At 65.3% G+C, this 56,684-nt stretch carries 50 protein-coding genes and 1 riboswitch (1 of these 51 running past the window's edge); of the genes, 22 read left to right on the top strand and 28 right to left on the bottom strand.

Annotation, left to right across the window (positions count from 1 at the left end):
* Positions 1-1,159, top strand: the final stretch of a protein-coding gene (locus DVDV_RS01575) for an EAL domain-containing protein (protein WP_075352975.1). 1,319 nt of this gene lie to the left of the window's left edge; the window shows 1,159 of its 2,478 coding nt (coding positions 1,320-2,478); the start codon falls outside the window, past its left edge; its stop codon occupies positions 1,157-1,159.
* Positions 1,160-1,818: 659 nt separating this feature from the next.
* A complete protein-coding gene (locus DVDV_RS01570; protein ID WP_075352974.1) occupies positions 1,819-2,436 on the top strand; it encodes a hypothetical protein in 618 nt (205 codons plus the stop codon).
* Positions 2,437-2,665: 229 nt separating this feature from the next.
* Here the strand turns inward: DVDV_RS01570 and DVDV_RS01565 are convergent, their stop codons facing one another.
* The 3 genes from DVDV_RS01565 to DVDV_RS01555 form a co-directional block, all read right to left on the bottom strand.
* Positions 2,666-4,861: a ribonucleoside triphosphate reductase gene (locus tag DVDV_RS01565; protein WP_217694111.1), complete on the bottom strand. Its 2,196-nt coding sequence runs from the start codon at positions 4,859-4,861 to the stop codon at positions 2,666-2,668.
* A gap of 123 nt (positions 4,862-4,984) precedes the next feature.
* Positions 4,985-5,215: riboswitch (cobalamin riboswitch) on the bottom strand.
* Positions 5,216-5,644: 429 nt separating this feature from the next.
* Positions 5,645-6,052 (bottom strand): diheme cytochrome c, encoded by a 408-nt coding sequence (locus tag DVDV_RS01560; RefSeq protein ID WP_254845186.1) that lies wholly within the window; start codon positions 6,050-6,052, stop codon positions 5,645-5,647.
* Between the two features lie 201 nt (positions 6,053-6,253).
* Complete coding sequence (locus DVDV_RS01555; RefSeq protein ID WP_139311474.1) at positions 6,254-6,799, bottom strand: hypothetical protein; 546 nt, start codon at positions 6,797-6,799, stop codon at positions 6,254-6,256.
* 387 nt (positions 6,800-7,186) lie between these two features.
* Here DVDV_RS01555 and DVDV_RS01550 point away from each other — a divergent pair, with 387 nt between their 5' ends.
* Positions 7,187-7,645, top strand: a complete 459-nt coding sequence (locus tag DVDV_RS01550; RefSeq protein WP_139311473.1) for a DsrE/DsrF/DrsH-like family protein — start codon at positions 7,187-7,189, stop codon at positions 7,643-7,645.
* A gap of 146 nt (positions 7,646-7,791) precedes the next feature.
* Here the strand turns inward: DVDV_RS01550 and DVDV_RS01545 are convergent, their stop codons facing one another.
* The 4 genes from DVDV_RS01545 to DVDV_RS01530 form a co-directional block, all read right to left on the bottom strand.
* Entirely contained in the window at positions 7,792-8,157 is a 366-nt protein-coding gene (locus tag DVDV_RS01545) for a NifB/NifX family molybdenum-iron cluster-binding protein (protein WP_075352970.1), read from the bottom strand.
* A 167-nt stretch (positions 8,158-8,324) separates the two neighbouring features.
* A complete protein-coding gene (locus tag DVDV_RS01540) occupies positions 8,325-8,963 on the bottom strand; it encodes an HAD family hydrolase (RefSeq protein ID WP_075352969.1) in 639 nt (212 codons plus the stop codon).
* A gap of 80 nt (positions 8,964-9,043) precedes the next feature.
* Positions 9,044-9,709 carry a trimeric intracellular cation channel family protein gene (locus DVDV_RS01535; RefSeq protein WP_075352968.1) on the bottom strand — a complete coding sequence of 222 codons (666 nt, stop codon included), beginning with the start codon at positions 9,707-9,709 and terminating at the stop codon, positions 9,044-9,046.
* An 87-nt stretch (positions 9,710-9,796) separates the two neighbouring features.
* The gene (locus tag DVDV_RS01530) at positions 9,797-11,020 is read right to left on the bottom strand and encodes a sodium:calcium antiporter (protein ID WP_075352967.1); all 1,224 of its coding nucleotides are present in this window, start codon (positions 11,018-11,020) and stop codon (positions 9,797-9,799) included.
* Positions 11,021-11,330: 310 nt separating this feature from the next.
* Here DVDV_RS01530 and DVDV_RS01525 point away from each other — a divergent pair, with 310 nt between their 5' ends.
* The gene (locus DVDV_RS01525; RefSeq protein WP_075352966.1) at positions 11,331-11,609 is read left to right on the top strand and encodes a DUF1778 domain-containing protein; all 279 of its coding nucleotides are present in this window, start codon (positions 11,331-11,333) and stop codon (positions 11,607-11,609) included.
* Between the two features lie 11 nt (positions 11,610-11,620).
* Positions 11,621-12,121 (top strand): GNAT family N-acetyltransferase, encoded by a 501-nt coding sequence (locus tag DVDV_RS01520; protein WP_075352965.1) that lies wholly within the window; start codon positions 11,621-11,623, stop codon positions 12,119-12,121.
* Between the two features lie 42 nt (positions 12,122-12,163).
* Here the strand turns inward: DVDV_RS01520 and DVDV_RS01515 are convergent, their stop codons facing one another.
* The 6 genes from DVDV_RS01515 to DVDV_RS01490 form a co-directional block, all read right to left on the bottom strand.
* Positions 12,164-12,427 (bottom strand): hypothetical protein, encoded by a 264-nt coding sequence (locus DVDV_RS01515; protein ID WP_075352964.1) that lies wholly within the window; start codon positions 12,425-12,427, stop codon positions 12,164-12,166.
* A gap of 49 nt (positions 12,428-12,476) precedes the next feature.
* Complete coding sequence (locus DVDV_RS01510) at positions 12,477-12,803, bottom strand: helix-turn-helix domain-containing protein (RefSeq protein ID WP_075352963.1); 327 nt, start codon at positions 12,801-12,803, stop codon at positions 12,477-12,479.
* Between the two features lie 64 nt (positions 12,804-12,867).
* Positions 12,868-13,254: a type II toxin-antitoxin system RelE/ParE family toxin gene (locus tag DVDV_RS01505; RefSeq protein WP_083634539.1), complete on the bottom strand. Its 387-nt coding sequence runs from the start codon at positions 13,252-13,254 to the stop codon at positions 12,868-12,870.
* A 128-nt stretch (positions 13,255-13,382) separates the two neighbouring features.
* Positions 13,383-13,598 (bottom strand): dual CXXC motif small (seleno)protein, encoded by a 216-nt coding sequence (locus DVDV_RS01500; protein WP_075352962.1) that lies wholly within the window; start codon positions 13,596-13,598, stop codon positions 13,383-13,385.
* Positions 13,599-13,607: 9 nt separating this feature from the next.
* Positions 13,608-14,591 carry an HD-GYP domain-containing protein gene (locus tag DVDV_RS01495; protein ID WP_075352961.1) on the bottom strand — a complete coding sequence of 328 codons (984 nt, stop codon included), beginning with the start codon at positions 14,589-14,591 and terminating at the stop codon, positions 13,608-13,610.
* Positions 14,592-14,665: 74 nt separating this feature from the next.
* Positions 14,666-15,394 carry a 2-phosphosulfolactate phosphatase gene (locus DVDV_RS01490; protein ID WP_075352960.1) on the bottom strand — a complete coding sequence of 243 codons (729 nt, stop codon included), beginning with the start codon at positions 15,392-15,394 and terminating at the stop codon, positions 14,666-14,668.
* A gap of 132 nt (positions 15,395-15,526) precedes the next feature.
* Here DVDV_RS01490 and DVDV_RS01485 point away from each other — a divergent pair, with 132 nt between their 5' ends.
* The 4 genes from DVDV_RS01485 (at position 15,527) to DVDV_RS01470 (ending at position 19,325) form a co-directional block, all read left to right on the top strand.
* Positions 15,527-15,727 (top strand): hypothetical protein, encoded by a 201-nt coding sequence (locus DVDV_RS01485; RefSeq protein ID WP_075352959.1) that lies wholly within the window; start codon positions 15,527-15,529, stop codon positions 15,725-15,727.
* 36 nt (positions 15,728-15,763) lie between these two features.
* Positions 15,764-16,915 (top strand): glutamate 5-kinase, encoded by a 1,152-nt coding sequence (gene proB, locus DVDV_RS01480; RefSeq protein ID WP_075352958.1) that lies wholly within the window; start codon positions 15,764-15,766, stop codon positions 16,913-16,915.
* Between the two features lie 227 nt (positions 16,916-17,142).
* Complete coding sequence (locus DVDV_RS01475) at positions 17,143-17,991, top strand: class I SAM-dependent methyltransferase (protein WP_075352957.1); 849 nt, start codon at positions 17,143-17,145, stop codon at positions 17,989-17,991.
* A gap of 173 nt (positions 17,992-18,164) precedes the next feature.
* Positions 18,165-19,325, top strand: coding sequence for a Fic family protein (locus DVDV_RS01470; RefSeq protein WP_075352956.1), 1,161 nt, complete (start codon positions 18,165-18,167; stop codon positions 19,323-19,325).
* Here DVDV_RS01470 and DVDV_RS01465 read toward each other — a convergent pair.
* The 3 genes from DVDV_RS01465 to DVDV_RS01455 form a co-directional block, all read right to left on the bottom strand.
* On the bottom strand, positions 19,322-19,861 hold the full coding sequence (locus DVDV_RS01465) for a cyclic nucleotide-binding domain-containing protein (RefSeq protein ID WP_075352955.1): 540 nt from the start codon (positions 19,859-19,861) through the stop codon (positions 19,322-19,324). The two genes, DVDV_RS01470 and DVDV_RS01465, sit on opposite strands and share 4 nt — an antisense overlap.
* Positions 19,827-22,367: an ABC transporter ATP-binding protein/permease gene (locus DVDV_RS01460; RefSeq protein ID WP_075352954.1), complete on the bottom strand. Its 2,541-nt coding sequence runs from the start codon at positions 22,365-22,367 to the stop codon at positions 19,827-19,829. The genes DVDV_RS01465 and DVDV_RS01460 overlap by 35 nt, the downstream gene beginning before the upstream one ends.
* A 64-nt stretch (positions 22,368-22,431) precedes the next feature.
* Entirely contained in the window at positions 22,432-23,337 is a 906-nt protein-coding gene (locus DVDV_RS01455; RefSeq protein ID WP_075352953.1) for a chemotaxis protein, read from the bottom strand.
* A gap of 216 nt (positions 23,338-23,553) precedes the next feature.
* Here DVDV_RS01455 and DVDV_RS01450 point away from each other — a divergent pair, with 216 nt between their 5' ends.
* Together DVDV_RS01450 and DVDV_RS01445 are read left to right on the top strand one after the other, a co-directional pair.
* The gene (locus DVDV_RS01450; protein ID WP_075352952.1) at positions 23,554-23,844 is read left to right on the top strand and encodes a hypothetical protein; all 291 of its coding nucleotides are present in this window, start codon (positions 23,554-23,556) and stop codon (positions 23,842-23,844) included.
* A gap of 192 nt (positions 23,845-24,036) precedes the next feature.
* The gene (locus DVDV_RS01445; protein WP_075352951.1) at positions 24,037-24,918 is read left to right on the top strand and encodes a M23 family metallopeptidase; all 882 of its coding nucleotides are present in this window, start codon (positions 24,037-24,039) and stop codon (positions 24,916-24,918) included.
* Here the strand turns inward: DVDV_RS01445 and DVDV_RS01440 are convergent.
* On the bottom strand, positions 24,890-26,572 hold the full coding sequence (locus tag DVDV_RS01440; protein WP_075352950.1) for a glycosyltransferase: 1,683 nt from the start codon (positions 26,570-26,572) through the stop codon (positions 24,890-24,892). The genes DVDV_RS01445 and DVDV_RS01440 overlap by 29 nt on opposite strands.
* Before the next feature lie 137 nt (positions 26,573-26,709).
* Between DVDV_RS01440 and DVDV_RS01435 the strand changes: the two genes are divergently transcribed.
* Complete coding sequence (locus DVDV_RS01435; protein WP_075352949.1) at positions 26,710-27,444, top strand: LysM domain-containing protein; 735 nt, start codon at positions 26,710-26,712, stop codon at positions 27,442-27,444.
* 96 nt (positions 27,445-27,540) lie between these two features.
* Here the strand turns inward: DVDV_RS01435 and DVDV_RS23720 are convergent, their stop codons facing one another.
* The 5 genes from DVDV_RS23720 to DVDV_RS01415 all read right to left on the bottom strand — a co-directional run bounded on the left by DVDV_RS23720 (position 27,541) and on the right by DVDV_RS01415 (position 32,802).
* Positions 27,541-29,232 (bottom strand): glycosyltransferase, encoded by a 1,692-nt coding sequence (locus tag DVDV_RS23720; protein ID WP_075352948.1) that lies wholly within the window; start codon positions 29,230-29,232, stop codon positions 27,541-27,543.
* Positions 29,233-29,462: 230 nt separating this feature from the next.
* Positions 29,463-29,849 carry a hypothetical protein gene (locus DVDV_RS01425; protein WP_075353017.1) on the bottom strand — a complete coding sequence of 129 codons (387 nt, stop codon included), beginning with the start codon at positions 29,847-29,849 and terminating at the stop codon, positions 29,463-29,465.
* Between the two features lie 435 nt (positions 29,850-30,284).
* Complete coding sequence (locus DVDV_RS01420) at positions 30,285-32,150, bottom strand: carbamoyltransferase (RefSeq protein ID WP_075352947.1); 1,866 nt, start codon at positions 32,148-32,150, stop codon at positions 30,285-30,287.
* Positions 32,151-32,162: 12 nt separating this feature from the next.
* Positions 32,163-32,312, bottom strand: a complete 150-nt coding sequence (locus DVDV_RS22605) for a DUF5989 family protein (RefSeq protein WP_175577039.1) — start codon at positions 32,310-32,312, stop codon at positions 32,163-32,165.
* A 73-nt stretch (positions 32,313-32,385) separates the two neighbouring features.
* Positions 32,386-32,802, bottom strand: a complete 417-nt coding sequence (locus DVDV_RS01415) for an SxtJ family membrane protein (RefSeq protein ID WP_075352946.1) — start codon at positions 32,800-32,802, stop codon at positions 32,386-32,388.
* 389 nt (positions 32,803-33,191) lie between these two features.
* On the opposite strand from DVDV_RS01415, the gene DVDV_RS01410 reads away from it, so the two are divergent.
* Complete coding sequence (locus tag DVDV_RS01410) at positions 33,192-34,919, top strand: methyl-accepting chemotaxis protein (protein ID WP_254845185.1); 1,728 nt, start codon at positions 33,192-33,194, stop codon at positions 34,917-34,919.
* Positions 34,920-34,942: 23 nt separating this feature from the next.
* Here DVDV_RS01410 and arfB read toward each other — a convergent pair whose 3' ends face one another.
* The 4 genes from arfB to DVDV_RS01390 form a co-directional block, all read right to left on the bottom strand.
* The gene (gene arfB / locus DVDV_RS01405) at positions 34,943-35,368 is read right to left on the bottom strand and encodes an alternative ribosome rescue aminoacyl-tRNA hydrolase ArfB (protein WP_075352944.1); all 426 of its coding nucleotides are present in this window, start codon (positions 35,366-35,368) and stop codon (positions 34,943-34,945) included.
* Positions 35,369-35,570: 202 nt separating this feature from the next.
* The gene (locus DVDV_RS01400; RefSeq protein WP_254845184.1) at positions 35,571-36,281 is read right to left on the bottom strand and encodes an anaerobic ribonucleoside-triphosphate reductase activating protein; all 711 of its coding nucleotides are present in this window, start codon (positions 36,279-36,281) and stop codon (positions 35,571-35,573) included.
* A 267-nt stretch (positions 36,282-36,548) separates the two neighbouring features.
* Complete coding sequence (locus tag DVDV_RS01395) at positions 36,549-40,277, bottom strand: AsmA family protein (RefSeq protein ID WP_075352943.1); 3,729 nt, start codon at positions 40,275-40,277, stop codon at positions 36,549-36,551.
* A gap of 26 nt (positions 40,278-40,303) precedes the next feature.
* Positions 40,304-40,672 (bottom strand): hypothetical protein, encoded by a 369-nt coding sequence (locus DVDV_RS01390; protein ID WP_075352942.1) that lies wholly within the window; start codon positions 40,670-40,672, stop codon positions 40,304-40,306.
* Positions 40,673-40,815: 143 nt separating this feature from the next.
* Here DVDV_RS01390 and DVDV_RS01385 point away from each other — a divergent pair, with 143 nt between their 5' ends.
* From DVDV_RS01385 to DVDV_RS01350, 8 genes are all read left to right on the top strand, one after another.
* Positions 40,816-41,172 (top strand): hypothetical protein, encoded by a 357-nt coding sequence (locus DVDV_RS01385; RefSeq protein ID WP_075353015.1) that lies wholly within the window; start codon positions 40,816-40,818, stop codon positions 41,170-41,172.
* 97 nt (positions 41,173-41,269) lie between these two features.
* A complete protein-coding gene (cobA, locus tag DVDV_RS01380; protein ID WP_075352941.1) occupies positions 41,270-42,784 on the top strand; it encodes a uroporphyrinogen-III C-methyltransferase in 1,515 nt (504 codons plus the stop codon).
* Complete coding sequence (gene purN, locus DVDV_RS01375; RefSeq protein WP_075352940.1) at positions 42,781-43,461, top strand: phosphoribosylglycinamide formyltransferase; 681 nt, start codon at positions 42,781-42,783, stop codon at positions 43,459-43,461. The genes cobA and purN overlap by 4 nt, the downstream gene beginning before the upstream one ends.
* 396 nt (positions 43,462-43,857) lie before the next feature.
* Positions 43,858-47,466, top strand: a complete 3,609-nt coding sequence (locus DVDV_RS01370) for a hypothetical protein (protein ID WP_254845183.1) — start codon at positions 43,858-43,860, stop codon at positions 47,464-47,466.
* Between the two features lie 58 nt (positions 47,467-47,524).
* Positions 47,525-48,433, top strand: a complete 909-nt coding sequence (locus DVDV_RS01365; protein ID WP_075352939.1) for a decaprenyl-phosphate phosphoribosyltransferase — start codon at positions 47,525-47,527, stop codon at positions 48,431-48,433.
* On the top strand, positions 48,430-50,643 hold the full coding sequence (locus DVDV_RS01360; RefSeq protein WP_075352938.1) for an SDR family oxidoreductase: 2,214 nt from the start codon (positions 48,430-48,432) through the stop codon (positions 50,641-50,643). The genes DVDV_RS01365 and DVDV_RS01360 overlap by 4 nt, the downstream gene beginning before the upstream one ends.
* Positions 50,644-51,816, top strand: coding sequence for a glycosyltransferase family 4 protein (locus tag DVDV_RS01355; RefSeq protein WP_075352937.1), 1,173 nt, complete (start codon positions 50,644-50,646; stop codon positions 51,814-51,816).
* 604 nt (positions 51,817-52,420) lie between these two features.
* On the top strand, positions 52,421-53,605 hold the full coding sequence (locus DVDV_RS01350; protein ID WP_075352936.1) for a glycosyltransferase family 4 protein: 1,185 nt from the start codon (positions 52,421-52,423) through the stop codon (positions 53,603-53,605).
* 4 nt (positions 53,606-53,609) lie between these two features.
* Here the strand turns inward: DVDV_RS01350 and DVDV_RS01345 are convergent, their stop codons facing one another.
* Together DVDV_RS01345 and DVDV_RS01340 are read right to left on the bottom strand one after the other, a co-directional pair.
* Positions 53,610-54,833 carry an ABC transporter permease gene (locus DVDV_RS01345; RefSeq protein WP_139311472.1) on the bottom strand — a complete coding sequence of 408 codons (1,224 nt, stop codon included), beginning with the start codon at positions 54,831-54,833 and terminating at the stop codon, positions 53,610-53,612.
* 9 nt (positions 54,834-54,842) lie between these two features.
* Positions 54,843-55,229 carry a winged helix-turn-helix domain-containing protein gene (locus tag DVDV_RS01340; RefSeq protein WP_075352935.1) on the bottom strand — a complete coding sequence of 129 codons (387 nt, stop codon included), beginning with the start codon at positions 55,227-55,229 and terminating at the stop codon, positions 54,843-54,845.
* Positions 55,230-55,371: 142 nt separating this feature from the next.
* Here DVDV_RS01340 and DVDV_RS01335 point away from each other — a divergent pair.
* The coding region (locus DVDV_RS01335) for an MATE family efflux transporter (protein ID WP_075352934.1) at positions 55,372-56,684 on the top strand (1,313 nt) is incomplete at its 3' end.

Genomic DNA, 56,684 nt, shown 5'->3' with positions numbered 1-56,684 from the left:
TCAGGCCGGGGATCAGCTGCTCATCGAGGTGTCGCGGCGGCTGTTGTCCTGCGTGCGCACCATGGATACCGTGGCCCGCCTGGGCGGGGACGAGTTCGCCATCATTTTGGAGGAACTGAAGTCCCAAAAGGAAGTCATGACCGTGGTCGAGCGCATCGGCACGGTCCTGGCCAGGCCCTACGGCCTTTGTGGCGCAACGGTCACGCCCGGGGCCAGCATCGGCATTGTGCTGCGCACCCGGGAGTATGAACGCGCCGAGGACATCCTGCGCGACGCCGACATCGCCATGTACCGGGCCAAGGAATCGGGCCGCACCTCCATGATCTTTGACCGCCAGATGCACCAGGAGATTCTCGACGCCATCACCCTGGAGGCCGATCTGCGCGCCGCCCTGGAGAGGGGCGAGCTGCTGCTCCATTACCAGCCCATTGTCGATGTCCAGAGCGGGCGGATCGAGGGATTCGAGGCCCTGGTGCGCTGGGACCATCCGGTGCGGGGGCTGGTGCCGCCGGTGCGGTTCATTCCCCTGGCCGAGGAGACCGGGCTGATCCTGCCCCTTGGCCGGTTCGTCATCAGCGAGGCCTGCCGCCAGTTGCGCGACTGGCAGCTGGCGATGCCCGAGGCCGGGGCGCTTTCGGTCAGCGTCAACGTGTCCTGCCGCCAGTTCGTCAAGGACGGGCTGGTGGAGCATGTGTCCGGGGTTCTGGCCGAAACCGACCTGGACCCGGCCTGCCTCAAGCTTGAAATCACCGAGTCGGTGCTCATGCACGACGCCCAGCATACGGCCGGCGAGCTCAACCGTTTGAAGGCGCTTGGCGTCAAGATCGCCATTGACGATTTCGGCACCGGCTATTCCTCCCTGTCCTATCTGCGCCAGCTGCCCATCGACCATCTCAAGATCGACCGGTCCTTTATCAGCGGCGACGACTGCAACGGCGAGAGCCAGGAAATCGTCAAATCCATCATCGCCCTGGCCCGCAGCCTGGGGTTGACCGTCATTGCCGAGGGGGTCGAGCATCAGGACCAGCTCGACAAGCTGCGCTTTGCCGACTGCGACAAGGCCCAGGGCTTCATGTTCTCGCGTCCGGTGGACAAGGACGCGGCCCTGCTGCTGATTCGCCAGGCCCTGGACGGCGGCTGCGGCTGCTCGCCGGTCTAGGGTTGCCTTTGGGAAATGCCGTGGCGCTGCTTGGCGCGCCAGTCAGTTTAAGTGGCCGTTTTTATACGTAAAAAATAGAACTGCTTTTTTGCGGACGCCACACAGGGCCGGCGGGTTATGCCGGGGAGGCTGCCCCGCCCGGCCGGCAGGACCGGCGGATGCGGTTGGTTCTGGCCCATCCCTGCTTCCCGGTATCGGGTTGCGGCCATGGCTTTGGCGGCCAGGTTCCGGTCTGGCCCCTGTGGCCGCAGGCCGCCAGAGGGGGCCCGCGCGAGCCTTTGCCAAACAGTCTTTTGGTCTTGTGCGCCGCGCGTTTGGCTTCTTGTCCCGGTTGTTTTTTCGGCCGGTTTCCCGAATGACCCGTTATCCGTGTAACCGTGTGCTCGCGGCCGGCGTCTTTTATTATGAGCAGGGTCGACAGGCTTTGATCTGACGAACGGTCCGGCAGGCGGCTGACGCTTTGCCGACACATTTTATGAAGGCAGCCGATGCAGGAATGCATCGGCTGCCTTTGCTTTGTGTGTAATGGTGTGGAGCAGGACGTCAGGATGACGCAAAAGATACAGTTTTTTTGAAAAAGTATTGTTGAAAAAAATATCTTGCAGACCTAAACAGGCCATGATTCCAGCCGATAGGTTCGCATACAAAAGGAGGTTGCCATGGCAGCCATCGATACGTCCCTGTCCCTGTACGCAAATACTTCGCAAACCATGACGTCTTCAAGCGCAAGCCTCACGGCCACCGCCAAGGCGGCCTCGGACGGTTCGTCTTCGAGCACTTCCGCTTCCGGCGACACCGTGACCATTTCCGACGAGGCCAAAGCCCTGGCCTACAGCCTGGCCACGGGCCAGACAGCCAGCAACGCCAATGCGGCCACGGCCACGGACGCCACCGGAACCGAAGCCGAAGAAACCGATGACGCCTCGGCCACCGGCACGGCCGCCACCGCGACCGCATCGGCTGGCGCGGCCTCGGCCAAGGGCAGCGGCGGGGCCATGCAGGCCGGCTCGGGCAACAGCAGCGATTCGGAGGACGATTCGGAGGACACCACCACTTCGGACGAACTCAAGGAACAGATCCAGCAGGTACAAAAGGAAATTGAGAAGCTTGAGAGCGAGCAACTGCCCGAGGACGAAAAGAAGACGCAGAAGCTGGAGTTGCAAACCGAATTGGCCCAACTCCAGACCGAGTACGCCGAGGCGCTCCAGAATGAAGACAGTTCGAGTTCGTCGAGCAGCGGCAACACCGCGGCCACGACCCTTGGCGGCTCGGCCTGATGCCGTCCATTGGGAGAGGGGGGAGAGGCCTTCGGCCGCCTGGAAGAAGAGCGGGAGATGCCTCCGGCGGCCGGGGGCCTGAGGCCCCCGGACCCCCCAAGGGATGAAGGGGGGAGGCGCGTTGCCAAGGCAATGGGCGAAGCGGGCCGGACAAGACGGGAAGATGCCTTACGCGGCCAAGGGAATGCCCCCTTGGCCCCGCAAGGCATCTTCGTTTTGGCCCTGCGTCCTACAGTGCCGCCGGCTCGCTGAAGCAGATCCGGTCGTCGTATTCACCCTGCTTGCCCACGTTGAACGCGGATTTGGGGCGGTAGTAGCCCATGACCCGGGTCCAGATCTCACAGGCCTGCTCGCGGCCTTCGGCGGCGCAGGTGGGGCAGGAGACGTGTTCGCCGTCGAGGTAGCCGTGGATGTCGCAGATGGAAAACGTCGGCGTCACCGTGACATAGGGCAGGGCGAAGCCGGACAGGGCGCGCTGCACGAGCTTTTTGCAAGCCTCGGCGCTGGAGATGCGCTCACCCATGTAGAGGTGGAGCACCGTGCCGCCGGTGTATTTGCGCTGGAGCTCCTCCTGCCGGGACAGGGCCTCGAAGGGATCGTCGGTGAACCCGACCGGCAGCTGGGAGGAGTTGGTGTAGTACGGTTTTTCCGGCGTGCCGGCCTGCAGGATGGCCGGGAAGCGCTTTTTGTCCTCGCGGGCGAAGCGGTAGGTGGTGCCTTCGGCCGGGGTGGCTTCCAGGTTGTAGAGGTGGCCGGTTTCTTCCTGGAAGACGGTCATGCGGGCGCGCACATGGTCGAGCAGGCGGACGGCCATGGCGTGGCCGGTTTCGGTGGTCAGGTCATCGGAGCCGCCGGTGAAGTTGCGGATCATCTCGTTTATGCCGTTGACGCCGATGGTCGAGAAGTGGTTGCGCAGCGACCCGAGGTAGCGCTTGGTATAGGGGAAAAGGCCGGCGTCCATGCGGCGGCTTATTTCCTTGCGCTTGATCTCAAGGCTGGTGCGGGCGATCTCCAGCAGGGCGTCGAGGCGGGCGAGCAGGCCCTTTTCGTCGCCGCGATGGGTATAGCCCAGGCGGGCGCAGTTGATGGTGACCACACCGACCGATCCGGTCTGCTCGGCGCTGCCGAAAAGGCCGTTGCCGCGCTTTAAGAGTTCGCGCAGGTCGAGCTGCAGCCGGCAGCACATGGACCGCACCATGTTGGGGGTGAGGTCGGAATTGAGGAAATTCTGGAAGTAGGGCAGCCCGTACTTGGCCGTCATCTCGAACAGGATATCCACATTGGGCGACTCCCAGGGGAAATCCTTGGTGATGTTGTAGGTCGGGATGGGGAAGGTGAACACCCGGCCCTTGGCGTCGCCGGCAGTCATGACTTCGATGTAGGCCCGGTTGATCATGTCCATCTCGGCCTGCAGGTCGCCGTAGGTGAACGGCATCTCTTGGCCGCCGATGACCGGGTGGTCCTTGGCCAGATCCTCCGGGCAGGTCCAGTCAAAGGTCAGGTTGGTAAAGGGCGTCTGGGTGCCCCAGCGCGAGGGCACGTTCAAGTTGTAGATCAACTCCTGGATGCACTGGCGCACTTCGGCGTAGTCGAGATTATCCTTGCGCAGAAACGGGGCCATGTAGGTATCGAAAGAGGAAAAGGCCTGGGCGCCGGCCCATTCGTTTTGCAGCGTGCCCAGGAAGTTGACGATCTGGCCTACGGCGCTGGAGAGATGCTTGGGCGGCTTGGCCTCCACCTTGCCGGGCACGCCGTTGAGGCCCTCGGTCAAAAGCATCCGCAGCGACCAGCCGGCGCAGTAGCCGCACAGCATGTCGAGGTCGTGGATATGGACGTCGCCGTCGCGGTGGGCCGCGCCGACTTCGGGCGGGTAGACGTGGGAAAGCCAGTAGTTGGCCACGACCTTGCCCGAGACGTTTAAGATCAGGCCGCCCAGCGAATAGCCCTGGTTGGCGTTGGCCGAGACGCGCCAATCCTGGCGGTCGAGGTATTCGTTGATCGAAGCGGCCACGTCCACCACGGTCTTTTTGTCTTCGCGCAGCCGGGCGCGCTGTTCGCGGTAGACGGAGTAGGCGCGCATGGTGCGGAAATGGTTGGCCGAGACCAGCGCCTGCTCCACGATGTCCTGGATGCGCTCGATGTCCGGAATCTGGCCGATGAAGCGGTGGGAAAGGACTTTGACGGCCTGGGCGGTCAGGAGCCAGGCTTCGTCCTCGCCGAACTCGCCGGTGGCTGCGCCGGCCCGGCGCACGGCCGAGAGAATCTTGTCCACGTCAAAGGCGACGATCTGCCCGTCGCGTTTGCGGATGCGCGAGGGTACGGCGGCAACGGCCGGCTGATCGGTCCGCAGGGGGCCATTGGCTTGGGCGGTGGTGGGGTGATCAGAAAAAAGGGCCAGATTGCCGTGTTCCATCGGCTCGGACATGCGTGTTCTCCCTGTCGAGGCTATTTGCAAAAAGGGGGGGCGGACGGCAGCCACAGGACGCGCGCGGCGTCATGGCAGGCCGGGCAGCCCTCCCGCGAGGCTCCCAGGTCGGACGCCGGTTGTGGGCAACCGGCGGGCGTTGGCAGGTCTTCGGACTTGCGAACATGGCGGCCGTATTCGGGCCGGATTTCTAGTACCCGCCGCTTCCCGGACCGTGTGGTGGTCCAGTGCTTTTGGCGGGGTTCGTTTTCGCTCACCGCTGCGGGGCAGTTCCGGATTTCAACCGGATTCCCTCTTACGGTTCCGCTGTCGGCGGGTTGCCGACAGGCGGACACCAACGCAGCCAAGTTATATGGGATTATGATTGCCTTGTGTCAACGGGTGGGGCGGGTAGTGTGAGAAGGGGATAAAGGGAGGAATAAAAAGGGCTAAGAGCGTTAGGAACAATCCGTCGTCAGGAAAATTATCCATATATTCAGGCTATTGTCTTTGTCTTCAAGTTTTACGAATTGACGGTGGAATTTTCCTGCGGAGCTGCTGCCTGCCCCGGAGTATGGCTGCGCAGCCACCTGGGGCCGGGGGAACCCTGGGCTGGGTTTCGGGGGAGGGGAGCCGGGAGAGGCGGGGCTCTCCCGGATTTCGCCGGGGTTGGTGGAAAATGATCCGTCCGGGCAGTTGCGGCCGTGCCCATGCCCAGTTCGTCGCAGTCGGCCAGATAGGCAGCGGCGGCCGGGTGGACCGGGCCGGAGGGGCGTGCATGACGGTGTCTGTATCGAGCCAGCCTTATGGCGCGGGGATGGCGACCTGGTCGTCGTCAAACCGGGCGCTTGCTGCCCCGGGATGGCAGGCCACGCAGTTGGCCAGGGAATTGACGCTCTTGCGGGCAAGGACCTCGGCCGAAAGGCCGCGGTGCTTGTGGAGAATGTAGGGGATGTCGGTGATCCTGGCCGGCACTGTGCCACTTAGGCTGTGGACGATCCGCCGGCCGAGCTTCATGGGGGTCACGTCTGCTGCGTTGGTCAGCAGATAGCCGGACACAGTGTTTTTTTCCTGGTCCGACAAAACGACGGCACTGCCGAAGTGGTCGTCCAATCGGGAAAGAATTTGTTCCCAGGACGGGCGCGGCAGCAGTTGCGGCACGTAGGCGACGTGGCAGCCGCCACAGGAAGCGACGTAATCGCTGTTCACCACAAAGCCGGTGCCCTGTGCCTCATTGTGGCGCTTGCCGCGTCTTTGCGGCCCATCGTCAGATTGCCCGTGTCGATACCCGTTCCCGGGGTGATCGCCAGCCGCGGAGAAGGCTGGAAGCAGGAACATGCCTGCAACCAACGCCAGTTGGAGCATGAGGGTTCTAATTGGCATAGGTGTCTCTCCTGCCTATTTCTGGGCCACTCAGACGGGCTGGGCGGAATTGGCTTGGGTCCCGTCCTTTGTCCCAAACACAGCGTCGAGAATCGTTGCAAGAAATCCCCGGATTGTTTCTTCCACGATCTGCGGGATCATTTGAACCACATAGGCCAGCGCATCGAACAGGCTCGTGAAGCCCTTGATGCTCGCGTTTTCCTGGAGCTTGGTGGAAGACGGCCAGATGCTCAGGATGGAAATTGACCCATTAGAGACGTAGGCAAAGGCGTTTTTTTCAAAAATAGCGGCATACTTTGGTTCGATGCAGACGGGAATCTGACGGGGCTTGGGCCCCTCGCCTTTGGGGGGCAGGACGCGCCCGATGGTGTTGCCTTTGGCTGTAATGGCATACGGGGCGTCAGGAGCCTTTTGGGCGAAATCAATATTATACAATTTGCAGGAATCCTGCGCCGCAGCCTGGGTGGCGGACAGGAGACAGGCGATGAGCAGCATTGCAGGGACAGAAACAGGCCAAGTATTTTCCATGATTCCTCCGGTGAATCTTTGCTGCACAGCGAGGATAGGCACAATCATCACTAGCTTTTCTCTGACAATGTGCAAGAAAAATGTTGAACTGCCATTGAGCCTCAATATCATTGGGCGTTGTCGATGGTGATTTCCAGTCTCATTCGGCCGTCTGCGGTGGTTGTGCGCCCTCTGTGCCCTTACTTGTGGCCAATGGGCCGCTTCGCCCAAGGTGTTTGACAAATGCTGCGCAACGGCAGAATGTTATTGTAGCTGGAGTTCCCCCCTTTCAGCGTCGGGGTGAAAGCCGGGTCTGAGGCCTGGGACCGGCCCGGCAAGCAGTCGGCCGCCCGGACGTGCAAGGCGGCGCAACCCTTTTGTGGCGAAAGCGGACGGTCTCAACGACAACGTCGTCCTGCGTCTGCATGTTCGCAGCGATTTGCAAAGGAGATGGGCATGACAAATGAAGCGTCTTCGGATGGCAAGCAACGCTATACGTTCATTTGCTCCAAGGGGACCCTCGACGGGGCCTATCCGTCACTCATCCTGGCGCTCAATGCCAGACGTCTGGGGCATGAAGTTTTCCTGTTTTACACCTTTATGGGCATAAACGTCGTACGCAAAGGCTACCTGTCCAAGCTCAAATTCCATCCCCCCGGGTTCCTCGGCGCCATTCCGGGCATGGCCTCCCTGGCCACGAACATGATGGAAAAGCAGATCGAGGAAGCCAATATCCCCAGTCTTGAGGATCTCTTCGAGATGGCGCAACTGGAAGGGGTCAGGATTTACGGCTGCAAGATGACGCTGGAAATGATGAAGATCCCGGAGAGCGATTTGATCGAAGGGGTGGAGATCATGAACGCGGAACAGTATCTGAAACTGGCCGGAACCTGCGCCATCAATATGTTCACGTAAATGCCCCGGAAACGTTGTCCGGAAAGGAACAGGCCATGGCCGCTCATGAGCGGTGGCACGTTCCCGGGATTGTATCCGAAAAAGGGAGCCATGTTTCCATGGCTCCCGGGCAATCAAGAGGCTGTTTGGCGCGTTGCGCCGGGAAACTAGTCGTCCAGGCAGTTGTGGCCGTGGGCCATGCACAGTTCGTCGCGGTCGGCCAGATTGCCGGCCAGATAGGCGGCGGCGGCCTCGTGGACCGGCCCGGAAGCGCCGCGAATGACGGTCATGCCGGACTGGCGCAGCTTGTTGGCCGCGCCCTGGCCCATGTTGCCGGCAATAAGCGTGGTCACGCCCATGCCGAGCAGGTCGTTCACCAGATTGGACTTGCAGCCGCATTCGGCCGGCGGGGCAAAGGTCTCTTCAGCGGCCACGGTCTTGTCCGGGCCGATGGTCAGCACGGTAAAATAGCCGCAGTGGCCGAAGTGTTCGTCCACCTGCCCGTCGCGGGAGGGGATGGCGATCTTGGTCATGCACGTACTCCTTGGAAGCGTCTGGCGCATTCCCTGTGATTTACCCCGGCAGCGTACCGGAATTGTCCGGGCCTTGGAAGCCCCGGCCGGGCGGGCTGCTTTGGCGTCATCGTCCGGACCCGGCCGGTTGCCTGGACCCGTCGCTTTCACCCCGACTCCCCGTCGGCTTAGCCCGGCCCGGCCACGCAGGCCGTGGCAAAGCCGCCATAGGCCATAAGCGCCTTGGCCGTGGCGGCCGCGTCGCGGTGGACCACGCCCCGGATGCCCAGGGTGGCCGCCACCTCCACGAACATGGCCCGGTCGTCGATGTAGGCGGCGTCGGCCGGGTCGGTCTGGGCGATGTCCAGGGCCACGCGGAAGATGTCGGCGTCGGGCTTTCGCATGTGGACAAAACACGAGGACACGAAGGCATCGACAAAGCACTCCAGGCCAAAGGCCTTGATGCGGTACTGGTTGAGCTCGCGGCCCTCGTTGTTGACGATGACGATTTTGATGCCGTAGCGGGTTTTGAGGCCGCGCACGTAGCTGAGCATGTCGGCCAGGGGCTTGGAGCGCGACAGCATGAAGTCGCGAAAGGTCCCTTTGTCAAAGGCGCGCGGCGTGTAAAACACCGTGCGGTCCAGGTACTCGTCGAGCGAGAGCTTGCCTTCCTCGTAGGCGTCGAAGGTCAGGTGGTGGCGCTCGTCGGTTTCGGCCGCGTCCAGGCCGAAGGTCCGGGCAGCCTCGGCCCGGGCCTGCCGGTCCCAGCCGTTGGTCAATAAAACGCCGCCGACATCGCAAAAAAGCGTGGTGATGGGCCGGGTCACGGGTGTCTTGCTCCCTGCTTGGGGTGGCGGCGGCCGGAAGGGCGGGCCTGGCCCGTATAGACCCGGTTTGCCCCTTGGCGTCAAGGCGCGGGCGGGTTGCGGCGACGGCGAAACAGGCCCGTTTCGTGGACCGGCACGGTGCGCCAGTTGCGGGTGATGGCCAGGACGCGGAGAATGAAGGTGAAGAGGATGGTGCCAAAGGCGGCGGGCAGGGGCGGTACGCCAAGGCTCTGGCGCAGGAAGGGATAGGTCAGGCAGCCGAGCAATGCGGCCAGACCGTAGAACTGGCCCGGCCGGAAGACCATGGGCTCCTCGCGCATGAGCACGTCGCGCAGGATGCCGCCGCCGCAGGCATTGACCGTGCCGACCAGCACGGCCGGAGCGAAATCCAGGCCAAAGGCCAGGGATTTTTCCATGCCGACCACAGCGTAGGCCCCCAGGGCCGCGGCATCGACCAGGGCCACCAGCTTTTCGGATAAAAGCGCCCGGCGGCCGAAAATGAGGCAGGCCACAGCCGCAGCCGCCACGGCGTAGAGATAGTCCTGGTTGCGCACCACGGCCGGCACGCCCGATTGCAGGAAGATGCCGTCGCGTATGAGCGCCCCGCCGACGCCGGTGGCCAGGGACAGGCCAAGCAGGCCCACCAGATCGAATTCCCGGCGGATGGCCTCGATGGCCCCGGTTGCGGCCATGAGAAACACGGCGAAAAGATCGAGATAGAGCGGCAGCTCGAAACTCTGGTCCATGGCGATGGACCTCCTTGCCAAAGAGGTCCGCCCCGGGGCGGAATTCCCGGGGCGGGGGGCGGTATGTAGGGCTGCGGCTGCCCGGCGTCAAGAGGCCTTATGTCGCGCCGGACGCACCAGGGCCAGCAGGTGGCGGCCGGTGCGCGGCAACATCACCACGAATACGCCGGCATAGAGGAAGCTGAAGAAGAAATGGACCTGGCTGCCCGAGAGGTGGCCCGGGAAGAGGTTCCAGAAGGCGTCGGGCACGGCCGGGGCCAGGAACTGGCCGAGAAACAGGCCGAAAAGGAGCATGGCTCCCCGGATGTCCAGGCGCAGGCCGGCCAGCAGGCCGACGGCCAGCAACGACTGGGCGGCGGTGAGCATGATTTCGTGCATCTGCACGCCGTCCAGGGGAATGGGCACGCTGAAGCTGCCCGAGGACACGCCGTAGACGCCCGGAATCATGCCGACAAGGAGCGTCCACTGGTTGAGCTTGGAGGAAATGAGGCTTCCAAGGGCCATGCCGCCCATGCCGCGCAGGGCGAACATGACGGCCACGATGACCTCCGGGGCTTCCGAGGCAATGGGGGCCAGCCACTGGACCAAGAGGAATTCGTTGACCCCGACGATGCGGCCGGTGGCGACGAGGCCTTCGCTGAAGGCCTCGGCATTGGCCACGATGACTCCGGCGGCAAAAAGAAACAGGGCCAGGGTGGACAGCCGGCGAAGCCCTTTGGGCAGCGCGCCGATGACGCAGGCCACCCCTTCAAGCTCGGGTTCCTCGCATTCGCGCCGGGCCGCAATGATGATGTAGACGATGTAGAGGCTGACAAGCACCACGCCGTCCACCCAGGTCAGCGACCCGGACAGCGGGATGGAGATGGCGTAGGCCGTGGCCAGTCCGAGAAAGAGCACTTCGGTGCGGCGTTCGCCTTCGAGTATCACCGGTTTGCGGGTGCGCCACCAGACCAGGAAGGCGACCAGGGTCCAGGCCACGCCGATAAGGAGTCGGTTGGCCCCGGTCATGTTGGCGATGGCGTAGTGGGCATAATCGGACTCGGGCTGCTGGCCGGCCATCCAGGTGAAATACATGTCCACGGCGTATTCCGGCAGCACGGCAATAAGGGCCACGACGGCCAGGGCCAGGGCTTGCGGGATGTCGGTCTGGGCCACGTCGCAGGCCCACAGGAGCAGAAAGGATGCGCCGAGAATGGCCAGTCCGGCCAGGGCGGCGGTGGCCGGCGGCGAGGGGTGGATGGACAGGAGGAAGCAGGCAAGTCCTGGCAGGGTGGCGGCCACGGCCAGATACAGGGGCAGCAGTTTTTTCATGGTCTCTCCTCGATGTTGACGCGGCCAAAAAAAAAGACCTTGGCACGCGCGTATGCATGCCAAAGGTCTCGCTGGCCGGCTCCGAGGGACCGACGACAGGGCCAGGCGGCAGACGCGCCGCAGTGATGTTGACCCTGATCCGAAACAGCTACTCCCCTTTGGGAGCAACCAAGGTAGGCGTTCGGGGAGTGGCTGTCAACTGCGGCCGGCCCTTGACGTTTGGCGCGGCGGTCGCATAGTTGTTTTGTCCGGACAATGTCCGGATATCCGGTAGGGTCATTGCTTGCAACGAAGAAGCGGAGGGAATGGTATGCAGCCTGGGACGGAAGCGAAATCCGAGCGCATCGATCTGCGCACGACGGCCAGCGCCAAGCGCGTGTTGCAGGAGGCGGCTAGCGCCAGACACAAGACGGTGACGGAATTTGTTTTGGACGTGGCCCTGGCGGAAGCCGCCACGGTGTTGGCCGGGCAGCGGCTTTTTTCTCTTGATGCGGCGCAGTGGGCGGCGTTTCAGGCGGCGCTTGATGCGCCGACCACGCGCCGGCCCCGGCTGGAGGCGCTCCTGCGCGAACCGAGCGTGTTCGAGTGACCGGGGCGGCTATGCTCCCGCTGTCTGCGGTCGTGAAGCTTGGGAACGGGCACGACACGCAGGGCTTTGATTGCGGCCGGGAGGAACTCAACCGCTTTCTCAAAAAATTCGCCCTGCCCGGCGGCCAGGCCAACAGCGTCCAGACCTACGTGGCTGCGCGCGGCAGCGTGGTCGTGGGCTACTATAGTCTGGCGGTGGGGGCGGTGGAGCACGCTGCCGCACCGCAGCGGGTGGGCCAGGGGCTGGCCCGCCACGCCGTGCCGGTCATGGTGTTGGCCCGTCTGGCCGTGGATGTGGGCGAACAAGGAAAGGGGCTTGGAAAAGGGCTGCTCAAGGATGCGCTCATCCGCACGGCGCAAGCCGCCGACATCGCCGGCATCCGGGCGCTTTTCGTCGCGGCCAAGGACGATGCGGCCAGGGCGTTTTACGAGCGTTTCGACTTCGACCCCAGCCCGGCTGATCCATGCCATCTTTATCTGGTCATGAAGGACGTCAAGAAGCTGCTGCGCTAGGCCGGCCGCAGCGGCATTGCGAGGATGGAGGCCGGCCGCCGCCTACTCCGCCGCCCCGGTCAGCTGCAACTGGATCTTTTCGGAAAAAAGATAGAGCGCGTCGATGACAAAGGCGTATTCCGGCGCTTCCTCGCGCCAAAGGACCATCAGATTTTTGATTTGTTCCCGGGCCGCCGCCAGTTCGGCCGTGGTCTCGGCGTTGTTGATGGCCGCCAACGCTTCCAGATATTCGTCGCTCAAATAGGCCGTGACCAGGGCTTTGGCCACGCGTTCCTTGTCAATGCCGTCCCAGACTCCGGCAGCCATAGGCGCTCCTTGTTGAGTAAACAGGTGGTGGGGTGGACTGGCTGCGCAATCAGCGGGCCTCGCGCCAGACGGCCTGGGCGTTGTTGCCGCGCGCGTCGCATATCCGGTACTCGACGCGCTTGCCAAGAAGGCGCAGCCAGGCAAACAGTGTTTCCAGTGAAACCCGGTCGATATCGCCGCGCAACACCTTCGATAGCGTCGGCTGCGTGGTGTTGAGTTGTGCCGCAGCCATGCGTTGGGTCAGCCCCTGGCTCTTGAGCGTTCGGCGCAGTTCAATGGCCAGACTGGAGCGCAATCCCAATTCTTCGGCGTTGTCGAGTCCGAGGTCAGCGAAAATATTGCCGCTGCTTTCTTCGTACCCTTGGTCGGATGCCATTTCCTATTTCCTCCACGTCCGGGCCACGCATGGGGCTTTTTCGTGTCTGAGCCACAAAGGGCGATCAGGCGTCCAGTTCTCTGGCGGCTTTCAGGCGTTGCCCTGTCAATTCTACGATCTCCCGGGGAATTTCCTTGCCGTGTTTTGACTTCTTTTTATAGGCGCAAAGGATGTAAATGCAGGGCTTGGTGATATAGATATTGCACCGGTAGGTGTTGGTGGCATGGTCTTTGAGAAGTTCATACACCTTGGGTCCGAACTGCGGCAGGGGTTTTGATGCGGAGGGAACCAGGCCATGCTGCCCCTCGTGCAGAGCGTGTCCGAAAGCCTTGCAGACCTCGGGGCCAAGATCCATCAGTTCCTTTCTGCTGCTGCCAAGAAAACGAATGGTCTTGGCTACCGGTGGACCGGTCTTTTCGTGGCCCATTGTGCGGCTTTGGGTAGCAGCCATCGTGTGTCTTCTCGTTTTATTCCTTTAAGGCATATTGGGGCTGTCGTCAATGGCCCTGCCGCTTGGGCCCGGGTCGCGACGGCAGCAGGCGGAAGAGTTGGAAAGCAGTCCGCCCTTGCCTGTTGCCCCTACATCCGGTTGAGCGGCACGTTGGCGTAGGCTTCGTCGAAATCGTCGTCGAGTTCGGACACGAACCGGGCCGGGTCGAAGCTGCCGCCGCAGCTCCGGCAGGTGAGCATCACCGTCAGGCAGGTGCGGTCAAAGGTCAGTTTTTGGCCGCAGGTGGGGCAGGCAATGCTCTTGGCCGTGGTCGGCTCGAATTTGATGCGCGAGAAAAAAGCCATGGCGTCTCCTTACACGATGTTCGCGTCGCTTAAAATAAGCACCAGCCGTTTGAAGACCCCCATGTCGAAATGGCCCGACATCTCCTCGCGCATGAGCCGCAAGGCCTGAAATGCCGGCATGGCCGAGGCGTAGGACCGGGCGGTGGTCAGGGCGTCGTAGACGTCGGCCACGGACAGGGCGCGGACATGGATCGGGATGAGCTCGCCGGCCAGGCCGCCGGGGTAGCCCGAGCCGTCCATGCGCTCGTGGTGCATGAGGATGCCCTGGGTGGCCGTTGGCGTCAGGGCCACATCCTGGCACAGGGCCACGCCCTTGGTCGGATGGGTGTTGATGATGACGCGCTCTTCCGGGGTCAGGGGCCCGGGTTTGGACAGGATCTCGGTCGGGATGTGGGTCTTGCCGATGTCGTGCAACAGTGCGCCGATGCCGGCCTGGACCAGGGTGTATTCATCGACCTTCATGGATTGCAGGATGGCCACGGTGAAGACGAACACCTGCATGCTGTGGGTGTGCACCGAGTAGTCGTGGGAGAGCAGGGCGGCCATGCAGCGCAGGGATTCGTTGGAGGCCAGAAAGGTCAGGGATTTTTCCACCAGCGAGGCGATGCGGGTGTATTCGCGCTTGCCCATGCCCCGGGGCAGCTTGGTGTCAAAGACGTCCTGCACCACGGCCTCGGCCGTGGTATAGAGCACCTTGGCCCGCTCGGGGACCGGAATGGCCGTGTCGGTCAGGATGTGGGGCAGGTGTTTTTCGATGTAGCGGTTGAAATCCGGCCGCTGTTCGCCCCGGATGTAGACCTCGGCCACGCCGGCGTCGTGGAGCTTTTGCCGATGGCGCGGCGTGAACTGTTCGTTCTCGGCGGCGTAGAGCACAAAGCGTCCGGCCTGGCGGATGTAGACCCGGAATCGTCCGAAGGCCTGGGGAAAGATCATCAGCGGGGAAATGGCGAAATACTGTTCGTCGGTACTGTTTACCCTGGCCTTGCCCAACATGCCGTCCGCTCCTTGCTCGATATCCGGTCGCAGCCCGTGTCCGGGCCATGATAGCTTGTTTCGACCGGTTCCGGTCAGACCTGGGACGGCATGTCCGCTGCCGGTTGGGTCGGCGTGTCCCGGCGCACCAGGGCCAGCCGGCCATCCGCCTGCCGGATCGCTTCCAGGTAAAAATCAAAGGCATCCAGGGTCAGGCACAGGTCGAAATCGGCTTCGGGCACAATGGCCGTGTCGCCGAAAAAGATCTCGGCGCTGGCGGTTTTGCGCAGAAATTGGGGGATGACGGCAAAGGCGTTGGGCACGTCCTGGAGCAGGTTGGCCAGATACATGCCGCACATCCGGTCTTCCGGGGCCGAGGTCATTCCGGCCTTGCCCATGGCCACGACCGAAACCACCGGCGGGGCGGTGGCCAGCAGTTCGGCGGCCGTGGCCGCCATATTGGCAAAGGAGCAGGTCAGGACGCGCTCGGCGCTGCCCATGGCGGCGACCAGGCCGCGCGTGCCGGCGCTGGTGGCGTGGACCAGGGTCCGGCCGGCCAGATCGGCGGCCGCCACCTCGCTTGGCGAGTTGCCGAAATCAAAGCCCGCGGGCTTCAGGCAGTGGCGCTCACCGGCCAGCAGGTAGTCGGGATGGGCCGCCTTGAGGGCCAGCGCCTCTTCCACGCTGTCCACCGGCAGGATGCGCGCGGCTCCGCCGGCAAAGGCATAAGAGGCCACCGAGCAGGCCCGAAACACGTCGATGACCACAGCCACGCCCGAGGCGGCCGCAGCACCGGAAAGCAGTTCCAACATCTTGATACGCACGAGATATCCTCCGCAGCCAAGCTGTATCAGCGCCGGCCCGGTTTGGAAAGCGGGGGCCGGGCCGCCTTGCCGCCGGGGAGGCGAGGTTGTAAAGGAAGGAAAACAACCCCGTATCCGTCGGGAGCCGTCCTCATGCCCAACGCGCCCGAAGAGTCCCCGCCGCTGTTGCCCGTCATCCCGGAGTACAAGCCCTGGCTTGACCGAGTGATTAAGGAAACGGCGGCCGACGCCAGGGCGGCCGATGCCGCCTTTGCCGCGCACCATGGGCCGGCCACCGGTCCAGCCGGCGTGCCCGAGACGCCGCGCGGGACCATTGCCGACGAAACGGCCTGACCGGATACGTCCGCATCGCTGCGAGAAGGAGGGCCGATGGCCCAGTGCGACTGGCGTGAGAAACGCCGGCAAGTCATGTCCCAGGCCCGCCGGGTGGTGGTCAAGGTCGGCAGCGCCGTCCTGGCCGGCCCGGGCGGTATCGATGTGTCCGTCATCGCCTCCCTGGCCCGCCAGATTTCCGATCTGGCCCAGGCCGGCTATGAGGTGCTTCTGGTCTCAAGCGGGGCCGTGGCCGCCGGCCGGGCCGTGCTTGGCGAGCGCTACGACCCGACCTTCCTGCCCCATCGGCAGGCGGCTTCGGCCATCGGCCAAAGCCGCATCATGCACGCCTACGACCAGGAATTCGCCCGCCACGGCCGTATCGCCGCCCAGGTGCTTTTAACCCGCGACGATCTGGACAACCGCGAGCGTTATCTCAATTTGCGCAACACCCTGACCACGCTTTTCGATCTGGGAGCCGTGCCCGTGGTCAATGAAAACGACTGCGTGGCCATTGCCGAGCTGGTTTACGGCGACAACGACTGCCTGGCCGGCCTGCTGGTCGGCACGATCGGTGCGGAACTGTTCGTCAACCTGACCTCGGCCCGGGGCGTTTTTGCCGAGAATCCCGACGACAATCCGGCGGCCGCGCCCATGGAGTGCATCGACAACATCGGCGAGCTCGACCTCGACGCCATGTGCGGGACCAAGACTACCCTGGGCACCGGCGGCATGCATTCCAAGCTCCTTTCGGCCCGGCGGGTGGCCCAGCTCGGCGTGCCGACGCTCATCATCGCCGGCCGCGAAGAGGGGGCGCTGACCCGGGCTCTGGCCGGCGAGGCCGTGGGCACCTTTGTGTTGTCGGGCTGCAAGCCCATCCCCAGGCGCAAGTTCTGGCTGGCCTACCACCACGATCCCCAGGGCACGCTGACCGTGGACGACGGCGCGGTGGGAGCGCTTCGGGACAAGGGCAAAAGCCTGCTTCCGGCCGGCATCGTGGACGTGTCCGGCGATTTCCCGGTCGGGTCCATGGTGCGGGTGGCCACGGTTGCCGGCGAGGTCATCGGCGTTGGGCTGTCCAACTACGCTGCCGAGGATTTGCGAAAGATCATGGGCCTTAAAAGCAGCCGTATTGCCCAGGTGTTGGGCGAGGCCGCCTATGCCGAGGCCGTGCACCGGGACAATCTGCTGCTTGATCCGGCCATCTGACGGCGTGAGCGGCGGGGGCGAAGGTGAAGGCGAAGGCGAGGGGAAAGCCTCCGGCGGCCGGGGCTTTGCCCCGGACCCCACCGGGGGATGATCCCCCCGGACCCCCGCAATGGGAAAAAGGGGGCGGCCGGGCCGCGACAGTGGACGGGAGCGGGAAAAGACATTTCGTCGATCAGGGAACCCGTCGCCAGCGTGTTGGCGTGACGGAGCGGCCGGGAGGGACGGACATGGAAACCGAGGCCAAATGCCGGGAATGGGATGTGTTCGAGACCGACGGCCAATGCGCGGTCTGCGGCAAGAAGGCCGTGTTTTCGCCGATCAAGCCGGGATTTAGCCTGCGCGAGACGCGCTGTTCCTCCTGCCGGGCCAGCCGGCGCACCCGCGATGTGGCCCGGGTGGTGGCCCAACTGGCTGCCGGACCGGCGGTGCGGCGGTTGCCCGAGGCCCTGCCGGCCATGGCCGGCTGGCGGGTGTACGAGGCCCAGGCCGCCGGCCCGCTCCATGACACGCTGCGCTGTCTGCCGGGCTATGTCTGCTCGGAATATCTGCCCGAAATGATTGCCCCCGGGCAATGCACCCAGGCCGGGATTCGGTGCGAGGATCTGGAGCGCCTGAGCTTTGTCGACGCCAGCTTCGATCTGGTCGTCACCCAGGACATCCTGGAGCACGTGGCCGATCCCTGGCAGGCCTTTGACGAGCTGTGGCGCGTCCTGGCTCCGGGCGGGCGGCATGTCTTCACCGTGCCCATGCACGAGGGGCACGCCACCACCGTCCGGGTGCGCTACGACAAGGAAGGCCGGCGCGACGTGCTGCCGCCGGTGCACCACGGCGACCCGGTGCGCCAGGGCGGGTCCCTGGTGGTCACGGATTTCGGCGACGACCTGCCAACGCTGTTGACCCGTCGCGGCCAACCCACCCTCGTGGCCTCCCACGTGGCCTTCTACAAGCCCGCCGAGATGCCGGGCATCATTGAGGGCGACCTCTACGAGCAGTACGTCGCGGCCTGGAAAGCCGGCGAAAAGGCCGGGTTTTTGCGATACAATTCCGTGGTGTTCGTGACGGAAAAGCCGGCCTGAGGCCGACCGGCCCGGCCGGGTGAAGCGAATAAGCCGGTTAATCGCTTCAAATAGTGAAGCGTTTGCGGCTTCCCGGCAACGAGCAACGCCCTCTTTTCCTTTGGCCACCGGCTCGGCTGCGGCAGCGCCGGCCTTGCGCCTGAAGCGATTGTGCGCCATATTCGCTTCATAATATGAAGCGAATAACCTCCCCCCAATATCTTTGGGAACTGCCCGACTGGCCGCAGTTCCGGTTTGACGCGGCCGCCCTGCTTGCGCCCCTGGGCCGGGTACGCCGGTTGCAGGGCGGTCTTTTGTCCCGGGCAACGTCCCTGGGGCTGGTCGCGGACCGCTTGGAGCAGGCGGCCGTGCTGGCTCGGGAAGTGCTGGCCAGCTCCGGCATCGAAGGTGAAAAACTGGATGCGGCCGGGGTGCGTTCCTCGGTGGCCCGGCATCTTGATCTGCCCACTGCTGGCCTGCCTGCCCCTGGTCCCCGGGAGGACGGTGCCGTGGCCGTGGTCCTTGACGCCGTGACCCGCTATGACGCGCCCCTTGACGCTGCGCGGCTTTTTTCCTGGCATGGGGCGCTGTTCCCCACTGGATATGCAGGCTTGCGCCGCATTGGCGTAGGCACCTGGCGGGGCGAGGCCCCCATGCAGGTGGTGTCCGGCCGGGGCAATCGGGAAGTGGTCCATTTCCAGGCGCCGCCCTTTGACCGGGTCGGGCCGGAAATGGAGCGGTTTTTCGGCTGGTGGCGGGCCGGGGCGGCCTTTCCGGGCGGCCAGGTAGGCCGAGATGGCTGGGACGGCCAGGATGGTCTGGTGCGGGCCGGGCTGGCCCATCTGTATTTCCTGACCATCCATCCCTTCGAGGACGGCAACGGCCGGCTGGCCCGGGCCATAACCAAAATGGCCCTGGCCGGGGACGAAGGGTCGCCGGTGCGGCTGTACAGCGCATCGGCCAGGATTTTGGCCGAGCGCGAGGCCTACTACGAGGAGCTGGAGCGCAGCCAGAAGGGCGGACTTGACGTCACCGAGTGGCTGGTCTGGTTTCTGGGGCTGCTTGGCCGGGCCATGGAGCAGGCCGAGGCTGTGGTGGACCGGGTTGTCGGCAAGGCGGCGTTCTGGCAGCGATTTGCGGCCTGCCCGGTCAACGAACGGCAGCGCAAGGTGGTCAACCGGCTGCTTGATGCCGGCGACGCCTTCGAGGGCGGGCTGACCACGCGCAAGTACGCGGCCATGACCAAAACCAGCCGGGCCACGGCCTATCGCGACATTGCCGAACTGGCGGCCTGGGGCATGGTGTTGGAGAATCCGGGCCAGGGGCGAAACGTCAGCTACCGGCTGGCTCCCTAAAAAAGACTGAGCCCCATTTCGCCCCCCCGGCTGGCGCATTCCTCGGCGTGGGCGGAGAGAAATGCCTCTTCCCAGCGGAAGATGTGCTCCACCACATTATTGAGGATCTTGGGCAGGATGGCGGGGAACCGCTCGGCGGTCTTGAGGAATTTTTCCTTGGTCAGCGTCAGGCATTCGACCGGCGTGGCCGCGCGCACCGTGTAGACGGCCTTGGTGGCGGCGAGCAGGCCCAGGCCGCCGAAGAAATAGGCTTGGCCGCGCCGCAGCATCGGGGCCTGGCAGTCGCCTGTGGCGCGCACCACGTCCACTTCGCCGCACAACACGTACCAGCAGCGGTCCATGGCCTCTCCCTGCTCGCACAGAGGGTCGCCCGGGGCAAACGTCTCCACCGTGGACAAATAAGCCAGAACCTTGATCACATCCAGCGGCACACCGTTAAAAAGCGGCTGCTCGCGCAGAACTTCCAGGTAGTCGTTGAATCCGCAGGCCTTGGTGCCGGCGCTACGCCCTTCCGGCTGCTCCGTAGACAAGCTCATAGAGCATCCCCTTTTTTTCCATGAGGCCGGCATAGGAACCGACCTCGACGATCCGGCCGGCCTTCATGACCGCCACCTTGTCGTAATTCTTGATGGTGTCCAGGCGGTGGACCACGGCGATGACCGTGGAGCGCCCGCGCCATTTGGTTTCCAGCAGGTTTTGGATGCGCGACTGGGAGGCGTTGTCCAGGGCCGCGGTGGCCTCGTCGAGAATAAGCACCGGCGGTTCCTTGAGAAAGGCCCGGGCCAGGGCCACTTTCTGGCGCTGGCCGCCCGAGAGCCGGTCGCCCATGGACCCGACCTGGAAGTCCAGGCCGATCTCCAGCACCCGCTCCAGCATGTCCTCTTCGATTAAGAGGCTGACAATGGTCTTTTGGATCTGGTCGAGGATCTTGGGGCTGGTGGTCTTCAAGCGGCCAAAGAGAATGTTGTCCATGACGGTCATGGAATAGAGGTAGTCGTCGCGTCTGAAAAAGGTCACCGCGCCCGGCATGTCGGAGGTCACGCGCTCGGCGAACATGGCCCGGCCCTGGAGCAGCAGGCCTTCCAGGATGTGGGACAGGCCGACGATGGTATGGCGGCCGGGGGTGAAGCGCAGGGCCAGGGTCAACAGCAGGCGCTCGTCCTCGGTTGAGAGCTTGTGCAGCCGCACCCGGGCCAGCCGGCCGGCCAGCTCGCGGTAGGTGTCGAATTCGTCCATGGTGATGGGCGATTGTTCGAAGAAGATGGCGTCCGGGGAGGGCACGTCCTTTAAGATGTCCACGGTGCGGGTGGCCAGTTCCGCGCCGGTCTGCATGAGCAGCATTTTAAGGCCGGCATCGTGGAGAAAGGCGATGAAAAAGGGATTGGCCGGCAGGTTTTCCGGGGCCAGATCGTCCCGGCCTGGGGTGCCGAAGATGATGTTTTCCGCCACGGTGCTGAAGTACAGATACTGGGTCGGGTCGAAAAATTCCACCCACTCGGCCAGGGATTCGGCATGGCCGGCGTGGTAGGCCTCGCGCACCCGGACCACCTTTTTGACCAGATTCTCCTTGCGCCCCTCCTTGAAGACCGAATTGAGGGCAAAGCGCAGGATGTCGGCGAAAAGGCCCACCTGCTGCACCCCGGCGATGATCTCGTCCAGGCTTGGCAGCCCGTCCTCGCCGGAAACGTCGTGGGCGGCGCGCCGGGCGTTTATGGAATAGAGCAGGTTGTCCTTGATGGTGCCTTCGAAAATGAACGGATGCTGGGATACGATGCCCATGTTGTCGGCAATGTCGGACTTGGGCAGGGCGTCGATGTCGTTGCCGTCAAAGGTGGCCGTGCCGGCGCTGTATTTGAGAATCTGGCACAGGCAAAGGGCCAGGGTGGATTTGCCCGAGCCGGAAAAGCCGACCAGGGCCACCAGCTCGCCCGGCGCGATGTCCAGGGACACGCCCTTTAGGAGCTGGATGCCGCCCGGCACCTCCATGACCAGATTCTGGGCCGACAGCGCGCCGGTCAGGGCCAGGGGGGGCCTGGGGTCTTCGGGTTCGGCGGTAAATTCCGGGTCGCCCTGGAAGTATTCCATGATTCGGCTGTAGCTGACCGAGGCGTCCTGGTAGGTCTGGTAAAAATCCATCAGCTCTTTCCAGGGGTCGTAGAGCTTTTCATTGGCCGAGAGGAAGGCCACCAGGGCACCGAGGTCGAAACGGCCGTTGATGGCCAGATAGCCGCCCACCAAAAAGAGCACGAAGGGACCGAGGTTCTGGAAGAAGTTGTTGGAGACCTTGATGGCGAACTTGTACAGGTTCCAGACCACCCGGACCTTGAAGAGCTTGTCGGCCATGACGCCGAAGCGGGAATTTTCCAGGCGGAAGCTGGCGTTGCCGTGGACCTCGTGGATGCCGGAAATGGTCTCGCCGACCAGGGTCGAGAGCTTGCGCCCGGTGTCCACCCGCTGCTTGTTGGCCGCGTTGGCCCGTTTTTGCAGGGCCGGGATGACGATGATGGCTATGGGATAAAGGGCCATGCTGATCACGGCCATGAGCGGATTGAGATAGAAGAGGTAGGCGGCAAAGGCCAAAAGCGTCAGCAGGTTGGTGACCGGCACGGCAATGGCCTGGCCGACGAACTCGCCGGTGTTGGCAACCTCGGTCATAAGCGAGGTTACCACCATGCCCGGCGAGGCCTGGCGGAAAAAGGACATGGGCAGGGTCAGGATGTGGGCGTAGAGCTTTTTGCGCAGATCGGTCAGGGACTCCTGGCCGATGTAGTTTTGCAGGGCGTTTATCGCGAGTTTTAAGCCCGAGGCCGACACCACGCAGGCCAGATAGTAGCCGCAGTAGGTGAGCAGCAGATCGACGCGCTTGAGCGAAATGGCCTGGTTGATGATCTTTTTCTGCATCTCCAGCGGCAACACGCGAACAGCCACCGTGACCACGATGATGATGAGCAGGATGCCCTGAAGCTTCAGGTTGCTGGTCCACACCCAGGAAAACATGGACCGCTTGTAGATGGCGTCAGGGATGTCGGGGCGAAACTTCATGCGGCGGTCCGCCTTTCTTGAGGAATTGGGAGACCACTGTGCCGCGATTTGCCTGTAAAGGCAATCAGACGGCCAGGCGACGGCGTTTTTCGATCAGCGCCATGGCGATGCGGGCCAGATCGCCGAACTGGGGTTTGGAGATCTGTTCATCGGCTCCCACGGACTGGCCTTTGTGGCGCAGTTCGTCGGTAATAAGCGAAGAGAACAGCACCACCGGCAGATGGGCCAGGGCCGGGTTCTCCCGGATGCGGCGGGTCAGGGTGTAGCCGTCGAGCAGCGGCATTTCGATGTCGGAGATGACGATGTCGGGCTGGCGGCGTTCCTGGCCAAGCAGCAGATCCAGGGCCTGCTGCCCGTTGTCGGCCAGGGCCACCTCGAAATTGGCCGCTTCCAGGCGTTCGCGGATCATGTGGCGCATGATGCCGGAATCCTCGGCCACCAGGGCGCGCAGGCGGATTGCCGAGGGCGGCGGGGCGTCGTCGGGCTGGGTGGCGTCGAGTTCGAAGATGATTTTTTCCAGGTCGAGCAACAGGATGAAGCGGCCGTCCTGGCGCACCAGGCCGGTTATGCAGTTGGTGGCCAGACTGGTGATGGAGCGATGGGGCGGTTCGACGTCGCGCCAGTGGAAACGGTGGATATTGGTGACGCCGGAGGCCAGAAAACCGGTGGTGCGGCTGTTGAACCGGGTGACCAGGATGATTTCGTGGTCGCGGCGCACTCGGGGCAGCCCCAGCCACACGGCCAGGTCGAGGACCGGCAGCACGATGTCGCGCAGGGGAATGGTGCCCATGAAGCAGGGATGGGGCGCGCCGGGAATGGGGACCAACCCGGGCGACTCGATGACTTCCAGGACCTTGGCCACGTTGACGCCGTAGGCGGTCAGGCCGCGCTCCGGGCCCTCGTCGATGAAAAACTCGATGATCTCAAGCTCGTTGGTCCCGGCTTCGAGCAGGATATCCGTCTGGGCCATAGAGGCTCCCGGCATTACGCGGCAAAGGTTGGAGAGAAAGCACTCTTGTAACGATAGACGAGTCGTGCCGCCGTGTAAATGCGTCCGCCGCTTTACCCGGACCGGCCGGGCGGTTGACAGGGGCGCTTGGCATCTTATAGCCAGAAAAAGGACCGGCCTGCCGGCCGGACCGGCATCAGGCCGCCAGCGGCGGCGTGGTGCAAAGGAGGAATCGTCATGCGCGCCAATCTTTGCGTACTGGCTTTGATCCTTGCCCTGGTTCCGGCGGCTGCCTGGGCCGGGTCATGGAGTTTTTCCACGCCCTACGGTTCGGCCTCCGGGAGCATCGATCCCAATGCCGTGACCGTCAGTTCGACCGGCAGCCTGGCCATCGACGCCACCACCGTGGGCTGGAATTTCTCCCTGGACAAGGGCTCGACCACGGTCTCCGGGTCGGCTACGGTCAACGGCCAGGACTATTCCGGCAGCCTGGACTGGAGCGACCTGTTCACCTGGCTTTTCGGCTAGTGTTGGATTTCTTGAAAAAGCAGGTCGGTATTTTTAAGAAATAGTTTTTTATTTCAGTTCATTGTCTTGCTTTTTGCAAGCCTGAACTTCGTGGGCGCGACACGAGTCCCGATCCGCCGGACCAAAGCGCCTGGCGGCGTGTGGCCGCAGCCGGGGCCTATCCCCAAGCAGCGGCCGCACGCCCGGATCTCCATGCTCGAACGAGAACTCGAAATATTTGTCTACGGCCCGCACGGCATCCGCCGGTTGTTCGTCTATCGCCGCTGGATGTTCCTGTTGCCGCTGGCGGTGCTGGCTGTCCTGGCCATGGGCGGGGCTTGGCTGTGGCGGTTCCAGTCCGGCTACGAGGCCCTGGCCGTGCGGCGGCTGGCCGTCCTGGGGGAGCTTGCCGCCCAGAAGGCGGCCGCCATGCGCCTGCGCGACCGGGTGCGCCGGGTTGGCGACGAGGCCGGGCGCATTGCCTCGTTTAACGCCAAGCTCGGGGTCATGCTCGACCGGCCCGTCCCGGATCGCGGCGACATGGGCGGGGCGGCCGTTCCCCGGCTGCCGGGGCTGGCCGTGGAAGACAATCTGGGCCGGCGGCTGTTTGATTTTCTCGATGCCCTGGGCACGCGCATGGCCCGGGAGGAAGTGGCGCAGCAGGAACTGGCCCGCAGCCTGCTTGGCCGCAAACTGGAATTTCTGGCCAAGCCGACCCTGTGGCCGGCCCGGGGCTTCATCACCTCGGCCTTCGGCTCTCGGCCCTCGCCCTTTGGCCGGGGCGGCGATTTCCACAATGGCGTGGACATCAAGGTGCCAACCGGCAGCCCGGTCTATGCGGCCGGGGCCGGCCGGGTCACCGAGGCCGACACCATGAGCGGCTATGGCCTGCGTGTGGTCATCAGCCATGATTACGGGCTGGAAACCGTCTATGCCCACCTCAAGAAGATCGAGGTCAAGCCCGGCCAGCAGGTCCGCCGGGGCCAGGTCATTGCCCAGTCCGGCAATTCCGGACGCACCACCGGCTCGCATCTGCACTACGAGGTGCGCGCGGACGGCACCCCGGTCAATCCCCGGCAGTATCTGCTCGATTAGCCGGGCTGTTTTCGGCCACACGCTGCCGTACTGCCCGCCATCCCGCCATCAGGGCCTCCCAGGCCGTATCCAGGTCGCGCCTGGCCGCGACTGCCATTTGCTCCCGGCTAAAAAGCCCGTCGAGCTTGGTTCTGGCTCCAAGCAACTGGCCCACGGCCGCAGCACTCCGGGCCTGGCCCGGACCGGCGTGCTGGTGGTGGCCCACGGCCAGGGTGCCGGCGTAGACCGCCCGGCCTCCGGCCAGAAAGCCGGTCAGGTCCCGGGCCAGATCGTCGAACTGGCTGGGGGAGAAACGGAGGTCAAAGGGGGCCGGCCCGGCCAGGGCCCGGCCGCGAAAGAGATGGCAGCAGCCCGAGACCGAGGCGCAGGGGCGAAGCGCAGCCAAAAGCCCCAGGTCCGGCCCCGGACCGTAATTGACGAGGGGGCGCACGCTGTGGGCCGCATCCGGAGGCAGCAGGCGCACGTCGGCCGCCTGGGCCATCCGGGCGGCTCCCGGAGCGGCGGCCACGATGCGCGCTCCGGCCACGTCGGCGGTCCTGTCGGCGGCCAGGGCCGCAGCCAGGCGCTCCAGCCAGTCGGGCGGCAGGCTCACGTCGTCGTCCACATAGGCGGCCAGATCATCCGGGCCAAGGCCGGCGGTTCGGGCCAGCCAGTTGCGGGCAGCCGGCGCGCCGACATTGACCGGCAGCCGGACGACCGCGAAACGCTTTGGGGCGAACCGGGCGGCCAGGGACCGGCATACGGCGGCGGTGTCGTCCGTGCTGCCGTTATCGAGCACCGTGACCCGGGCCGGGCCCAGGCGGCTGTCGGCCAGACTGGCCAGGGTCCGACCGAGCAGCCCGGCCCGGTTCCAGGTGTAGACAAAGACGTGGAGCCGGCCGGGCAGGGCGTCAAGGGCCGCCGGGGCCGGAGGACAGAGCAGGGCATGGAGCCGGGCGGTCAGGTCGGGATGCCAGTTTTCCGTGGCCCAGAGCCGGGCCAGGACGGCGGCCGCGCCGTCCGTATCGCCGGTTTCGGCCAGACCGGCGGCCGTGGCCAGGGCGGCAAAGCGCGGGAAACAGGCCTGGTCGAGCTGGGCCAGGGCGGCCTGGACGGCTGGCGGCCCGTCCCAGGCCAGGGCGGCCTCGGCAGCCAGACGCGCCCCGAGCGGAGCCAGGGCCGGATCGCTGCCCAGCCGGGCGGCGATGTCCCGGGCCAGCTCGGCCATGCCCCGGGCCAGGGCAAAGGCAAAGCCCCGGCCGCACCAGTACAGCCCGTCGGCCGGGTCGGCCAGACCCCGCTCCAACAAGGCCAGGGCCGGGCCGGGGTCCGGGGCCTCGGCCAGGGCGGCGAAATCGCGGGTGTTGGCCGGGCGGCGCAGCCGGCGGCCCAGTTCGCGCAGCAGGCTGCGCCGGGCCGGAGCCTCGCCAAGCACCCGGCCGGCGGCGCGGGCCGCGGCGGCAAAGGCCGGATCGAGGGGGGCGCGTTCAAAGTTCCAGGCGGCCAGCCGGGCGGCGATGCCGGAGAATTTGGGCTGGCCGGCTGCCAGGGCGGCCAACTGCCCGGCCAGATGCCGGGACAGCCAGGAACCCTCCAGGCCAAAGGCCCACAAGGGCAGGTCGCGGCGCAGGCTGTCTGGAGCAGGATAAGCTGCAATTGCAGGATGTTGCATCATTTTTTGCGCACCTTGGCGGGCAGCGCGACCCCCTCGCAATTTGACGAACGCCGCATAACCGGGCATGTATCGCACGCTTTCCGGCACATGATCAAACCACGTCGCAGGGAACTCGCGGCGGGCTATGAGGAACTGATATGCTCCGAGGAAAATCCCGACTTTTTCTGGCCTTCCTGCTGGCCGGGCTGGCCGTGGCGTTCGTCCCAGGGTGCAGCAAGTACGACGGGCTGGAGCGCAACATGCAATACGTCTCCGACGATCTGTTGCGCAAGGACGCCGAGATGGCCTGGCGGCAGGTCAACGAGGCCCACGCCGCCTGGACCAAGGCCGGCAGCAGCCATGACAAGGATAACGCCGAGTTCGTCGTCTACCAGGATGCGTATGGTCGCTATGCTGTGATCTACAACGAACTTTTTGACCGTCAGGACAAGCCTTTTGGCGGCCGTCTGGGCAAAGAAACCGATACCCTGCCGCCGCCGCCGCCCGGGGTGAGCGTCCCTGTTACCGCACCCAAGGCTGCGCCGGCCGTGCCCGTCAATACCCCGGCCGGCCGCGAGCTCAATGATGCGGCCACGCCGGCCCCGGCAGCCATGGCTCCGGTTTCGGCCGCTCCCCGGCCGGTGGCTCCGGCTGTGGCTGCGCCTGTGGCTGCAACGGGGGATACGTCCGCGACTGCGCCCGCGTCCAAGCCGGCCCGCGCCGCCACCACCCGCCCGGCCGGTCCGGGCAGCTACCTGATCCAGCCCGGCGACACCCTCTATTCCATAGCCAAGCGCCATGGGATCAGCGAAAAACGCCTCATGGACGCCAACAGCCTGACCGATCCGCGCAAGATCGCGGCCGGCAAGCAGCTCACCATCCCGACGCCCTGACCCCGGGGCCGGCGATTTCGGGCGGGAAGGAACACAGGCCCGCCTGTCTTGCCGCCAGGCGGACTCGTCACACCGGGTCCGCCAAAAGGCCTTCGGTCAGTCGCCGAAGGCCTTTTTCATGGCGCAAAGCAACGTGTTGAGCCGTTTGTCATAGGTATGTTCGGCCAGGATGCGCTGCCGGGCCGCCCCGGTCAGGCGGGCGCGCTCGGCCGGATGGGCGAGATAGTGGCGCACCATGTCCCCGATGGCCTCGGGGTGGTCGTAGACCGCACACTCGCCGCCGACATCGAACAAGGCGCCAAGCTGCTCCCGGGCGTCGGTCAGGACAAAGCCGCCGCAGGCCGGCACGTCAAAGACCCGCTGGTTGACGGCCCCCTTCATCTGCAGGCTGGTGGTGTTGAGGCTGACCGCACTCTGGGGATAAAACTGCGGCAGCTCGTCGTAATAGTCCAGGGGGGCGATACGCCGCCAGCCGGGGCCGGCCTTGGAAAGGACCGTATCCCAGGCCGCGTCCCCGGCGATGAGCGGGGCAAAGGGCAAAAGCCCGGCCACGCAGGCGTGGCGGACCAGCCGGGTGGCCTCCCAGGTCAGGGCCTTCTCCGCGTCGAGCCGGTCCTCGGCCCCGTCCAGGGCGGCATAGGCCGGGCCGCAGGCGGGGTGGGCCGCCAGGAACCGCCGGGCGCTTTTCTCCGGCGAAGCGGCAAATGCGGCTGCCGCTTCGGGCAGGGCGGCAGCCAGGGCCGGGACATGGGCCAGCCGCTCCAGGGCCTCGGCCGCCTGGGACACCATGGACGCCCCCACAAACGACACATCGGCCTGCCAGGGGTGGCCCGGAGTCGGGTCGCGCCGGGTGAACCGCCCGGTATCCGTGGCCAGGGGCAGCCAGGCGGTGTGGGCGTAGCCCAGTTCCCGCATCTCGGCGGCAGCGTCGGCGTCGTAGGAAAAGAGCATGGTTCCGGCCGTGGCCAGTCCGGCATAGTCATGAAGGACCAGCCGTGGGCTGTCGACAAACCAGGAGGCCAGGGGCAGGCCGATGTCGGCCAACAGCCCGGCCAGCCGCCCCTGGCGGTCCAGGCCCAGGTGGTTGACGGTCAGCGCGAAATCCGGGCGAAAGCGGGCGACCGCCGCCAGGAGGGCCTCCACCGTGGCCGACTCGCCGCGTTCGCCCTGGCCCATGTCCAGGGTGAGAAAGGGGACGCCAAGCCGGGTGAGCGCGGCCTCGATTTCCCGGTAGAGAAAATAGGGCCGGCGCAGGATGAGCACCCGGTGGCTCTCGGCCGTAAACCGGCGGTAGCCGAGCTGTTGGCGCAGGGCCTCATAGCGGGCAATGCCGGCGGTGGCCCCGGCGTACCAGCCGGGGTCCAGGCGCGGGTAGGCCGGGTGGACGATGGGACACAGGCGGGCAAAGCCGGCGCTTCGGGCGGCGTCGGCGGCCCTGGCGGCCGCGGCCAAAGGGTCGGGGTCGTCGCAAAAACGCACGGCCGGGTCATCGGCAAATCGGGCGCGCAGGCCGGTTGCCGCGTCTATGGCCGTCTCCCGGTCCAGGACAAAGACCGGGGCGTACCCGGCCCCGCGCACGGCAGCGATGCCGGCCCCCAGGCCCGCCCCGACAAAGACCGGCAGGCAACCCGGTCCGGCCGCGGCCGCAGCAGCCAGGGCCCTGCCGCCCTCGGCCGCAGCCCCGCCCCGCCCGGCCAGATGGCGGACCTTGCCGGCCACGGTCAGGCGCACGTCGGCCACGGACCCGTCCGGGGCGTACAGGGCCGTTGCGGCATAGTCAGATGGCATGGCGCTTCATGTCGCGATCGCAAAATCCGAATGTGTCTCTGACCATCTTCCGCTGCGGCAACACAGCGCCGTCCGCCGGAGCAACGGTGGTTCCCGTCACGCTCAAAAAACAATTTTCGCGTCTCGCCCCGGCCACGCACCCGGTCAAATCAAACGTCCCCCAGGTGGGATTCCAAAGGGCTCAGCCTTTGGCCGCCGGAGGCACTCTTCCTTCTTCCTCCCGCTTCCCCTTACTGGCTGCCGCAGCAGCGGGCGCTCTTGAAGCTTGAGCAGGGCAGCGGGTCAATGGCCACGGTGATGCAGCCGGCGGTGGTGTCCCGGATGATGCGTCCGGACGGCATCCGGCCGTGCCACACCCGGCTGGAGAAGATGGCCAGATCGCCGTTTATCTGGACGTAGAAATCGGCAAAGCCCTTGGCGTAGTGGCTGTTGAACACGAAGACGCCGTCGCGTATGCCAAGGAAGCTGTATTTTTCCGGCTCTTTGCAGGTGAGGATGGCCAGGGCCTGGCGGAAGGCGCAGATCATCACCGCCTGTTCGTCAAAGGCTGCCGCCCGGCTGGGCAGGCTGCCGAAGCCAAGCGCCAGGACCAGGATCATGAGCATCACGCGTTTCATACCGTCCTCCCCGGCCGCCCGGCCGTCATCAGCCATCCCTTCGGCCCTTCCAGTCTATTCTTAAGGGACCGGGGTTTCACTGCCAGTCCTGTCTTGTCGCGCAAACGTCGCCTGGCGTCCAGCAACCGGCCACGGTCGAAGCGGTTGGCTGGGAAAAATCGAGGTATTTGGTAGGGACAGGCACTTTGAGCGCAGAGCGTTTTGCGTCTTGGGGCCAGGGGCGCAGGGGCTTGGCAAAGGGGACATGTCTCAACGGGGGGTGTCTTGTCGCGAGAGCCGGCCGGCTGGGGAATGCGGCAGATGCCGAGGCACGGGGTGGGCCGACTGCCCAGCCTCCCCTTTGTCCCCTTGCAGGGAGGGTCCGGGAGGGGGTTACCCCCTCCCGGCCGCCGGAGGCATTCTTTCTTATCTTCGTATCTTCTTCTCTTTTTCGACTTAATCCAGCTCGTATTCGCCGCGCCAGTCGCCGGTTTCAGCGTACTCGGGCTGGCCTTCCTTGGCGAACAGGCAGTCGCCCACCACCAGGTAGTCCATCTCGGTGCGCATGAAGCAGCGGTAGGCGTCTTCGGGCGTGCAGACGATGGGCTCGCCGCGCACGTTAAAGCTGGTGTTGACCACCACCGGGCAGCCGTGGCGCTGGCCAAAGGTGGTGATGAGCTGGTGGTAGCGCGGGTTGGTGGCCTGATGCACGGTCTGGATGCGGGCTGAGAAGTCCACGTGGGTGATGGCCGGCAGTTTCGAGCGGTTGACGTAGAGCCGGTCGAACATGGGCATCTGCCAGTAGCCGTCGGGCAGGGGGAAGCGCAGGGCCTCGGCCACCGGGGCCACCAGCAGCATGTAGGGCGAGGGGCGGTCCTGGATGAAATAGTCAGACACGGCCTCGGCGGCAATCGACGGGGCAAAGGGCCGGAACCCTTCGCGGTATTTGATCTTGAGATTGAGCTTTTTCTGCATCTCCGGGTTTCGCGGATCACCCAGGATGCTGCGGCCGCCAAGGGCGCGCGGGCCGTATTCCATGCGGCCCTGGAACCAGCCGACCACCTTGCCGTCGGCCAGCAGGTCGGCCACCACGGCGCACAGGTCGCTGAAGTCGTCATAGAGCGTATGCGGCGCTTCCCGGCGGGAGGCCAGACGCAGGGCGTCGGCCCGGGTGAACTGTGGGCCGAGGTAGGACCCGGCCATGCGGTCGAGGGCGCCTTCCGGCAGCGGCGTGCGCTCATGCCCGGCCCAGATGTGCCAGGCGGTCAGGGCCGCGCCCAGCGCCCCGCCGGCATCGCCGGCGGCCGGCTGAATCCACACGTCGTCAAAGATGCCTTCGCGAAGGAGCTTGCCGTTGGCCACGCAGTTAAGGGCCACGCCGCCGGCCATGACGAGGTTGGCGCAACCGGTCAGCTCGCGGGCCGTCCGGGCCAGACGCAGCACCACCTCTTCGGTGACCTGCTGGATGGCCAGGGCCATGTCCATGTGTTCCTGGCCCAGTTCGGACTCGCCGGCCCGCTTGGGCAGGCCAAACAGGGCCTCCCACTTGGCGTCGCGGCACATGGTCAGGCCGGTGGCGTAGTTGAAATAGGCCATGTTGAGCAGCATCGAGCCGTCCGGGCGCAGATCGACCAGGGTCTCAAGAATCTTGGCCTTGTATTCTTCGACCCGGGCCGAGCCTTCGATGCCGTAGGGGGCCAGGCCCATGAGCTTGTATTCGCCGGAATTGACCTTGAAGCCGCAGTAGTAGGTGAAGGCGGAATAGAGCAGGCCCACGGAGTGGGGGAAGTCGAGCTCGCGCAGGAAGGTGATGTCCTTGCCGCGGCCGACGCCGATGGTGGTGGTGGACCACTCGCCAACGCCGTCGATGGTGAGGATGGCGGCCTCTTCAAAGGGCGAGGGATAAAAGGCCGAGGCGGCGTGGGACAGGTGGTGCTCGGGAAAAAGGATGCGCGGTTTGCCCGGGCCGAGTTCGGCCAGTTCATCGCGCAGCATCTTTTTCATGAAGAGCTTTTCCTTGATCCACACCGGAATGGCCGACAGGAAGCTGCGAAGGCCCTTGGGGGCAAAGCCGTGGTAGGTCTCAAGCAGGCGCTCGAACTTGAGATAGGGCTTGTCGTAAAAGGCGATGGCGGAGAGTTCCGCCAGTTCGATGCCGGCTTCGGCCAGCACGTAGGCTGCGGCCTTGCGGGGGAAATCGGCATCGTGCTTTTTGCGGGTGAAGCGTTCCTCGTGGGCGGCGGCCACGACCACGCCGTCACGCAAGAGCGCGGCGGCAGAGTCGTGGTAATAGGCGGAGATCCCCAGAATATATTCGGCCATGGGCGCTACCGGCTAAAACAGCGTGTAGATGAAGGGGGCCACGGCCGTGCCGCTGGTCAGCACCACCAGGACGCCGAAAAGCAGCAGCACCAGGATGATGGGCAGCAGCCAGAATTTTTTCCGGACCCGCAGAAAGTTCCAAAGCTCGCTTAAAAATTCCATGTTGCCTCCAGAGGCCGCCCAGGCCGGTCGGGCCGGTCAGGGCAGCAAAATATGGGGTGTGGCCGAAGCGGTGTTAAAACGGCTGTTCGATGTCGGCCGGGGTAAAGGCGTGGTCCCGGACCCGAAAGGCCGAAGACGTGTCTTTTTTAAACTGGCCGATGCGCATGGGGTCCTTGCCGAGGAGGCCGCGCATAAGGCCCATGGGGGTGAGCACCAGGAAAAAGACCAGGGTCAAAAGCACCTTGGACATGACGGTGCCAAGCACATGGGACAGGCCGAACCAGACCTTGGCCGCCGGCTTGAACAGCGACGGGGAGATCATGTCGAGCAGCAACAGTCCGGCGGCGATGGTCACGTAGCGGATTTCCCGGGTGACGAAAAACACGATGAGGCTGACCAGGACCAGGGCCATGCCGGTGTCGCGGGCCTGGTCGCGGGTGGCGGAAAGCCAAAACGAGGCCTTTTGGCGTTTGTGTTCCAGTGATGACATGGGGTGGTTGCTCCGATCAAGGCGTTGGCGTCCGTCCGGCCCGGGGCCGGAGACAGGCTTCCCCTAGCCCGCAGCATGGGAAGGCGTCAAGGGTGGTTGGCTCTGGGCAGCCGAGGGGGCCGGCAACGAACCGGAAAGCAGTTGGCGATGCTTAACTAGTAGCTCATGCACTGAATAGGATATCAATCTTTTGGAAATTAAGGAAAGGAGATAGTCGTTGACCAGGGATGGTTCTTTGTTATTGTGCCAGTAGTGTTCTGGGACATGTCTTATTATACCATTGTGATGCGAGGTATTTCATGACGATACGAACCCGTGCGCTTTTTGTCGTACTGTTCGGGCCTGTCCTCACTGCCTTGGTGATATATTATATTGATATGGGTTTCATTATGTCATCGTATGAAGAAGCTGTGCTGCACGAATCGCGAAGTATCGTCTCCATGGCCACCTCGGCACGCGGGGAAATGGCCAAAAAACTCGATTTTGGCGTTATAAGGCCCTTTGACCAGATTCCCAAGGAGCGGCTCATTGAGGCCGTGCCGGTGATTACGGCCATTAACATGGTTGCTGACAATGCCAAGCGTCTGGGCTTTTCCTTCAGGGCTCCCAAAGAGCAACCGAGAAATCCGCACAATACGCCGACGCCGGAAGAATTGCGGGTGCTGCGGGAAATGAAGGAAAAGAAGATCGATGAAATCGTGGTCAAGGACGCCGACTCGATCCGGTATTTTCAGGCCATCCGGCTGACCAAGGACTGCCTCTACTGCCACGGCGACGCCAAGGGCGACTCCGATCCGCTGGGCGGCATCAAGGAAGGCTGGAAGGAAGGCGAGGTGCATGGGGCGTTTGAGATCATTTCCTCCCTGGACCGGGCCAAGCAGCAGGCGGCTGCGGCTGCAGTCACCACCGGTCTTTCCACCCTGGGGGTCCTGGTCGTCATCATCTCCCTGGCCTGGTGGCGGCTTCAGTCGGATCTGTTCTCGCCCCTGCTGCGGCTGCGCGCCTACTCCCGCACCGTGGCCGAGGGCGATCTCGAAGCCGTGCCCCAGGGACATTTTCTCAAGGAATTGGCCGAGGTCAAAGAAGCGATCGCGGCCATGGTCCAGGCGCTCAAAGCCAAAATCCAACTGGCCGCCCAGAAGTCCGACGAAGCCGAGCGCGAGGCCGGCGCTGCCCGGGAACACGCCCGGATTGCCGAAGAAGCCACGCGGGCGGCCAAGCGGGCCAAAGCCGAGGGAATGCTGCAGGCGGCCGGCGAATTGCAGGACATCGTGGACAGTGTGACCTCGGCCTCGGAGGAATTGTCCAGCCAGGTGGAATTGTCCAGCAACGGCGCAGCCGAGCAGGCCGAGCGCCTGGCCAGTGCGGCCTCGGCCATGGAGGAGATGAACGCCACCGTTTTGGAGGTGTCCCAAAACGCCGGCCGGGCGGCCCGGACCACGGACGAGGCCATGACCCGGGCTGCCGAGGGGGCCAGGGTGGTTGGCGAGGCTGTTTCCGGCATAAGCAGGGTCAAGGAACAGGCGCTGTCGCTTAAGGCCGACATGGACGCCCTGGGGCAGCAGGCTGTTGGCATCGGGCATGTGCTGTCGGTCATTTCCGACATTGCCGACCAGACCAACCTGCTGGCCTTAAACGCCGCCATCGAGGCGGCCCGGGCCGGCGATGCCGGCCGCGGGTTTGCGGTGGTGGCCGATGAAGTGCGCAAACTGGCCGAGAAGACCATGACCGCCACCAAGGAAGTGGATCAGGCCATAAGCGGCATTCAGGCCGGGGCGAAGAAGAATATAGGCAATGTGGAGCGGGCCGCCGTCACGATTGAGGAGGCCACGCAATTGTCGAAGAAATCCGGCGAGGCCCTGGACGCCATTGTCTCGCTGATTGCCGCCGCAGCCGATCAGGTCCGGGCCATTGCCACGGCGTCTGAGGAGCAGTCGGCGACCAGCGAGGAAATCAACCGCACCGTGGACGACATCAACCGCATTTCTTCGGCCACCTCTGACGCCATGCGCCAGTCGGCCCTGGCCATTGACGAACTGGCCCGGCAGATCGCCAGCATCAAGACCCTCATTGACGACATGCACCGCAACAATGCCGATGGAGGCCAGGGGGCATGACCGGGTTTTGGGCCGGCCCCGGATCAATCGTCGCTGCCGGCTGTGCGCTGGCGCTTGAGGGCTCCGTGCCGCTTCTTGTCGTCCACCCGGCGGCGCTTGGCAGCCAGGGTGACGCGGGTCTTTTTGCGGGGCGGGGCCGGCGTCAGGGCGACGCGCAGCATGGCGGCAAAGCGTTCCAGGGCGATTTCCCGGTTGGCGAACTGGCTGCGGGTGGACTGGGACACCACGTGCAGCACCCCGTCCTTGCCGATGCGTCCTTCCAGGGCCTGCCGGATATGGGCCTTGTCGGAGTCGGTCAGGCTTGGCGAGGCTTCCAGGTCGAATAACAGCGTCACCTTGGTGCTGGTGGTGTTGACGTGCTGGCCGCCGGGGCCGCCGCTTCGGGCCGCGATAAAGGAGATTTCGGCCAGGGGGATGGCCACCCGGCTGGTGATGCGCAGACTGTCCATACATTCCTCACAACGTTCGCGGCAACGCCGTCCCTTTATTGAAGGAAAAGAGTGCCTCCGGCGGCCGGGAGGGGGTAACCCCCTCCCGGACCCTCCCTGCCGGGGGTAAAGGGGCAGCGGCGTCTGCCCCAACCCCCTCAAAATTTCCCCCTTTGCAGGGGGCCGGGGGCATCTTTTGCCTTCTGCCTTCTCTCCTTCGTTTCTACACCCTGACGGCGATGGTCAGGCGCGGGGCGGCGGCCTGGAGCCGGGTGACGAGGTCGGGCGGAAACACGGCCGGTCCGGCGGCGGCCAGCTCGGGATCGGTGCAGCCGTCGGGGCGAAACCCCTGGATGATCCAGCGTCCGGCGTCGGTCGCGGCCAGTTCGCCGGCCAGTTCGGCCAGTTCGGCTTCGGTCAAAAGGCCCGGATGCCAGGTGGTGCGCGTCTCAAAGGGGACGCCGCTGCCTAGGAGCCGGGTGAGGCTTGCAAAGGCCGCCTCGCCGCTGCCGGACACGCCGGTGATGCGGTCGTAGGCGGACCTGGGGGCCTTGATGTCCAGGCCCACCCAGTCGCAAAGCGGCAGGATGCCGGCCAGGGCGTCGGGGTACATGCCGGTGGTGTGCAGGCCGACCTTGAAGCCCATGGCCCGCACGGCTTCGAGCACGGGGACGAGCCCGTCCTGGAGGGTGGGTTCGCCGCCGGAAAAGACGACGGCATCCAACAGTCCCCGCCGGCCTTCGAGCCAGGTGAGCACGGCGGCGCTGTCGCGTTCGGTCTGGTCGGTGATTTCGCGCAGGGGTTCGTTGTGGCAGTAGGGGCAGCCCCAGGGGCAGCCCTGGCAATAGATGACCGCCGCCAGGGCGTCGGGGAAATCCAGGGTGGAAAGCGGTGTGACGCCGCCGATGATCAGTCCGTTCATGTCGCGTCCCATACCGCTCCTGCCGGCCGGCGGCAAGGGCGCTGCGCCACGGCAGGGCCAGGGCCGCCCTTGTGCCGGTTCGGGGGGAAGCAACGGCGGTTCCCGTCAAACCCAAACGCCGGCTGTCCCGGCCCACAGCCGACCGGACTGTCAGCCAGCGCCCAAACCCCTGTACAAACTTCTCCCATTGCAGGGGTCCGGGGGGATCATCCCCCCGGCCGCCGGAGGCATTCTTTCTCTTTCCTCTTTCCTCTTCCCTCATCCCTCGCCCCACGTCCCCTACCGCATGGGCAGTTGCAGAATGCGGGTGACGGCTTTGCCGGGGATGCTGACGATGCCCTGGAGCACCCGGTAGACGATGTCGCCGATGATGCGGCTGCGGTCGATGGTGAGCTTGGGACCGTCGAGGGGGCCGATGATGGTGGCCGGCACCTGGCTGCCGCCGGCCAGGGTGGCCATGAGCGACAGGTTGATGCTCTCGTCGCGCAGGTCCACCTGCCCCTTGCCGGCCACCAGCATCCGTTGGCCTTCGATGCGGAAGTCGTCGCTGTAGGCCACGCCGCCCCTGGCGGTCCAGGTGGAGGAGAAGACGTCGAAGGGGACCCGTTCTTCCTGGGGCTGGCCATCGACCTTGTGGTCATGATCGCGCACCTTGAGTTCGCCGCGGGTGATTTGGAGGCTGCCGTTGCCGGCAAGATTGCCGCGCAGTTGTTCTTCGTTGGCTCCGCTGGTGCGGGCGGCCACGACAAAGGTGCAGGTCCCGGAGGCCAGAGAATCGCCCTCGATCCAGTCATGCAGAAAGCGGGCGATCTCGATGCCTTCGAGCTTGAGTTCGACAATGGTTTTAAGGGCCGTGTCCCGGGCGTCGCCGCGCACCTCGGTGAACATGCGGCCGCCGTAAAAGCGCGGCGATTCCTGGCGGTAGGTGAAAAGCCCGCCTTTGGTATTGAAGGTCACGGTGTTGGCGTCAAAGAGCACATTGCCTTTTTTGAGCCAGCCGAAATGAATCCTGGCTTCCAGGGCCGCCTCACGCAGTGTCTTCAAATCAAGGGGTTTGCGACGTTCGGCCAGAGACGGCGGCGCGGTTGCGGGCGTGGGCGGGGAATAGGCGTCGAGGTCCAGGCGGTCCACGGACAGTTCCCATTTGCCGCGGCTGGGATCGTTGCGGTCCATGGAGCCGTGGCCGGTGAGCCGGGTGTCATCCAGGCCCAGGGTCAGCTTGCTTATGACGATGGTCTTGTCATCGGCCGAGCCGGCGGCCGACAGCGAGGCCCGGGCCAGTTTGTCCGCCGGCACCTCGGGCGAGATGGCCACGCCCCAGGCCGGCAGCACCTGCCGGGGCTGGATTTGCCCGGTTTCCAGGGTGAACTGGGTCGGGCCGGTTTCGTCGGCCTTGCGCCAGAGTTTGGCCGTGGCCGCCGCCCCGCCGGCATTGAGGGCCAGGTCGCCGGCGGTAAAGCCGCCGGATGGCTCCACGGCCACCGGGCCGGACAGGGTCAGCCGGATGTCCCGGTCGGTGCCGGCCGGCCGGGCCAGGGCCGAGGCGTCGAGTTTGCCGGCCAGCGTGTCCTTGAGCCGCCCGGAACGGTCCAGGGAGATCGGCGCGGCAAGGCTTGCCCGCAGCTCACGCAGGCCAAGGGTGGCCGCTCCGCCGCTTACCCCGGCTGAGGCCACGGCCACGACGAGGTCGCCGTCAAAGCCGTCGGCATCCTCCAGGCCTTTGACCGCCAGGCTGGCCCTCGGCGCAGCCACGGGCTGGCGCTGGCCCAAGCGGGTGAGAAAGAGTTGCGGCGCTTCGGCGTCCAGGCTGGCGGACACCGCGCCGAGATGGCCCTTGGCCGAGCCGGCGGCCTCGAAGGCGAGCTTGGCCGTTACCGGACCGGACAGCGCCAGGCCGGTCTTGCCCAGGAGCTTGCCGGCCTCGACCCCGGTGAGCTGCAGGGCGGCGGCGGTGCGGCCGGTGGCCAGCCGCTCGACCACGCCGCTCAGTTTGCCGCCCAGGACCTCGGCGTTCTCCACGGCAGCGGTCACGGCCCCATCGCCAAGGGTCAGGTCGAGGACGGTGTTTCGGGCCTCGATGCCATGGGTGGCCACATGGTCCAGGCGCAGTTTGCCTTTGGCCCGGGGCAGGGGGTTCCCGCCATTTCCCGGACTGCTGCCGGCAACGGGCAGGCGGTCGAGGTCCAGGTTCTCAACAGCCAGATCGAAGGCCAGGGCATCGGCCGGCGAGGCGGCTGCGCCCAGTTGGCCGCGCAGGGTTGTGTCGCCGAGTCTGGCTTCCAGGCCGGCCAGCGACCAGCGGCCGGATTGCCCGGCCAGCAGGGTGAGCTGCCCCTTGGCTTCAAGGGGCGAAGCCGGCAGCCCGGCCAGACCGAGGAGCTTGGCGGCCCCGGCCGGGTCCGGGCTGGTCAGGGACCAGGCTCCGGCTGCACCGGTGGCGTCGAGGCTGCCGGAAAACCGGACCTTGGTCCCGCCCGGGGCCAGGGCGGCGGTGACGGTGCAGCCGGGACCGCCGTCCGGGCCGCCCGTGGCGGTCAGCCGGGCCTCCAGCGAGGCCACGCCGCCGCTCGGCAGCACGGCCGAGGCCGGATAAAGCCGCACCGTGCCGCCGGCGCCGCGCAGGGTGGCGGCGGCGTCGGCAACCGCCAGGCCGGCGATGGTGGATCGGTGCACGGCGGCCCGGATGTCGAGGTCGCAGCCGAAAATCCAGGGGCCGGGGATGGGCCAGCCGCCGCTGCCGCCGGGCAGGGGCAGGGTGTCGAAGGGAACGTCATCGGCCGTGATCTGGCCGGAAAGCGATGGCGTCGGGCCAAAGGTTGCCGCGCCCGTGGCCGTGATGTTCCCCCGGGGCAGGCGCAGGTCCAGGCGCTCCAGGCGCAGCCCGGCCGCATCGGCCGAGGCCAGGATGGCCGCCTGGGCCTGTCCGGCGGCTGCCGGGTCCAGGGCGAGGGCCGCGTCCGGCGGATCGGCCAGGGCGGCAGGGAGTTGGCCGGATACGGGCGGGGCCACGAGGTTGTCGCCATCGCCGGGGCCGGCCAGCCCGAGGAAGTCGCGCCAGTTGCCGTTCATGTCGGCGGTGAGGTTGGCCTCGGTGCGCAGTTTCGGTGCACCGGGCAGATCGGTAACCGTGGCCTGGCCGGTCAGCCGCAGGCCCGGGGCGCGGGCGTCGAGGGCGGTCAGGGACAGGACAGCGGCCGCCGGGTCGTAATTAAGCGTGAGGCGCGACACCAGCCGGGCCGGGACTGCGCCGCCGGGAACCAGGGGGGCGGCAACGACCAGGGCCGTTTCCAGCCGGGTGTCGGTGAGGCCGATGCGGCCAAGGGCGGCGTCAAGCGAGGCCCGGCCCTGCATATGGCATTCTAGCGAAGTGTCCGGCAGGATGCCGGCGGCGTTGAAGCTGGCCGAAAAATTGAACGGCTGGCCCAGCCCGGTGCGCAGGCGGGCCCCGGTGACGGCCAGACTGCGGCCGGTTGCGTCATCGTCGTAGCGCACCGAGACGTTTTCCAGGCGGATGGCCCGGGGCTGGAGGGCGACGGTCCAGCCGGAACCGGCCGAGGCGTCCCGGGGTGCGGTCAGATCGTCCCAGTTGGAGCGGCCATCGGCCCGCCGGCGCAGGTGCAAGGTGAGATCGTCGGCCCGCACCGAGCCGGGCGACACCACCTTGGCCAGAAGCGGCAACATCTGGATGGTCATCTCCAGCTTTCGGGCCGAGAGCATGGGCGCATCGCCAAAACCGGCCGCGTCGGCCACGGCCACCGGTCCCATGGACAGGCCGAGCCAGGGGGTAAAGGTGACGGTCACTTCGCCGGCCAGGGTCACCTGCCGGCCCAGGGCGTCGGTCAGCGCCTGTTCGGCGATGGCCCGCAACCGTTCGGGGCCGATGGCCTGCCGGGCGGCCAGGGGCAGGCCCAGGCCCAGGGCCACAGCCAGGGCGGCCAGCAGGGCGGCCAGTCGCGGCAGGCGGGAGCGGCGTTTGGCCGGGGGGGCGTCGGGATGGGAATTGGGCATGGGAATGGGAGCAGAACCCGGGCAGGCTACAGGCTGACGCTAAATCCCGTGCGTCCGGGCAGGCCGCGCTGGGCTTCCACGATGGCTCGCCGGCCGTTTTTGGTGGCCAGCAGAAACGAAGCGCCGTCAGTGACGTCGCTGACTTCGACTTTCCAGCCCCTGGCGGCCATGTCCTTTGTATAATAGGCGCTGATCTCGGCCGGGCTGGCCCCGGTCTCAAACAGCACGGCAGTCGCTTTGGGAAATCGGATCACCCGCTTGAACTCGGCTCCCGGAAACACTCCGGCCTCGTTGGCCAGCACCGTGCGGTAATCGTCCTGGGCCGATGCCGGCGCACAACACAGCAGGCAGCACACAGCCAGGAGCAGCACCCGCGCCACTATGGTCGTCGGCACGGCGAACCTCCTTTGGAATCGGGGCTGTTGTGCTACGAGAGCGGCCCGAAGTCAAAGGCGTCCGGGGTTGCCGTTTTCGGAAATCCATGGAAGAACCGGGAAAAAATTCCATCACCGGGCGTGATGCCACCATGGGAGCGTTCATGCGAAGCCTTGTTCCGGCCTTTGTGCCCCTGGTCCTGCTTCTGGTTGTCCTGGCCGGCTGCTCCCGGGAAACCGGCGGCGGCGAAGCCAAATACCTGCATCTTTTCAACACTGCCTGGGCCAAATGCAGCCACCTTGGCCTGTATGAAGTCCGGGTGGAGTCCGTTGCCCCGCGTCCTGACGGGAACAAGGTGGTGACCGTGCGCTACCTCTATAACAACGGCATGGTGCCGGACCAGGGCCGGGCGGCCATGCTCCTTGCTCCGGAGAACCGGTTGGCCGACAGCTGCGTGATCGATCTTGAAATCAACCGGTGCCTGTGCGACGAGGCCCCGAACTGGCGCGTCGGGCCGTAATCCCGGGCCGGCACGGGCCATCCCCCTTGTAACGGCGGCCGTTCCCCGGTATGCCGCTTGGCCGTACCGTCACAGCCAACCATCCAAAGGCGAATCCATGTCCAAAGTGTATCTTATCGGGGCCGGTCCCGGCGATCCGGGCCTTTTGACCCTGCGTGGCAAGGATCTCCTGTCGCGCGCCGACGTCGTGGTCTACGACTATCTGGCCAACAAGGCCTTTCTGGATTTCTGCCGCAAAGACGCGGAAATATACTATGTCGGTAAAAAGGGCGGCGACCACACCCTGCCCCAGGACAAGATCAACGACCTGCTCGTGGACATGGCCAAGTCCGGCAAGATGGTGGCCCGCTTAAAGGGCGGCGATCCCTTTGTCTTCGGCCGGGGCGGCGAGGAAGCCGAAGAGCTCATTGCCGCGGGCTGCGATTTCGAGGTCGTGCCCGGCGTGACCTCGGCCGTGGCCGCGCCGGCCTATGCCGGCATCCCCATCACCCACCGCTCGTTCACCTCGTCGGTGTCGTTCATCACCGGCCACGAAGACCCGAGCAAGGCCGAAAGCTCGCTCAACTGGGCGGCCTTTGCCCAGTCCGGCTCCACCCTGGTCTTTTTCATGGGGGTCAAAAACCTCCCGCACATCACGGAAAATCTCATGAAGGCCGGCATGTCCGGCGATACCCCGGCCGCCCTCGTGCGCTGGGGCACCACCTGCCGCCACAAGAGCCTTGTGGCCACGGTCGCCACCATGCCCGAGGAAGCCAAAAAGCACGGCTTTGCCCCGCCGTCCCTCTTTGTTGTCGGCGGCGTGGTCGGGCTGCACGAGACCCTTGCCTGGTACGAAAAGCGCCCGCTGCTGGGTAAGGGCGTGGTCGTCACCCGCAGCCGCGAACAGGCCAGCGATTTAACCCGCCTGCTTGCCGACGAAGGGGCCTGCTGCTTCGAATTCCCGGCCATCGAGATTGCGCCGCTCACCGATGTCGCCCCGGTGGATGCGGCCATTGACGCCCTGTACGAATACGACTGGGTCGTCTTTACCTCGGCCAACGGCGTGGACTGTTTTTTCGAGCGCATGGACGCCAAAGATCTCGACGCCCGGGCCTTTGCCGGCATCCAGGTGGCGGCCATCGGACCGGCTACGGCCAAAAAACTTGCCGAGCGTGGACTGCGGGCCGATTTCCTGCCCGAACGCTTCGTGGCCGAGTCCGTGGTCGAAGGGCTGCTCAGCCGCGACGTCCAGGGCAAAAAAGTGCTCATCCCCCGGGCTCGCGAAGCCCGCGACGTGCTGCCGGAAAAGCTCACCGAGGCTGGCTGTGCCGTCACCGTGCTGCCGGTCTATGACACCCGGCCCGTGGACCAGGACCCGGCCGAACTGATCGAGGCCATCAAAGCCGGCGACATCCACTACGTCACCTTCACCTCGTCCTCCACCGTCAAAAACTTCTTCGCCCAGATCCCGGCCGAGGTGCTCAAAGCCTCGCAGGTCAAAACCGCCTGCATCGGCCCCATCACCGCCGCCACCCTGGCCGAATACGGCTTTACCCCGGACGTCAGCGCCGCCGCCTACACCGTGCCGGCCCTGGCCGAAGCCGTCATCGCCGACGCGAGACCGTCGTCATGACCCTGCCCGTCGCCGTCCTCGTTTCCGGTTCCGGCTCCAATCTGCAAGCCATCATTGACCGGATCGAGGACGGCGTCCTTGCGGCGCGCATAACAGCCGTCGTTTCCAACAAGGCCGAGGCCTACGCCCTGGCCCGGGCTCAAAACCACGGCCTCGCCACCGCTCTTTTGCCCCACGCCGCCTTCCCCGACCGGAGCGCCTACGACGCGGCGCTGCTCGCCGCCGTGCGCGACTCCGGTGCCGAAGCCGTTGTCCTGGCCGGGTTCATGCGCCTGCTCGGGGCCGATTTCGTGGCCGCCTACCGCGACCGTATCCTCAATATCCACCCGGCCCTGCTGCCGGGCTTCCCCGGCCTTGCCGCCCAGGGGCAGGCCGCCGGCTACGGCGTGACCATCGCCGGCGCCACCGTCCACTTCGTGGACGAAAAAATGGACAACGGCCCCATCGTCATCCAGGCCGCCGTGCCGGCGCTCCCCGACGACGACGCCCAAAGCCTCGGCGGGCGCATCATGACCCTGGAACACCGCATCTACCCCCAGGCCATCCACTGGCTGGCCACCGGCCGCCTCAGTATCCACGGCCGCAAAACCCGCCTCGCCCCGGCCGATATGCCGAAAGCAGACATGGCCGACGCCATGCCCTGTCTGGTCAGCCCGGCCCTGGAGGCAGGATTTTAGCGAGGGGAGCGGGAAGGCGAAGAGAAGACGAAGATGCCTCCGGCGGCCGGGGGGATGATCCCCCCGGACCCCCCGACGGGGAAAGTTTTTAAAGGGGTTCTTGGCGATGGCTGGCAAGCTGGTCGGCTGGGAACCGGGAGAGCCGGAACCTGGGCCTGACGGAAGCCACCGTTTGGCAACCCACCTGGGATGCGTTGATTTGATCGGCCGGTGCCGAAGGCACAACGTGTCCTGGTTTTTATTTTCGAAACTGACGACGTTGCGTAACACAATGCGTATTACATTTTGTCAATTAACCCGGACAAGGGGGTCCGGGGGGGATTATCCCCCCCGGCGGGTCCAGGGCAGCGCCCTGGTCTTCCTCATTTCCTCTCCCCATTCCTTCCCGTTCTCCCTATGAAACGACAGTACTGGGCGCTTGTTTTCGTCGCCGTTTTCGCCCTCATCGCCTGGCGCGGCATCCTCTGGACGCCGGGCCACGTCTATCAGAACTGGGACCGCGTGCCGACTCCGTTCCCGGAAGAGATGCGCCAGGTGGCCGACATCTCCAAGCACGCCTGGGCCTCGAAGTACGACATGGGGGCGCCGGGCGCATTTTCCGGCATCACCCGCTGGTTCGACATCGTCACCCGCGACCTGGGGTCGCATCTTGGCGGCCCGGTCATCGTGCGCTGGGAAGGGCCGGTCTATGCCGTGGTGGGAGCCGGCGGCATCGTGGCCCTGTGCCGGCTTCTGGGCCTGGGCCTTGCGCCGTCGGTGCTGGCGGCCATGCTCTATGCCTTCAATCCGCGCCAGTTTTCCATGACCGTGGCCGGGCATGTGGAGGAGAGCGGCTTTGTCCTGGCGCTGCTGCCCTGGGTGCTGCTGCTCCTGTCCCGGGCAGGGGGCGCGGCCTCGCTGCGCCGGTTTTTCGCCTTGTCGCTCACCGCCGGACTGCTTGGCGGGCTGGCCTGCTCCGCCTCGCCGTTTGGCATTGTCTTTTACGGGTCGTTCACCTTTTTTCTGGCTCTCGGCGAGACCATGGCCCGGCGCTCGGCCCGGCCGGCCCTGGCCTTTGCCATGGCCGGGTTTGTGGCCCTTTTTCTCCATCTGCACTGGCTGGTGCCGGCCGCCAGTTCCATCATTCATGCCGCGGATTTCAAGCACCACCAGACCAAGGAAGAGATCAACGACCATTACCAGGGCATCTATCGCCGTTTTTCCGCCCCGCTGCGCCAGGCCATGCTCGGGCACACCGATAATTACGGCATGGGCACGGAGTATGCCTATCCGGTCACACTCAAGGACAATCCCGAATGGGTGGCCGCCGCCCTGGCCCTGCTCGGGCTGGCCCTGGTCGGGCTTGGCCCCAAAGGCCCCAACCGGGGGCTTAAGTATTTCGCCGCCTTCTGCCTGCTGGCCGGGTTTGTCTGCATGGCCGGCAATAAGACCCTGGCCGGAGCGGTCTTTTACGAGAAGTTTTTAAACCGCGTCCCGATTCTCTTTTTCCAGATGGCCCGGCCGGCCCGCTGGCTGCCGGTCTATTACGCCGGCCTGTCGCTCTTGGCCGGCCTGGGGCTGGGCCAACTGCTGTACTATGGCCGGCAAAGCGCCCGCGGCCGGACGGCTGCCGTCGTTTTTGCCACCGGGGCGCTGGCCGTTTATCTGCATCCCTACTGGACCGGACAGCTCACCCGCCCGCAAAACGCCACTTCCCAGACCATGGCCCTTATGCCCCAGCCGCTGTCCCCGGCCGAGGGCAGGCTCTCGCAGTTTTTCACCAACGATCCGGAAGATTACCGGGTGACGGTGTGGCCGACCATCGCCGGTCCCACCGGGGATGTGCCCGAGCCGCCGGACAACGGCCTGACCCGCAATTTCGCCCTGCTTGGCAAGGACGCCATCATGGGGCCAACGTATATCGGCGAGCCCTACAGCCTCTATCTGCTCGGCCTGCTCCACCGTCCCTGGCCGGTCACCGACGCCTTTGGCCGGCTGCTTGGCCTGGCGGCGGTCAAACGGGTCATCTACAACCAGACCAATCCCTACCTGTCCTACAGCCCCTTTGGCTGGATGCCGACCACCAAGCGCGGCCCGGAGACGCTGTTTGACCCGGGCGACCTGATCGGCCCGTTCATTGCCGCCCAGCGCGACCTGATTCCGGACCCGGAACTGGCCGCGCCGCCCGAGGCCGTGCTGCGCAACACCGATTTCCTGCCCCGGCTGCGTCTGGCCCCAAAGGCCCGGCTGGCGGCTGGCGGTTTCCCCCTGCTCCTGGCCCTGGCCAACAGCACCCGGCCCCAGGACGGGGATGCGGCCCTGCTGTTTGGAGCCGACGCAACCGAAGCCGAGCTGGCCGGCCTGGGCGCGGGTTTTGGCGGCGTCACCCTGTCCGGGCGCGGCGGGCCGGAGCTGCTCCTGCCCTATCTGCCGGCCGATGCCTACCAGACGGCGGCCCAGGCCGTGGCCGAAGGCGCGTTTGGGCCGCTCGCCCCGCGTGCCCTGGATGATCCCCGCCACGGCGGTTCGCCCCTCGACAAGGCGGCCAAGGTCAGCGACGGGCCGGGAGTGGTGCGCTTTTCGCTCATCGGCCATGGCTCGTGGCGGCTGTTCCTGCGGGCCGGGTCCGAGAGCTTTGCCGGCACGGCCGTGGTCAGCCTGGACGGCGCGCCCGTGGCCGAGCTTGCCGCCGGCCCCCTTGGCCGGGGCCTGGATTGGATCGACTGCGGCACGGCCACCTTTGAGCCGGGACCGCCCCATGCCCTGGAAGTGGCCATCCCCGGCCGGGGTATTGTCGTTTCGGGGCTGCTGGCCGTGCCTGAGGAAGCCTACGAGGCGGCCGTGGCCCGGCTGGCCGCCGTGGCCGGGGGGGATGTCCGGCTGGTGGCCGAGGCCGAAGAGGCCACGGTTTCGCCGGTGTCGCCCATGGCCCCCAAGGTCTTCGTGCCGCTGTTGGCCCAGGGCGCGGGTGTGGCCGCAACCAGTGAAAACGCCCGCATCGATCTGGCCGATCCCCGCGGAGCCGGGGTGGTGGCCGTCGAGGGCGACTCGCCCGGTGAAGTGGTCTACACAGTCAATTTCCCCGAGCCGGTCCCGTCGTTGACGCTCGAAAGCTATCCCCGCCTTTTTGGCGATCCGGTGGTGACCTCCTACGTGGCTGCCTCGGTGTCCGTGGACGGCGGCCCGTCAACGCTGCTGTACCGCGTTGAAGGCTCCCACGACGACCGCTGGGAGGACGTTTACAAGCGCAAGGTCGTCTCCGAGATCAAAGGCCCGGCCACCACCGTCACCATCCGGTTTGCCATGCGCCAGGCCCAGCTTTCCTCCCAGGTCAATTCGCCCAACCAGCCCATGCGGCTGGTCGCCCATACGCCGGTGCCGGGCGGGGCGGTGCTGTCTTTTGGCGCGGCGGCCCGGTTGCCGGCCACGTTGGAATTGCCGGTGCCCCGGCCCGGGACCTATCAGGCCGTGTTGCGGCTGGTGGGCCGGGCCGGGGAAGCGGTGGCCCTGGCCGACGGCCGGCGGTTTCGTCTGACCCGCGATGGCCAAAATGTCGTCGCAGCCGGGCCGGTTTCGCCGGACGCCGCCGGGCTGGTGCATCTGGCCCTGGACGGCCCGGCCGGCGTGGCCTGCGACGCCGTGGAGCTTTCGACCGCCGCTGCCGCCGCCGGACCCGGCCCGGCCAGCCCGGCCGTGGCCTACACCCGGCAAAACGCCGGCCGCTACCGGTTGGCTCTGCCTGCGGGTGGTGGCTATCTGGTCTTTTCCGAAGCGTTTCATCCCGGTTGGCAACTCACGGTCGCCGGCAAGACCCTGGCCCCGGTCAAGGGCCTGGGATTTGTCAACATGTACGCCCTGCCGCCGGATGCGTCCGGCCCGGCCGAGCTTGTGTACCGCGACGAGGCCCTCATGGCCCGGCTGGTGCCCGTCATGAATGCGGCCTGGATCGTCCTGATCCTCACGGCCCTGGCCCTTTGGCTGCCCGATCTGCTGCCGGGCCGAGGCAAGGCCGGCCGCAGCGATTGAAGCCCGGGCCGATCCCGGCTATGGTCCGGCCTCCCGGACGAGAGCCGGTTGGAGTGTTATGTCCAAGCCACCATCGCGCCCGGCGTCCTTTCTAAAGCTCGCCCGGCCGCACCAGTACATCAAAAACGCCTTTGTCTTCCTGCCGCTTTTTTTCGGCTGGAAGCTGACCGACCCGGCGGCGCTTTATAGCGCCTGTCTGGCCTTTGCCGCCTTTTGCCTGGCGGCCAGCGCCGTCTATGTCGTCAATGATTTAAAAGACATCGAGGAAGACCGGGCCCACCCGACCAAGCGCAACCGGCCCCTGGCCTCAGGCGCGCTGACTCCGGGGCAGGGACTGGCCTTTGCCGGGGTGCTCCTGGCCGGATCGGCCGGGCTGACGGCCCTGCTCGGGTCCGGCGGCTTTTGCGCCATCCTGGCCGGCTATCTGGCCATCAATGGGCTGTACAGTTTTGGCCTCAAGCACAAGTCGCTCATCGATTTGGCCTGCATCGCCATTGGCTTCGTGCTGCGGGTCTTTGCCGGCGGCGTGGTCACCGGCATAACGCCGAGCCACTGGATCGTGCTCATGACTTTCCTGCTGGCGCTGTTTCTCGGCTTTGCCAAACGTCGCGACGATCTGCTCTTGTCCGCCGCCGGCTGCGAAAAAACGCGCCGGTCCCTGGACGGCTACAATCTGGAGTTCGTCACCGCCTCCATGATGCTCATGGCTGCGGTTGTCATCGTCAGCTACATCCTCTACACGCTTTCCCCCGAGGTCATTGCCAAGCATGGCTCGGACAAGTTGTACCTGACCACGATTTTTGTGATCTTGGGCGTCCTGCGCTACTTGCAGATTACCCTGGTCGAGTGCAAAAGCGGTTCACCGACCCTGGTGCTGTTGCGCGACGGCTTCATCCAGGCCTCGCTGGTTCTTTGGATCGTCAGTTTCTACCTTATCCTGTATGTGGAGCGTGTCCGGAATCCATGAAGAAAATCATGCTGTTCTATCCGCCCGGGCGGTTTTACCAGCGCGGCGAGGACCGTTCCCAGGGCAACGTGGAACAGTCCACGGCCACGTCCATGCGCGCCCCCAACGACCTGGGCTATGCCGCCGCCACGCTTCAGAAAGAAGGCTTTGCCGTCTTTTTGCGCGACTACCAGACCGAGCGCTGCGCCCCGGACGATCTCCTGGCCGATTTTGACCGGGAAAACCCGGACGGCATCTTCGTCAGCATCACCAACTCCACGATCTTTAACGATCTCGTCCTGGTGCGGGCCTTAAAGGCCAGAAAGCCGGAGCTTATGGTCATGCTCAAGGGCGCGATCTTTTTCGATCCCGCGCCGGCCCTTTTGGCCCAGCTCGACCTCGCCGACGTCACCTACCTGATCGGCCTGGAGTCGGATTTCATCGTCGGCCGGCTGGCCAAGGCCCATTTTGACGATCCGGCCGCCGTGCCGGCCATTCGCGGCATCCTCTACCGGGATGGCGACGGCTGGGCCAAGACCGATTTCGCCTCCTGGGAGACCGACCTCGACAGCCTGCCTTTTCCGGACAGAAGCCTCATTAAAAACGCCCTCTATGCCCGTCCGGACACCGGCGAACCCCAGGCCACCATTGCCACCTCGCGCGGCTGCCCCTCGGCCTGCATCTTTTGTATGACCCCGAAGATTTCCGGCAAGAAGCTGCGCCTACGCTCCCCGGAAAACATTCTGGCCGAGCTGGCCGACTGCTACGACAACCACGGCATCCGCGATTTTTTCTTCAAGTCCGACACCTTCACCTTCGACCCGGCCTGGACCAAGGCCGTGTGCCAGGCCATCCTTGATTCCCCCCTTGGCGGCAAGATCCGCTGGGTGGCCAACTCCAAGGTCAAGCCGCTGGATGCCGACACGCTCGTCCTCATGAAAAAGGCCGGCTGCTGGCTGGTGGCCTTTGGCTACGAGTCCGGCAGCCCCGAGACCCTGACCCGCATCCACAAGAACACAACAATCAACGACAACATCCAGGCCACCCGGTGGGCCAAGGAAGCCGGGCTTTTGACCTTCGGCTTTTTCCTCATCGGCCTGCCCTGGGAAAGCCGCGAGCACCTCGAAGCCACGCGTCGGCATATCTTCGAACTGGACAACGATTTCCTCGAGCTACACATCGCCATTCCCTATTATGGCACGCGCTTAAACGAAATCGCCCGGGAGGAGGGCCTGCTCCCCGGTTCGGTCCTCGGCAAGGATTATTTCAATGCCCCGACCGTGGGCACGGCCACCCTGTCCATGGAGGAAATCGAGGCCTTTCGCAAAAAAACGCTGCTCGATTTCCACCTGCGCCCGTCCTACATCGGCCGCAAGCTGCTCCAAGCCGGCGGCAACCCCAAAATCCTGGCCAACTATGCCCGGTTCGGCCTGCGCCTGCTCAAAAACACCCTGCTGCCGCCCAAACGGCCCAAGGGCCTGACCCCGGACGGGACGCCGCCAACCGTCTGCATCCTCGGGGCCGGTTCGGACATCGCCCAGGCCCTGGCCCGGCAGTTCATCGCCAAGGATACGGCCAACCTCGTCCTGGCCTCGCGCGATCAGGAGCGCCTGCACGCCGCTGCCAGGGAAATCGCCAAGGACAGTGACGCCACCGTGGCCGTGTGGTCTTTTGACGCCCTGGATTTCGCCAGCCACGCCACCTTCTTCGATGCCTTGGACCCCATGCCCGACGTCGTTGTCATCGCCTTTGGCCTGCTTGGCGACCAGAAGGCCGGCCAGAGCGACTTTGCCGCCGCCCGCACCGTCATTGACACCAACTTCACCGCCGCCCTGTCGCTCCTTGAAATCATTGCCGACCGCTTCACCCGGCGCGGGCACGGCACCATCGTGGGCCTGTCCTCCCCGGCCGGCGAACGCGGCCGCAAGAGCAACTACATCTACGGCGCGGCCAAGGCCGGCCTCACCGTGGCCCTGGCCGGACTGCGCCACCGCCTCGCCGGCACCGGCGTCGAGGTCCTGACCGTGCTGCCCGGCTGGACCAAGACCCGCATGACCGCTGCCGCCCCGACTCCGGCCCGCTTGACCGCCACCCCCGACCGGGTGGCTGCCGATATCCACAAGGCCATCCACGACAAGAAGTCCATCCTCTACACTCCCTGGTTCTGGCGACCCATCATGACAGTCGTGCGGGCGCTCCCGGAAAAACTCTTCGTCAAAACGAATCTCTAAATGAATATACTGTTTTTAAATCACAATCCGGAACGCTACGGCACCTACTTTCGTTGCTACCACCTGGGCCGCCATCTGGCCGATCGCGGCCACAACGTGACCCTGGTGTGCGCCTCGCGCGAAGCAACGCTTCGCACCACCGAGCGCAAGGAAGGGGGACTTCGCATCCGCTTTCTCCCCCGCGTCAACGTCGCCACCTACCACACCGGCCATACCCTGCGGATGCTGCTCAATACCCACGAGTGCCTGCGCACGCCCATGGATATTCTGCATTCCTTCGCCTTTCCGCTGCATCCCATCAGCTTTCCGACGCTGGTGACCAGCATTTTAAAGCCCAAGGTCAAGATCGTCCTCGACCACGACGACATGTGGAAAGGCGGCTTTATTGACCAGCACCCCGGCCCCGTGCGCCTGCTCTACAATTTCACCGAGGACCACCTGCCGCGTCTGGCCGATCAGGCCACCGCCGCCAGCGAAATCCTCATCCAGAAGTTTCGCACCGCCGGTCTGCCCGACGATAAAATCCACTACATCCCCAATTGCCCGACCGTCCGGCTCGATATGCCCGACAAGCAGGCCGCTCGGGCCGCCCTGGGACTTGCCCCCGACGACAAGGTGCTGCTGTCCATGGGCCACACCTATACCGAATCGCTTTTTGCGCTCCTCGACGCCTACGCCGTCGCCCGCGAGGCCGTGCCCGGCGTCAAGCTCCTGTTCCTCGGCAAAATGCACATCTCCGACGAGTTCAAGGCCCGCATGAAGCCCTACGAGGAACGCTTTGCCCCGGATATCGTCCAAATCGGCGAAAAACCGCCCACCGACGTGCCGCGCTATCTGGCCGCCTCCGATGCATTGCTCCTCCCCATGGATGACGATCCCATCGAAAAAGCCCGCTTCCCCATCCGTTTCGGCGACTATCTGGCCTCGGGCGTGCCCGTCGTCTCCAACGCCGTGGGCGAAATCAAACGCATCATGGAAGCCCACGACTGCGGCTATACCGCCCCCGTCGGTAACACCGCCGCCTTCGGCCGGGCCATTGTCCACGCCCTGACCGACGAGGCCGGCCGCGACCGCAAACGCGACAACGCCAGACGGCTCATTGCCGAAGAACTCAACTGGCCCGCCGTGGCCGCCCGCCTGGAAGCGGTCTACGAGAAGACGTTGGGGGAATAAGCGGGGAAGAGCGAAGAGCGGGGCGCTGCCCCGGACCCCGCTGGGGCGCTGCCCCACGACCCCGGCAGGGCGCTGCCCTGCACCCGCCGGGGGGATGATCCCCCCGGACCCCCCGCCTGGGCGGGCGGTGATGCGGGAAGCGGTTGGGAGAGAGACGGCGGCGGGAAGCCGTCGAAGATGGGGGCGGCATTTGGGCCGATGCTGCCGCCGCTGGCGCGGCAGGCTCATCGGCCCAAATGCCGCCCCCAACTCGCCACGGCCCCGAAGCGGGGCCGAAGGGGCTTGGAGCCGGAGCGATCGGATAGGGTTGCCCGCGGCGGGGGCAGGGCTCGAAGCGGTTTTTGCACCGCAGAAAGTGAAAGCAGCATTTCACAGGTGCAGCCGGCGTGTTTTGGCTGCAACAGCCTCGACTAGATGACTGTATTTTGAAAAGAGTGTGTTGCCCCGGCCTGGGCAGTTTTGCAGGCAACAGATCCTTTTCCCGTAACCCCCTTTAAAAGTTTTTGGGGAGGGTGGGGGTCTGGGGGAGGGAACCCCTTTTTCCCAAAAAGGGGTTCCCTCCCCCAGGTCTTCCTCCTTCTCCACCATCAATAAGGACTCCTCTATGCGTATATTCGTGCCGGCGATGGGGCGGGTGAATACGAAGAATCGGGACGGCAGCGAGGTTCGGTTTGCCGAGATAGCCAGGCGCTGGCTGGCGCAGGGCGTGGAGCTTCAGATGCTGCTGCCCCGGCGCGAGATCGGCGTGCTTGAGTCCCAGGGCGTGACCGCCACCTGGCAGGTGCATTGGGAGCCGTTTACGAGTGAATCGGACCGCTTGTGGAACGTGCTGGCCGTGTACCTGTGGCGCATCCTGACCTGTCCGTTCGCCCGTTATCCCAAGGGTGTGGACGCGGTCTATGCGCCGTCGGATTTCCTGTTCGATCTGCTGCCGGCCTTGTTGTGCCGCTGGAAAAATCCGACCGCGCGGCTGGTGGTGTGCGTGTTCTTGATCGCCCCCAACCCGTTTAAGGGCTATGAGAATGTGTTTGGCGGCAAGTGGAAGCTGCCTTCGATTCGCGGCGTGCTCTATTATCTGGCCCAGTGGGCGAGCGTGTGGCTGGCCAAGCGTTTCGGGGCCACCCTGCTCGTGCTCAATTCCCTGGACAAGGATTCGCTGATTGCCATGGGAGCCGAGGCGCAGCGGGTCCATGTGGTGACCATGGGCGTGGACATGGCCTTTTTCGACGGTGTTGCGCCGGTGGCGGATACCCCCGTCTATGACGGCATTTTTTTGGGCCGGCTGCATCCGCAAAAGGGCCTGTATGATCTCGTGCGCATCTGGAAGCGGGTGTGCGCAGTGCGTCCGGGCAGCCGTCTTGGCATCATCGGCGGCGGCAGCGACTGGTGGTTTGGCAAGCTCAAGCAGGAAGTGGCCGCAGCCGGCCTGACCGGCACCGTCGATCTGCTCGGGTTTCGCCAGGGCGAGGACAAGGTGCGGCTTTTAAAGGCTGCCGGCTGTTTTCTGATGCCGAGCCACTACGAGAGCTTTGGGCAGGTGGCGGTGGAGGCCATGGCCAGCGGGCTGCCGGTCGTGGCCTATGACCTGCCGATTTACAAAGAGATTTTCCCCACCGGCATGGTCAAGACCGCCCTTGAGGACGAAGCGACCTTTGCCGCCGAGGTGCTGGCCCTGCTGGACGATCCGGCCCGGCGGGAACGCGCCGTGGCTACCGCCCGGGAGCGCGCCGCCACCTTTGACTGGGCCGCCATTGCCGAGCGCGAAATGGGGTTTGTCACGGGGCGCTAACCCCTCACTCGTCCCGCAGCACGCTTAACACCTCGACATTGGCCGCCTGCCAGGCCGGGTAGGCGCCGGCCAGGATGCCGAGCACGGCCGACCCGGCCAGGGCGCCGCCGATCAGTATCGGGTTAAAGACGCTCGGAAATTCGCCCAGCCTGTAGACCACCAGCAGCACGGCCAGGGCCGCAGCCGTGCCGGCGGCTCCGCCAACCGTGGCCATCAGGCCGGATTCGATGAGAAACTGGCGGATGATATCCCCCCGTCTGGCCCCGACCGCCCGCCGGATGCCGATTTCCAGCCGTCTGGACCGCACCAGCAGGATCATGATCGACAGGATGCCCAGGCCCCCGATGCCAAAGGACAGCGACGAGCTGATAAACCCCAGCGTCTGCACCAGATCAAGGGCCTGCTGCTTGAGGTTCATGGTGTCCTTGCCGGTGAGCACCTTGAAGTCGTCGGCCTGTCCCTTGTCGGTCTTGATCTCATGGCGCCGGCGCAGGATGCTGGCCGCAGCCTCCCGGGCGGCGTCGAAATCCGCACCGTCAGCCAGCCGCAGATACACGCCGTGGATGTAATTCTTGTTCGACATGCGCCGCATGTAGGTGGAAAGCGGCACGAACACCTGTTCGTCCTGGTTGGCCCCGGAGATGTCCGAGCCTTTTTCCTCCATGACGCCAACAACCTGCAGCCGGGCCCGGTAGATGAAGACCGATTGGCCCACAGCCGCCTCGGCCGTCCCGAACAGCCGGCTGGCGATGGCCGGTCCCAGGGCGCAGACCAGGGCCTTGTCGTCTTCTTCGGATTGGTCGAAAAAACGTCCGTATTGCGGCGTGTTGCCCCGAATCGACGGATAGGCCGGCCAAGTGGCCACCACCTGGCACATGATCTTCTTGCTGGCCGACCGGATGGGCATGGGAAAACTCAGGTACGGCACGCCGTCCACGGCCGAGGGCAGGCCGCGCAGGAGGGCCACGGCGTCTGGCAGCTTCAGATTGGTGTTGCCGGCGTCCGGGCGGATGTCGCCCCGGCGGAAGCGGATGTTGCCGGTCATGGCCATGAGCAGGTTGGGGCCGAGCTTTTCCGTCTCTTCGACGGCCTTTTGCTCCATGGCCAGGGAGATGTGCAGCACGCCGGTCAGGGCGAACGCCCCCAAAAAGACGCCCAGCATGGCCAGCACCGTGCGCATCTTGTGGGTGGCCAGGGCTTTAAGCGCAATGCGAAGGCTGAAAAGCACGGGAGCTTCCTAGCCTGTCGAGGAAGTCTTGGGCCTGTCCTCGGCAAACGGTTCGGTGCCCCAGGGGAAAAGTTCTTTGGCCCGGCCCACGGCGTAGGTCTCCACGTCCCGGTGCCAGGTGCGAAAGAGCTGCACGATGTCGTGGCCAAGGGGGGTCAGGCGAAAGCCCTTTTTGGGCCCGGAGCGCTCGACCAGCGGCTGTCCGATCACGGTTTCGGTCTGCTTCATGCGCCCCCAGGCGGCGCGGTAGGACATGCCCATGGCTGCTGCGGCCTTATTGAGCGACCCGAGTTCCTCGACCAGTTCCAGAAGCTGAATCCTGCCCAGGCCGAGCATCATGCCGTCGCCGGTCTCAAGCCACAGGTGCAGCCGTTGTACGGCCCTGATGTTGCGCATTGCCCCTCCATTGCAGCCAGCCCCCTGGCGTCCTGCTGGCGATGTCTTATCCTTTGCGGGCCGCAAATGCCAAGGGGGAGTTGACCCCGGTCCCGGCGTCCCGTATCGCGGCAGACGCCTTGTTTCTGGTCGTGGAGGATTGATGCAAAAAAAGGACGGACTGTTGGCCGCCGGGGTGGGTTTCCGCGAAATCTGGTCCCTGTCCTGGCCGCAGATCCTCATGATGTTTTTGACGTTTCTCATCGGTTTCGTGGACGTGTATGTCGGCGGACGCATTGATCGGGAGACGCAGGCGGCGATCGGCGTCCTGGCCCAGGCCATGTTTTTTTTCCAGGTGCTGGCCGCTGCCGTGGCCAATGGGGCCGTGGCCGCTGTGAGCCAGTCCGAGGGCGCGCGCCGCTTTGCCCGGGCCAACCGCTATGTCTGGCTGTGCCTGTTGGCCGGCGTGGCCGCCTCGCTGGTCATTCTGGTCGGCGGGATGTTCACCCGCGACCTGTTCTTGCGCCTGCTCCAGGTGCCGGAGCCGATTTTGCCGACGGCCCGGTATTTTCTCACCGTGCTGCTGCTTTTGTTGCCCATCCAGTCGTTTTTCATCATTGCCAATGCGCTTTTTCGGGCGCGCCGGCTGGTCATGGTGCCGCTTTTCGCCTGGGGGCTGGCGGCCGTGCTCAATGCCGTGGGCGATTTCGGGTTCGGCCTGGGGGCGTTCGGGTGGCCGGATTTCGGCTATGCCGGCGTGGCCTGGAGCACCTTTGCCTCGGTCACGGCCGGGATGCTTTTCAACTTCGCGGCCCTGTTGCGGCTGGGGATGCTTGAGCGCCGCCAGTTCCCGTGCTGGCGCTGGGTGCGTTGCGCCAGTTCCTATCTGTTCAAGGTCGCCTGGCCGTCGGGCCTGATGCAGATCGTGTGGCACACCGGCTATCTGGTGCTGTTTGCCATCACCGGCTCCCTGCCGACCGGAAGCGTGGCCGCCCTGGCCGGCATGTCGGCCGGCATGCGCCTGGAATCGATCCTGTTTCTGCCGCCCATGGCCTTCAATTTCACGGCCTCGATACTGGTCGGCAACCTGATCGGGGCCGGCCGGCCCGACGACGCCCGGCGCGTCGGCTACCGCATCACCGTGGCCGGGGTGGTGGCCGTCACGCTCATGGGGCTGGCTCTGTGGCCGTTTCTGCCCGAGGCCGCGGCCTTCCTGTCCCCGGACCCGGCGGTTGCAGCCGAAGCCGTTTCTTATCTGCGATATAACGTGGCGGCCATTCCCTTTACCGTGGCCGGCCTTATACTCATCGGGGCCATGACCGGGGCCGGGGCGACGCTTTACACCATGTTCGTCACCGGCGGTTCCATCTGGCTTGTGCGGTTGCCGGTGGCCCTCTACCTGGGGCATAGCCTCCTGGGCCGGGCCGAGGGTGTGTGGATTTCCATGTTCGTTTCCCAGGCCGTGCAGGCGATGGT

The sequence above is a fragment of the Desulfovibrio sp. DV genome, from assembly GCF_001936595.1.
GTDB lineage: Bacteria > Desulfobacterota > Desulfovibrionia > Desulfovibrionales > Desulfovibrionaceae > Solidesulfovibrio.
This window is presented reverse-complemented; position numbering and strand designations above follow the sequence as displayed.

Coding starts and splice junctions, on each gene's coding strand:
- DVDV_RS01570 (WP_075352974.1), top strand. CDS start 1,819: ATGGCAGCCATCGATACGTCCCTGTCCCTGTACGCAAATACTTCGCAA.
- DVDV_RS01565 (WP_217694111.1), bottom strand. CDS start 4,861: ATGTCCGAGCCGATGGAACACGGCAATCTGGCCCTTTTTTCTGATCAC.
- DVDV_RS01555 (WP_139311474.1), bottom strand. CDS start 6,799: ATGATTGTGCCTATCCTCGCTGTGCAGCAAAGATTCACCGGAGGAATC.
- DVDV_RS01550 (WP_139311473.1), top strand. CDS start 7,187: ATGACAAATGAAGCGTCTTCGGATGGCAAGCAACGCTATACGTTCATT.
- DVDV_RS01545 (WP_075352970.1), bottom strand. CDS start 8,157: ATGACCAAGATCGCCATCCCCTCCCGCGACGGGCAGGTGGACGAACAC.
- DVDV_RS01535 (WP_075352968.1), bottom strand. CDS start 9,709: ATGGACCAGAGTTTCGAGCTGCCGCTCTATCTCGATCTTTTCGCCGTG.
- DVDV_RS01530 (WP_075352967.1), bottom strand. CDS start 11,020: ATGAAAAAACTGCTGCCCCTGTATCTGGCCGTGGCCGCCACCCTGCCA.
- DVDV_RS01525 (WP_075352966.1), top strand. CDS start 11,331: ATGCAGCCTGGGACGGAAGCGAAATCCGAGCGCATCGATCTGCGCACG.
- DVDV_RS01520 (WP_075352965.1), top strand. CDS start 11,621: ATGCTCCCGCTGTCTGCGGTCGTGAAGCTTGGGAACGGGCACGACACG.
- DVDV_RS01515 (WP_075352964.1), bottom strand. CDS start 12,427: ATGGCTGCCGGAGTCTGGGACGGCATTGACAAGGAACGCGTGGCCAAA.
- DVDV_RS01510 (WP_075352963.1), bottom strand. CDS start 12,803: ATGGCATCCGACCAAGGGTACGAAGAAAGCAGCGGCAATATTTTCGCT.
- DVDV_RS01505 (WP_083634539.1), bottom strand. CDS start 13,254: ATGGCTGCTACCCAAAGCCGCACAATGGGCCACGAAAAGACCGGTCCA.
- DVDV_RS01500 (WP_075352962.1), bottom strand. CDS start 13,598: ATGGCTTTTTTCTCGCGCATCAAATTCGAGCCGACCACGGCCAAGAGC.
- DVDV_RS01495 (WP_075352961.1), bottom strand. CDS start 14,591: ATGTTGGGCAAGGCCAGGGTAAACAGTACCGACGAACAGTATTTCGCC.
- DVDV_RS01485 (WP_075352959.1), top strand. CDS start 15,527: ATGCCCAACGCGCCCGAAGAGTCCCCGCCGCTGTTGCCCGTCATCCCG.
- proB (WP_075352958.1), top strand. CDS start 15,764: ATGGCCCAGTGCGACTGGCGTGAGAAACGCCGGCAAGTCATGTCCCAG.
- DVDV_RS01475 (WP_075352957.1), top strand. CDS start 17,143: ATGGAAACCGAGGCCAAATGCCGGGAATGGGATGTGTTCGAGACCGAC.
- DVDV_RS01470 (WP_075352956.1), top strand. CDS start 18,165: ATGAAGCGAATAACCTCCCCCCAATATCTTTGGGAACTGCCCGACTGG.
- DVDV_RS01465 (WP_075352955.1), bottom strand. CDS start 19,861: ATGAGCTTGTCTACGGAGCAGCCGGAAGGGCGTAGCGCCGGCACCAAG.
- DVDV_RS01460 (WP_075352954.1), bottom strand. CDS start 22,367: ATGAAGTTTCGCCCCGACATCCCTGACGCCATCTACAAGCGGTCCATG.
- DVDV_RS01455 (WP_075352953.1), bottom strand. CDS start 23,337: ATGGCCCAGACGGATATCCTGCTCGAAGCCGGGACCAACGAGCTTGAG.
- DVDV_RS01450 (WP_075352952.1), top strand. CDS start 23,554: ATGCGCGCCAATCTTTGCGTACTGGCTTTGATCCTTGCCCTGGTTCCG.
- DVDV_RS01445 (WP_075352951.1), top strand. CDS start 24,037: ATGCTCGAACGAGAACTCGAAATATTTGTCTACGGCCCGCACGGCATC.
- DVDV_RS01440 (WP_075352950.1), bottom strand. CDS start 26,572: ATGATGCAACATCCTGCAATTGCAGCTTATCCTGCTCCAGACAGCCTG.
- DVDV_RS01435 (WP_075352949.1), top strand. CDS start 26,710: ATGCTCCGAGGAAAATCCCGACTTTTTCTGGCCTTCCTGCTGGCCGGG.
- DVDV_RS23720 (WP_075352948.1), bottom strand. CDS start 29,232: ATGCCATCTGACTATGCCGCAACGGCCCTGTACGCCCCGGACGGGTCC.
- DVDV_RS01425 (WP_075353017.1), bottom strand. CDS start 29,849: ATGAAACGCGTGATGCTCATGATCCTGGTCCTGGCGCTTGGCTTCGGC.
- DVDV_RS01420 (WP_075352947.1), bottom strand. CDS start 32,150: ATGGCCGAATATATTCTGGGGATCTCCGCCTATTACCACGACTCTGCC.
- DVDV_RS22605 (WP_175577039.1), bottom strand. CDS start 32,312: ATGGAATTTTTAAGCGAGCTTTGGAACTTTCTGCGGGTCCGGAAAAAA.
- DVDV_RS01415 (WP_075352946.1), bottom strand. CDS start 32,802: ATGTCATCACTGGAACACAAACGCCAAAAGGCCTCGTTTTGGCTTTCC.
- DVDV_RS01410 (WP_254845185.1), top strand. CDS start 33,192: ATGTCATCGTATGAAGAAGCTGTGCTGCACGAATCGCGAAGTATCGTC.
- arfB (WP_075352944.1), bottom strand. CDS start 35,368: ATGGACAGTCTGCGCATCACCAGCCGGGTGGCCATCCCCCTGGCCGAA.
- DVDV_RS01400 (WP_254845184.1), bottom strand. CDS start 36,281: ATGGGACGCGACATGAACGGACTGATCATCGGCGGCGTCACACCGCTT.
- DVDV_RS01395 (WP_075352943.1), bottom strand. CDS start 40,277: ATGCCCAATTCCCATCCCGACGCCCCCCCGGCCAAACGCCGCTCCCGC.
- DVDV_RS01385 (WP_075353015.1), top strand. CDS start 40,816: ATGCGAAGCCTTGTTCCGGCCTTTGTGCCCCTGGTCCTGCTTCTGGTT.
- cobA (WP_075352941.1), top strand. CDS start 41,270: ATGTCCAAAGTGTATCTTATCGGGGCCGGTCCCGGCGATCCGGGCCTT.
- purN (WP_075352940.1), top strand. CDS start 42,781: ATGACCCTGCCCGTCGCCGTCCTCGTTTCCGGTTCCGGCTCCAATCTG.
- DVDV_RS01370 (WP_254845183.1), top strand. CDS start 43,858: ATGAAACGACAGTACTGGGCGCTTGTTTTCGTCGCCGTTTTCGCCCTC.
- DVDV_RS01365 (WP_075352939.1), top strand. CDS start 47,525: ATGTCCAAGCCACCATCGCGCCCGGCGTCCTTTCTAAAGCTCGCCCGG.
- DVDV_RS01360 (WP_075352938.1), top strand. CDS start 48,430: ATGAAGAAAATCATGCTGTTCTATCCGCCCGGGCGGTTTTACCAGCGC.
- DVDV_RS01355 (WP_075352937.1), top strand. CDS start 50,644: ATGAATATACTGTTTTTAAATCACAATCCGGAACGCTACGGCACCTAC.
- DVDV_RS01350 (WP_075352936.1), top strand. CDS start 52,421: ATGCGTATATTCGTGCCGGCGATGGGGCGGGTGAATACGAAGAATCGG.
- DVDV_RS01340 (WP_075352935.1), bottom strand. CDS start 55,229: ATGCGCAACATCAGGGCCGTACAACGGCTGCACCTGTGGCTTGAGACC.